Annotated in this window: 51 protein-coding genes (1 of these 51 only partly in view); 18 read left to right on the top strand and 33 right to left on the bottom strand. The window is 75.0% G+C overall.

The features are described from left to right. The 5 genes from NRO40_RS18610 to NRO40_RS18590 form a co-directional block, all read left to right on the top strand. Positions 1-141, top strand: partial view of a succinate dehydrogenase iron-sulfur subunit gene (locus NRO40_RS18610; protein WP_058944754.1) — the final stretch only. The gene continues 618 nt to the left of window position 1, outside the view; 141 of the gene's 759 nt are visible here — the last part of the coding sequence; its start codon lies beyond the left edge, outside the window; its stop codon occupies positions 139-141. Positions 142-307: 166 nt separating this feature from the next. Then, the gene (locus NRO40_RS18605; protein ID WP_058944753.1) at positions 308-496 is read left to right on the top strand and encodes a ferredoxin; all 189 of its coding nucleotides are present in this window, start codon (positions 308-310) and stop codon (positions 494-496) included. 252 nt (positions 497-748) lie between these two features. After that, the gene (locus NRO40_RS18600; protein WP_058944752.1) at positions 749-1,156 is read left to right on the top strand and encodes a hypothetical protein; all 408 of its coding nucleotides are present in this window, start codon (positions 749-751) and stop codon (positions 1,154-1,156) included. Positions 1,157-1,181: 25 nt separating this feature from the next. Further along, the gene (locus tag NRO40_RS18595; RefSeq protein WP_058944761.1) at positions 1,182-1,574 is read left to right on the top strand and encodes a thiol-disulfide oxidoreductase DCC family protein; all 393 of its coding nucleotides are present in this window, start codon (positions 1,182-1,184) and stop codon (positions 1,572-1,574) included. Positions 1,575-1,585: 11 nt separating this feature from the next. Next, positions 1,586-2,377 (top strand): TetR/AcrR family transcriptional regulator, encoded by a 792-nt coding sequence (locus NRO40_RS18590; RefSeq protein WP_079047450.1) that lies wholly within the window; start codon positions 1,586-1,588, stop codon positions 2,375-2,377. 88 nt (positions 2,378-2,465) lie between these two features. Here the strand turns inward: NRO40_RS18590 and NRO40_RS18585 are convergent, their stop codons facing one another. From NRO40_RS18585 to NRO40_RS18575, 3 genes are all read right to left on the bottom strand, one after another. Beyond that, positions 2,466-4,025, bottom strand: a complete 1,560-nt coding sequence (locus tag NRO40_RS18585) for an ABC transporter substrate-binding protein (protein ID WP_058944751.1) — start codon at positions 4,023-4,025, stop codon at positions 2,466-2,468. A gap of 125 nt (positions 4,026-4,150) precedes the next feature. Continuing rightward, positions 4,151-5,569, bottom strand: a complete 1,419-nt coding sequence (locus tag NRO40_RS18580) for a metallophosphoesterase (protein ID WP_058944750.1) — start codon at positions 5,567-5,569, stop codon at positions 4,151-4,153. Between the two features lie 10 nt (positions 5,570-5,579). Continuing rightward, entirely contained in the window at positions 5,580-5,831 is a 252-nt protein-coding gene (locus NRO40_RS18575) for an SCO4848 family membrane protein (protein WP_058944749.1), read from the bottom strand. A 61-nt stretch (positions 5,832-5,892) separates the two neighbouring features. On the opposite strand from NRO40_RS18575, the gene NRO40_RS18570 reads away from it, so the two are divergent. After that, complete coding sequence (locus NRO40_RS18570; RefSeq protein ID WP_058944748.1) at positions 5,893-7,104, top strand: D-alanyl-D-alanine carboxypeptidase family protein; 1,212 nt, start codon at positions 5,893-5,895, stop codon at positions 7,102-7,104. On the opposite strand, the gene NRO40_RS18565 is transcribed toward NRO40_RS18570, so the two are convergent. The 4 genes from NRO40_RS18565 to NRO40_RS18550 form a co-directional block, all read right to left on the bottom strand. Next, the gene (locus NRO40_RS18565) at positions 7,073-7,966 is read right to left on the bottom strand and encodes a YihY/virulence factor BrkB family protein (protein WP_058944747.1); all 894 of its coding nucleotides are present in this window, start codon (positions 7,964-7,966) and stop codon (positions 7,073-7,075) included. The genes NRO40_RS18570 and NRO40_RS18565 overlap by 32 nt on opposite strands. A gap of 176 nt (positions 7,967-8,142) precedes the next feature. Beyond that, a complete protein-coding gene (locus NRO40_RS18560) occupies positions 8,143-8,739 on the bottom strand; it encodes a 2'-5' RNA ligase family protein (RefSeq protein WP_058944745.1) in 597 nt (198 codons plus the stop codon). 121 nt (positions 8,740-8,860) lie between these two features. After that, entirely contained in the window at positions 8,861-9,877 is a 1,017-nt protein-coding gene (trpS, locus tag NRO40_RS18555; RefSeq protein WP_058944760.1) for a tryptophan--tRNA ligase, read from the bottom strand. A 96-nt stretch (positions 9,878-9,973) separates the two neighbouring features. After that, positions 9,974-11,359 carry a serine hydroxymethyltransferase gene (locus NRO40_RS18550; RefSeq protein ID WP_058944744.1) on the bottom strand — a complete coding sequence of 462 codons (1,386 nt, stop codon included), beginning with the start codon at positions 11,357-11,359 and terminating at the stop codon, positions 9,974-9,976. Positions 11,360-11,581: 222 nt separating this feature from the next. On the opposite strand from NRO40_RS18550, the gene rocD reads away from it, so the two are divergent. Continuing rightward, a complete protein-coding gene (gene rocD, locus NRO40_RS18545; RefSeq protein WP_058944759.1) occupies positions 11,582-12,787 on the top strand; it encodes an ornithine--oxo-acid transaminase in 1,206 nt (401 codons plus the stop codon). Positions 12,788-12,921: 134 nt separating this feature from the next. Here rocD and NRO40_RS18540 read toward each other — a convergent pair whose 3' ends face one another. From NRO40_RS18540 to pdxR, 3 genes are all read right to left on the bottom strand, one after another. Continuing rightward, the gene (locus NRO40_RS18540; RefSeq protein WP_058944743.1) at positions 12,922-14,103 is read right to left on the bottom strand and encodes a glutathionylspermidine synthase family protein; all 1,182 of its coding nucleotides are present in this window, start codon (positions 14,101-14,103) and stop codon (positions 12,922-12,924) included. Positions 14,104-14,122: 19 nt separating this feature from the next. Continuing rightward, positions 14,123-14,413, bottom strand: a complete 291-nt coding sequence (locus NRO40_RS18535) for a hypothetical protein (protein ID WP_157901934.1) — start codon at positions 14,411-14,413, stop codon at positions 14,123-14,125. A 61-nt stretch (positions 14,414-14,474) separates the two neighbouring features. Continuing rightward, a complete protein-coding gene (gene pdxR / locus NRO40_RS18530; RefSeq protein ID WP_257375447.1) occupies positions 14,475-15,935 on the bottom strand; it encodes a MocR-like pyridoxine biosynthesis transcription factor PdxR in 1,461 nt (486 codons plus the stop codon). A 47-nt stretch (positions 15,936-15,982) separates the two neighbouring features. Here pdxR and NRO40_RS18525 point away from each other — a divergent pair, with 47 nt between their 5' ends. Together NRO40_RS18525 and NRO40_RS18520 are read left to right on the top strand one after the other, a co-directional pair. Further along, positions 15,983-16,558, top strand: a complete 576-nt coding sequence (locus NRO40_RS18525; protein WP_079047446.1) for a carboxymuconolactone decarboxylase family protein — start codon at positions 15,983-15,985, stop codon at positions 16,556-16,558. Beyond that, entirely contained in the window at positions 16,555-17,394 is an 840-nt protein-coding gene (locus NRO40_RS18520) for an isocitrate lyase/PEP mutase family protein (protein WP_058944741.1), read from the top strand. Before NRO40_RS18525 ends, NRO40_RS18520 begins: the two co-directional genes overlap by 4 nt. A gap of 265 nt (positions 17,395-17,659) precedes the next feature. Here NRO40_RS18520 and NRO40_RS18515 read toward each other — a convergent pair whose 3' ends face one another. The 7 genes from NRO40_RS18515 to NRO40_RS18485 form a co-directional block, all read right to left on the bottom strand. Continuing rightward, positions 17,660-18,748, bottom strand: a complete 1,089-nt coding sequence (locus NRO40_RS18515; RefSeq protein WP_079047143.1) for an ABC transporter substrate-binding protein — start codon at positions 18,746-18,748, stop codon at positions 17,660-17,662. A 27-nt stretch (positions 18,749-18,775) separates the two neighbouring features. Continuing rightward, positions 18,776-21,139: an ABC transporter permease gene (locus NRO40_RS18510; protein WP_079047142.1), complete on the bottom strand. Its 2,364-nt coding sequence runs from the start codon at positions 21,137-21,139 to the stop codon at positions 18,776-18,778. Beyond that, on the bottom strand, positions 21,136-22,383 hold the full coding sequence (locus tag NRO40_RS18505; protein WP_232791103.1) for a quaternary amine ABC transporter ATP-binding protein: 1,248 nt from the start codon (positions 22,381-22,383) through the stop codon (positions 21,136-21,138). Before NRO40_RS18505 ends, NRO40_RS18510 begins: the two co-directional genes overlap by 4 nt. Further along, positions 22,380-23,936, bottom strand: a complete 1,557-nt coding sequence (locus NRO40_RS18500) for a GMC family oxidoreductase (RefSeq protein ID WP_058942766.1) — start codon at positions 23,934-23,936, stop codon at positions 22,380-22,382. Before NRO40_RS18500 ends, NRO40_RS18505 begins: the two co-directional genes overlap by 4 nt. Before the next feature lie 42 nt (positions 23,937-23,978). Further along, positions 23,979-25,487 (bottom strand): aldehyde dehydrogenase family protein, encoded by a 1,509-nt coding sequence (locus NRO40_RS18495; protein WP_058942765.1) that lies wholly within the window; start codon positions 25,485-25,487, stop codon positions 23,979-23,981. Between the two features lie 314 nt (positions 25,488-25,801). Further along, positions 25,802-26,323 (bottom strand): hypothetical protein, encoded by a 522-nt coding sequence (locus tag NRO40_RS18490; protein ID WP_058942764.1) that lies wholly within the window; start codon positions 26,321-26,323, stop codon positions 25,802-25,804. Continuing rightward, complete coding sequence (locus NRO40_RS18485; protein WP_058942763.1) at positions 26,320-26,586, bottom strand: helix-turn-helix transcriptional regulator; 267 nt, start codon at positions 26,584-26,586, stop codon at positions 26,320-26,322. Before NRO40_RS18485 ends, NRO40_RS18490 begins: the two co-directional genes overlap by 4 nt. Positions 26,587-26,700: 114 nt before the next feature. Between NRO40_RS18485 and NRO40_RS18480 the strand changes: the two genes are divergently transcribed. Beyond that, complete coding sequence (locus NRO40_RS18480; RefSeq protein WP_198549363.1) at positions 26,701-28,086, top strand: acyltransferase family protein; 1,386 nt, start codon at positions 26,701-26,703, stop codon at positions 28,084-28,086. A gap of 4 nt (positions 28,087-28,090) precedes the next feature. On the opposite strand, the gene NRO40_RS18475 is transcribed toward NRO40_RS18480, so the two are convergent. The 4 genes from NRO40_RS18475 to NRO40_RS18460 all read right to left on the bottom strand — a co-directional run bounded on the left by NRO40_RS18475 (position 28,091) and on the right by NRO40_RS18460 (position 32,817). Further along, positions 28,091-29,080 carry a malate dehydrogenase gene (locus NRO40_RS18475; RefSeq protein WP_058942761.1) on the bottom strand — a complete coding sequence of 330 codons (990 nt, stop codon included), beginning with the start codon at positions 29,078-29,080 and terminating at the stop codon, positions 28,091-28,093. Between the two features lie 195 nt (positions 29,081-29,275). Next, complete coding sequence (locus tag NRO40_RS18470; RefSeq protein WP_058942760.1) at positions 29,276-30,559, bottom strand: XRE family transcriptional regulator; 1,284 nt, start codon at positions 30,557-30,559, stop codon at positions 29,276-29,278. A gap of 474 nt (positions 30,560-31,033) precedes the next feature. Further along, on the bottom strand, positions 31,034-31,933 hold the full coding sequence (locus NRO40_RS18465) for a DUF3017 domain-containing protein (RefSeq protein ID WP_079047141.1): 900 nt from the start codon (positions 31,931-31,933) through the stop codon (positions 31,034-31,036). A 17-nt stretch (positions 31,934-31,950) separates the two neighbouring features. Next, on the bottom strand, positions 31,951-32,817 hold the full coding sequence (locus NRO40_RS18460) for a bifunctional methylenetetrahydrofolate dehydrogenase/methenyltetrahydrofolate cyclohydrolase (RefSeq protein ID WP_058942759.1): 867 nt from the start codon (positions 32,815-32,817) through the stop codon (positions 31,951-31,953). 243 nt (positions 32,818-33,060) lie between these two features. On the opposite strand from NRO40_RS18460, the gene NRO40_RS18455 reads away from it, so the two are divergent. Next, entirely contained in the window at positions 33,061-33,609 is a 549-nt protein-coding gene (locus tag NRO40_RS18455) for a hypothetical protein (RefSeq protein WP_058942758.1), read from the top strand. A gap of 73 nt (positions 33,610-33,682) precedes the next feature. On the opposite strand, the gene NRO40_RS18450 is transcribed toward NRO40_RS18455, so the two are convergent. Both NRO40_RS18450 and NRO40_RS18445 read right to left on the bottom strand, forming a co-directional pair. After that, on the bottom strand, positions 33,683-33,898 hold the full coding sequence (locus NRO40_RS18450; protein ID WP_058942757.1) for a hypothetical protein: 216 nt from the start codon (positions 33,896-33,898) through the stop codon (positions 33,683-33,685). Between the two features lie 19 nt (positions 33,899-33,917). Continuing rightward, positions 33,918-34,160, bottom strand: a complete 243-nt coding sequence (locus tag NRO40_RS18445; RefSeq protein ID WP_058942756.1) for a hypothetical protein — start codon at positions 34,158-34,160, stop codon at positions 33,918-33,920. A gap of 115 nt (positions 34,161-34,275) precedes the next feature. On the opposite strand from NRO40_RS18445, the gene NRO40_RS18440 reads away from it, so the two are divergent. Together NRO40_RS18440 and NRO40_RS18435 are read left to right on the top strand one after the other, a co-directional pair. Further along, a complete protein-coding gene (locus NRO40_RS18440; protein WP_058942755.1) occupies positions 34,276-35,193 on the top strand; it encodes a helix-turn-helix domain-containing protein in 918 nt (305 codons plus the stop codon). Next, positions 35,099-35,449: a DUF397 domain-containing protein gene (locus NRO40_RS18435; RefSeq protein WP_079047140.1), complete on the top strand. Its 351-nt coding sequence runs from the start codon at positions 35,099-35,101 to the stop codon at positions 35,447-35,449. The genes NRO40_RS18440 and NRO40_RS18435 overlap by 95 nt, the downstream gene beginning before the upstream one ends. A gap of 195 nt (positions 35,450-35,644) precedes the next feature. Here NRO40_RS18435 and purH read toward each other — a convergent pair whose 3' ends face one another. Together purH and purN are read right to left on the bottom strand one after the other, a co-directional pair. Next, entirely contained in the window at positions 35,645-37,198 is a 1,554-nt protein-coding gene (gene purH, locus NRO40_RS18430) for a bifunctional phosphoribosylaminoimidazolecarboxamide formyltransferase/IMP cyclohydrolase (RefSeq protein WP_058942754.1), read from the bottom strand. Next, a complete protein-coding gene (gene purN, locus NRO40_RS18425; protein ID WP_257375446.1) occupies positions 37,185-37,814 on the bottom strand; it encodes a phosphoribosylglycinamide formyltransferase in 630 nt (209 codons plus the stop codon). Before purN ends, purH begins: the two co-directional genes overlap by 14 nt. A 274-nt stretch (positions 37,815-38,088) precedes the next feature. Between purN and NRO40_RS18420 the strand changes: the two genes are divergently transcribed. After that, on the top strand, positions 38,089-38,865 hold the full coding sequence (locus NRO40_RS18420) for a hypothetical protein (RefSeq protein ID WP_058942753.1): 777 nt from the start codon (positions 38,089-38,091) through the stop codon (positions 38,863-38,865). 164 nt (positions 38,866-39,029) lie between these two features. Beyond that, entirely contained in the window at positions 39,030-39,566 is a 537-nt protein-coding gene (locus NRO40_RS18415) for a hypothetical protein (RefSeq protein WP_058942752.1), read from the top strand. Here the strand turns inward: NRO40_RS18415 and NRO40_RS18410 are convergent. Then, a complete protein-coding gene (locus NRO40_RS18410; RefSeq protein WP_058942751.1) occupies positions 39,557-41,875 on the bottom strand; it encodes a cell division protein PerM in 2,319 nt (772 codons plus the stop codon). The genes NRO40_RS18415 and NRO40_RS18410 overlap by 10 nt on opposite strands. A 116-nt stretch (positions 41,876-41,991) precedes the next feature. On the opposite strand from NRO40_RS18410, the gene NRO40_RS18405 reads away from it, so the two are divergent. Continuing rightward, positions 41,992-42,930 (top strand): sigma factor-like helix-turn-helix DNA-binding protein, encoded by a 939-nt coding sequence (locus NRO40_RS18405; protein WP_058942750.1) that lies wholly within the window; start codon positions 41,992-41,994, stop codon positions 42,928-42,930. Between the two features lie 192 nt (positions 42,931-43,122). Here NRO40_RS18405 and sucD read toward each other — a convergent pair whose 3' ends face one another. The 6 genes from sucD to NRO40_RS18375 form a co-directional block, all read right to left on the bottom strand. Continuing rightward, positions 43,123-44,016, bottom strand: a complete 894-nt coding sequence (sucD, locus tag NRO40_RS18400) for a succinate--CoA ligase subunit alpha (RefSeq protein ID WP_058942749.1) — start codon at positions 44,014-44,016, stop codon at positions 43,123-43,125. 20 nt (positions 44,017-44,036) lie between these two features. Then, positions 44,037-45,215 carry an ADP-forming succinate--CoA ligase subunit beta gene (sucC, locus tag NRO40_RS18395; RefSeq protein ID WP_058942748.1) on the bottom strand — a complete coding sequence of 393 codons (1,179 nt, stop codon included), beginning with the start codon at positions 45,213-45,215 and terminating at the stop codon, positions 44,037-44,039. A 783-nt stretch (positions 45,216-45,998) separates the two neighbouring features. Next, the gene (locus tag NRO40_RS18390) at positions 45,999-47,156 is read right to left on the bottom strand and encodes a VWA domain-containing protein (protein WP_058942747.1); all 1,158 of its coding nucleotides are present in this window, start codon (positions 47,154-47,156) and stop codon (positions 45,999-46,001) included. Further along, on the bottom strand, positions 47,153-49,822 hold the full coding sequence (locus tag NRO40_RS18385; protein WP_408057088.1) for a DUF5682 family protein: 2,670 nt from the start codon (positions 49,820-49,822) through the stop codon (positions 47,153-47,155). The genes NRO40_RS18390 and NRO40_RS18385 overlap by 4 nt, the downstream gene beginning before the upstream one ends. After that, positions 49,780-50,904 carry an ATP-binding protein gene (locus NRO40_RS18380; protein ID WP_058942746.1) on the bottom strand — a complete coding sequence of 375 codons (1,125 nt, stop codon included), beginning with the start codon at positions 50,902-50,904 and terminating at the stop codon, positions 49,780-49,782. The genes NRO40_RS18385 and NRO40_RS18380 overlap by 43 nt, the downstream gene beginning before the upstream one ends. 151 nt (positions 50,905-51,055) lie before the next feature. Beyond that, the gene (locus NRO40_RS18375) at positions 51,056-51,478 is read right to left on the bottom strand and encodes an MmpS family transport accessory protein (RefSeq protein WP_058942745.1); all 423 of its coding nucleotides are present in this window, start codon (positions 51,476-51,478) and stop codon (positions 51,056-51,058) included. Between the two features lie 126 nt (positions 51,479-51,604). On the opposite strand from NRO40_RS18375, the gene NRO40_RS18370 reads away from it, so the two are divergent. Next, complete coding sequence (locus NRO40_RS18370) at positions 51,605-52,942, top strand: SWIM zinc finger family protein (protein ID WP_198549362.1); 1,338 nt, start codon at positions 51,605-51,607, stop codon at positions 52,940-52,942. 453 nt (positions 52,943-53,395) lie between these two features. Then, the gene (locus tag NRO40_RS18365) at positions 53,396-55,021 is read left to right on the top strand and encodes a DUF5691 domain-containing protein (protein WP_058942743.1); all 1,626 of its coding nucleotides are present in this window, start codon (positions 53,396-53,398) and stop codon (positions 55,019-55,021) included. 442 nt (positions 55,022-55,463) lie between these two features. Here NRO40_RS18365 and NRO40_RS18360 read toward each other — a convergent pair whose 3' ends face one another. Then, positions 55,464-55,877, bottom strand: a complete 414-nt coding sequence (locus tag NRO40_RS18360; RefSeq protein ID WP_058942742.1) for a cobalamin B12-binding domain-containing protein — start codon at positions 55,875-55,877, stop codon at positions 55,464-55,466. Between the last annotated feature and the right edge of the window lie 16 nt (positions 55,878-55,893).

The raw sequence follows: 55,893 nt of genomic DNA, 5'->3' as shown, positions 1-55,893 counted from the left end.
CGGCTGGAGATCCTCAACGACAAGGACGGCGTGTGGCGCTGCCGCACCACGTTCAACTGCACCGACGCCTGCCCCCGCGGCATCGAGGTCACCAAGGCCATCGCCGAGGTCAAGCGCGCGCTCATCACGCGTCGCTTCTGACCCACCGGCCAGGCTCCGCCGACGGCCCGCGCCCCCCTGCGTACTCCGCACGGGCGCGGGCCGTCCGCGTTGCGGCGCCGGCGCCCACCGGCGCCGCGCCCGGAACCCGGCGACACGCTGCGCGGGATGGTGGAGTCGCCGGCGTCCCGGTGAGGAGGGTGGGGCCATGAGCATCTCCATCGATCACGACCGCTGCATGGGGGCGGGCCAGTGCGCCCTGACGGCCCCCGGCGTCTTCACCCAGGACGAGGACGGCTACGGCGCCCTGGTGCCCGGCCACGACGAGGACGACCCGATGGTCCGGGAGGCCGCCCGCGCCTGCCCGGTCCGCGCCATCACGGTCGCGGGGCCCTAGCCGCCCCCGTCCGCCCCTTCCACCCCTTTCTCACCCCTCTCACCCCTCCCACCCCTCCCGCCGCCCCGGAGCCGCCGCACCGCGCCGCCCCGGGGCCCTTTCGCATGCGGGGGCGCCCCCGGCCCGGACACAGGGGAGGGCGCCCTTCCGCCGGCCTCACGCGTCGCCCCTCACCCGCCGCTTGAACATGTTCAAAAGGAGGTCTACAGTCATGCCGACACTACTTTTGAACGTGTTCAAGGAGGGTGGGGCATGGACCTCACAGTCGTCGCCTACATCGCGTACCTGGTCATCAGCGTGGTCCTCACCGTGTGGGTGGCCCGGACGCTGAGCCGCAACGGGCGGGTCTTCCTCGCCGACGTCCTGCGGGGGGACGAAGGGCTCGCCGACGCGGTGAACCGCCTCCTCGTCGTCGGCTTCTACCTCGTCAACTTCGGCTTCGTCGCGCTCTACCTGCGCCAGGACGCCACCATCGACACCGTCCGGTACCTCTTCGAGGGGCTGTCGGTGAAGCTCGGCGTCGTCCTCCTGGTCCTCGGTGTCATGCACCTCGGCAACGTCTACGTCCTCAACCGCATCCGCCGCCGCGGCGCCCTGGACCGCGAGCAGCAGCCGCCCGTCCCGCCGCAGGGTTGGACCCCGCCCGCCGCCCGCGCGTGAGCCCGCGGTGGCCCCGGTGAAGCCCGTGCGGCGACTGACCGTCCTGTACGACGCCCAGTGCCCGCTCTGCGTGCACGTGCGCCACTGGCTGCTGCGGCAGCGCGCCCTCGTCCCGATGGACCTCGTGCCGGCCGGCTCGGTCGAGGCCCGGCGCCGGTTCCCCGCCCTCGACCACGCGGCGACGCTGGAGGAGATCACCGTCGTGGGCGACGGCGGGCAGGTCTACCGCTCCGCCGACGCCTGGATCGTCTGCCTCTGGGCGCTCGCCGAGCACCGGGCGAAGGCCCATTGGCTGGCGAGCCCGACCGGGCGGCCCCTCGCCCGGATGACCGTCCTCGCCGCCTCCCGGTGGCGGGCGGCGACGGCGGGCCCCACCTGCGACGGCGGCACGTGCGGGGCACCCGGGCGCTCCGGCTAGGCTCGGGTGCTGTGAAGGACCAGAAGGCCGGCAAGGTGGCGAAGAGCGAGCAGACCCGCACCCTGATCCTGGAGACCGCCCTGCGGCTCTTCCAGGAGCGGGGCTACGACAAGACCACGATGCGGGCCATCGCCCAGGAGGCAGGGGTCTCCGTGGGCAACGCCTACTACTACTTCGCCTCCAAGGAACACCTGGTCCAGGGCTTCTACGACCGGATCGCCGCCGAGCACGCCGCGGCGGTCCGGCCCGTCCTGGACGGCGACCGCGACCTCGCGGCGCGGATCCGGGGCTCGCTGCTGACCTGGCTGGACGTCGCCGAGCCCTACCACCGGTTCGCGGCCCAGTTCTTCAAGAACGCCGCCGACCCGGAGAGCCCCCTCAGCCCCTTCTCGCCCGACTCGGTCGACGCGCGCCGCGCCGCGATCTCCATCCACGAGGAGGTCCTGCACGGCTCCGACACCAAGACCGCGCCCGAACTGACCGACCTGCTCCCGCACCTGATGTGGCTGATGCACATGGGTCTCGTGCTGTTCTGGGTGTACGACCGCAGCGAGGGCGCCGAGCGCAGCCGCCGGCTGGTGGAGCGGACGGCGCCGCTCACCGCGCGGGCCATCGCGCTGTCCCGGTTCCGGGTGCTGCGGCCGCTCGCGCGCCAGGCGCACGACGTCATCGTGGAGTTCATGCCGGGCGCCAAGGACGCGCTGGAGAAGGACGCGGTCGCGGAGGACGCGCACCCGACGCCCGGCGGTGAGGGGCCGACGCGGGACCGGCCCGCGAAGGGCCCGTCGGCGGGGGACGCCTAGGGCGCTCCCCGGGGCTCCCCGGGGACGCGCGGGGGCCTCCCGGGGTGTTGTTCCCGGGGACCCGCCCACGGCTGCGGCACGGGCATCCCTAGATCCAGTCCAGCTGCCACAGGCGCCAGATGCCGGTGCCGTCGGACAGGTACTGCGAGCCGGTGACGTCGAGGGTGCTGAGCACGTAGTCCTTCTTCTGCCACAGCGGCACGAGCGGCACGTCCCGTGCCACCTGCGCCTGGATCTCCTTGAAGTCGCCGACCGCCCCGGCCCGGTCGCCGTGGCTCTGGGTGGCGGCGATGAGCCGGTCGACGCGCGCGCTGGCGTAGCCGTTGTGCAGGGCGTTGTCCCGGCCGACCAGCGGCTGCGTGAAGCTGTCGGAGTCGGGGAAGTCCGGTAGCCAGCCCAGCCCGTACGCGTCGTAGGCGCCGCTCGTGTAGCCCTTCTGGAACTCCTTCCACTCGGCGGCGACGATCCGCACCCGGAACAGTCCGGTCGCCTCCAGCTGGCGGCGCAGCTCGGCCGCCTCCGCCGCCCACGTCTCCCCCGCCCGGTGGCCGTACGTGAAGGTCACCGGCGTCTCGACGTCCGCCTCGCGCAGCAGCTCCCCGGCCCGTTCGACGGCTTCGTCGCCCTCGGGGTACGTGTCGAAGAACGGCGTGCTGTGGCCGACGAAGCCCCGCGGGATCAGCGAGTACAGCGGCTCCACGGTGGAGTGGTACGGCCCGGTGGCGATCCTCGCCCGGTCGACGAGCCCGGCCACCGCCCGCCGTACGGCCCGCTCGGCCATCGGCGAGCCCTTCCGGACGTCGAAGACGAGGCTGCGGATCTCGGCCGTGGTGGCCTCCGTCATCCGTACGTCCTGCGCGCCCGGGTCGAGCGCGGAGATCGCCTCCGGCGGCAGCTGCCGGTGCGTCACGTCGACCTGGCGGCTCCGCCACGCCGAGGCCAGCTGCTCGCCCTCGGCGAAGTACCGCACCTCCACCGGGGTCCCCGACCGGTGGACGGCGCCGCGGTAGCGCGGGTTGGGCTCCAACAGGGCCCGGACGCCGGGCCGGTACTCCTTCAGCACGTACGGCCCCGAGCCGTCGACGGCGTCGCCCTCGCGCAGCCGGTCCTTCGGGTAGCGGCTGCTGTCGACGATCGCGCCCGCGCCGGTGGCGAGCTTCAGCGGGAACGTGGCGTCCCGGGCGCCGAGCCGGAAGACGACCTCCCGGCCGTCGGCGGTGACGCTCCTCAGCGTCGGGAACAGGGCCGCCGGCCCCACGTCCGCGCCGATGCCGCGCATCCGGTCGAAGGAGTACACGACGTCCTCGGCGGTCACCGCGCGCCCGTTGGAGAAGGCGAGTCCCTCCCGCAGCGTGCAGCGGTAGGTGGTGAGGCCCGCACCGGCGAACCCGCAGGTCTCGGCGGCGTCGGGCACCGGGGTCGTGGAGCCCGGCTTGAAGGTCAGCAGCGACTGGTAGACGTTGCTGTACAGGGCCCAGGAGCCGGCGTCGTACGCCCCGGCCGGGTCCAGTGACGACACTTCGTCGGTCGTGCCGACGGTGATGGGTCGATCGTTCTCCTTGTCTGCGGGAAGCAGTCGCCAGGCCCCTATCCCGGCCACCACCAGAGCGATGCAGATGACAATGATCCGTACCCGGATCGATCGCATAGCCGTGATTCCTTTCACGCCCTCCCCTGTGCGATGGCGCAAACTCAACCACAGGGTGTTCACCGGCGGAAGGGAAAACCTTCACTTCACAGCCACATCCGCACCACGGCCTGCGGAACGCGGGGTCACGCCTGGCGCGACGCGAGCTCCACGACCGTGATGTCGGACGGCGCCCCCACCCGGACCGGCGGCCCCCACGCGCCGGCGCCCCGCGAGACGTACAGCTGCGTGTCGCCGTACCGCTCCAGACCGGCGAGGGTCGGGTTCGCCAGGTCGGCGAGGAGGTTGCCGGGCCACATCTGCCCGCCGTGGGTGTGGCCGGACAGCTGGAGGTCGACGCCGTGGCGGACCGCGTCGTGGATCAGTACCGGCTGGTGCGCGAGGAGCACCGCGGTGCGGGCCCGGTCGCGGTCGCCGAGGGCGCGGGCGAAGTCGGGGCCGTCGCCGTAGGTGGCGCCCGCGACGTCGTTGACGCCGGCGAGGTCGAATCCGGCCAGCTCGACGCGCTCGTTGCGCAGAGGGCGCAGTCCGAGCTCACGGACCTCGTCGACCCACTCCTCGGCGCCGGAGAAGTACTCGTGGTTGCCGGTGACGAAGAAGCTACCGTGCCGGGCGCGCAGCCCGGCCAGCGGCTCGGCCGCCGGGCCCAGGTTCTCGACGCTGCCGTCGACCAGGTCCCCCACCACGGCGACGAGGTCCGGCTGGGTGGCGTTGACGGCGTCGACGATCCGCTGGGCGTGGGCGCGGCCCAGGATCGGGCCCAGGTGGACGTCGCTCACCACGGCGATCCGGTACCCGTGGGCGCTGCGGGGCAGCTTGGCGAGCGGCACGGTCACCCGCTTGACGCGCGGGCCGCGCAGGACGCCGTGGGTGCCGTGTCCGACGGTCCCCGCGGCGGCGGCCAGGGCGGCGGCGCCCACGGCGCGGGAGACGAACAGCCGCCGGGACATCCCGGACGCGAGGACGGGCCCCTCGGGGATGGGGGCGGCGGGCGCCTCGGGGGCGGGGACCGCCCCGGCTGCGGGGGCGGCGGGCGGGTCGGTGGCCTCGGCGGCCCGGGCGGCGGCCGAGGGAGCCTCGGCGGCCTCGGCGGCCTCGGCGGCCGGTCCGGCCGGGCAGGGCACGGGCGCCGTCGTCACCGCCGCCTCGCGGGGCGCGGGAACCTGGGCGTGCGCCGGGGCCGGGGCCCGGCCCGAGCCCGGGGCGGGGGCCGTCGGGGCGGTGGGCCGGCGGGCCGGCAGGCGCAGGAGGAGCGGGCGCACCGCCTCCCCGACCAGCAGCGCCAGCACCAGGTACAGGAGGACCGCCAGCCACAGGAAGCCCGGCCACGCCAGGACCTGCTGGAGCGCGAACGGGGCGCCGGCCCGGCCCGCGGTCAACGCGCCGAGCGACAGCAGCGGCAGGGCCACCGCGGCGACCGTCCCGGCCCGCCGCGCAGCACCGCCCGGGCGGGTGGTGTCGCGGACGAGCCGCCGCCACACGTACCAGTGCACCCCGCCGAAGAGGGCCAGGACCAGGGGGACGACCAGCAGGGCCACCAGCACGACCGCCCTCCTACTTCTCGTCGCGTTCGCGCCGCAGGGCCCGCACCCCGCGCAACCCGATCACGCCAATGGCCGTCCCCAGGAGAAAGGACGTGACGGCCAGCAGAAGATGAACCCAGAAGTATCCGGTGGGGTCACCCGCGTCGTCGAAGGCGAGGCCACTCGCGTCGTTCCACAGGTTCTTGACGAAAGTGATCCAGATGAACCAGCTCCACACCCCGAACGCGAGCAGGAACCAGGAGGCGGAGCGGCTGAGTCTCATGGCCCCAGTATCCGGTGCACCGGTGTCGGGAGCCGAGCCGGGTGGTTGTACGTTCTCGAACGTGCTTGCTCTCAAGAAGGCCACCGCCTCCGTGGCCGCCGCCGTGCTGCTCCCCCTCGCCGCCGCCGGTCCCGCCCTCGCCGCGCCGAGCCCGCAGCCGAAGCCGCACCCCAAGCCGCCGGCGGCCATGTCGACGGTGGGCGGGGCGTTGCTGGGCAAGCCGGGAACGCAGGTGCGGCTCGCGGGCGGGGCGCCGGTCCTGCCGAAGGAGCTGAGCGGCCGGTCCTGGATCGTCGCGGACGCCGAGAGCGGCGACGTGCTGGCCGCGCACAACGCGCACTGGCGGCTCGCCCCCGCCTCCACGCTGAAGATGCTCTTCGCCGACACCCTGCTCCCGAAGCTCCCGAAGACGCGCACGCACCTGGTGTCCACCGGCGAGCTGGCGCGGGTCGGCGCGGGCTCCAGCCTCGTCGGCATCAAGGAGAAGCAGAGCTACACGGTCCACGACCTGTGGCTCGGGGTCTTCCTGAAGTCCGGCAACGACGCCGTCCACGCCCTCGCGGAGATGAACGGCGGCGTCGCCAAGACGGTCCGGGAGATGAACGAGCGGGCCGACGAGCTCCAGGCGCTCGACACGGACGTCGTCTCCCCCGACGGGTACGACGCCCAGGGGCAGGTGTCGTCCGCGTACGACCTGACGCTGATCGCGCGCAGCGGCATGCAGAACGCGGACTTCCGCGCGTACTGCTCGACCGTGCGGACGCAGTTCCCCGGCGAGAAGAAGCCCGGCTCGAAGCGGGGCACCTTCGAGATCCAGAACACCAACCGGCTGCTGACCGGGGCCTACGGCATAGCGCCGTACAAGGGCATCGCCGGGGTGAAGAACGGCACGACCACGCACGCGGGGTCCACCTTCACCGGGGTGGCCGAGCGGAACGGCAGGGTGCTGCTGGTGACGGTGATGAACCCGTCGTCGACAGAGCGGTTCGCCGTCTACAAGGAGGCCGCGCGGCTGCTGGACTGGGGTTTCGCGGCGGCCGGGAAGGTCCGGCCGGTGGGTGAGCTGGTGCCGCCGAAGTCCGCGCGGACCGGTACGACCATGCCCACGCCCGTCACGGACGGCGGCGGACCCGTCGAGGCGGCGCCCGCCGGCCGGGCCGAGGCCGGGTCGAGCGGCGCGGGGATCGCCCTGGCGGTCGTCGGCGGCGTGCTGGTCCTGCTGTGCGGCGCGGTCTTCGTGATCAACCGCCGGTGGCCGGTCCGCAGGGGGTAGCGGCGGCCCCGTCCCGCCGCCCGGTGGCCGACCAGGCTGCGCAGAACAGCAGGAGCCTGGCGGTGAGGCTCATCCACAGCAGCAGGGCGACGGGCACGCCGAACGCCCCGTACATCGACTTCCCGGCCACGCCCGCCATGTAGCCGCCGAGCAGCAGCTTCAGCAGCTCGAAGCCGACCGCGCCGATCAGCGCCGCGATCACCAGGTCGCGGCGGGGCGGCTCCACGCCGGGCAGCAGCGTCAGCAGGTACAGCAGGAGCAGGAAGTCGGCGAGCACGGCGATGGCGAGCGCCGCCGTCTGCAGCAGGACCCCGCCGGCGCCGCCGTCGGGGATGCCGAGCCGCTCGGCGGTCCAGCCGACGGCGGTGGAGCCGAGCGTGGAGGCGGCGAGCGAGGTTAGGGCCGTGCCGCCGAGGCCCAGCAGGAGCAGGGCGTCCTTGCCCTTGCGGACGATCGGGTTGCCGTCGTCGGCGTCGTCGCACCCCCACACCACGCGCAGGCACTCGCGCATCGAGCCGACCCAGCCGACACCGGTGAAGAGCAGCACCCCGCCGGCGACCAGGCCGACCGTGCCGGCGTTGGCGACGAGGGCGCCGATGTCCAGCTGGTCGGAGATGCCCGGCACCTGCTCGCTGATCTTCTCCTCGACCGAGCGCAGCCCGTCGTCGCTGAGGAGGGCGGCGCCGACGGCGGCGCCGAGGGTGATCAGGGGGAAGAGGGAGAGGAAGCTGATGAAGGTGATCGCGGCGGCCAGCCGGGACCAGTGGGACCGGTCCAGGGCCTCGTAGGCGCGCCAGGTGTGGGTGCGCGTGAGCCGGACGGCCCACGGGCCGATGACGGGGAGCTTGGTGAGCCAGTCCATGGCGTACGCCTACCACCGGACGGCCGCGCCACCGCGGGCGGGCACGACCGGATCCGGCGGGCGCCCCGATCCGGGCGCCAACGGCCCCGCGGGGGCGGCGGCCGGCCGGGGCGGCGGCCGGCGCCGTGCGGAGGTGGCGGCGGGCGGCGGACGGCGCCGTGCGGGACCGGTGGCCGTCAGGCGCCGTGCGGGGTGACGGCCGGCTGGTCGACCGGTGAGCCCTGGGCGGGCACCGTCCCGGCGGGGCGGCCGGAGCCGAAGTCGTACGTGTGCAGCTTGCGCCACACGGCGTCGGCGCCCTGCTCGTAGAGGGCGAAGGAGCACACCGTCCACTCCGCCTCGAAGTCGGCGAGGTCGGCGTAGGCGCGGTCCATCGCCTCCTCCGCGATGCCGTGGGCGACGGTGACGTGCGGGTGGTACGGGAACTGGAGCTCCCGCACCAGCGGACCGGAGGCGTCGCGGATGCGCTGCTGGAGCCGGGCGCAGGCCGAGCCGCCCTCGATGACCTGGACGAAGACGACCGGGGAGAGCGGCCGGAACGTGCCCGTGCCGCTCAGCCGCATCGGGAAGGGCCGGCCGGCGGCCGCGACCGCGGCCAGGTGGGCACGGATCTCCGGCAGCCGCCCGGCGTCCACCTCGGTCGGCGGGAGCAGGGTGACGTGCGTGGGGATGCCGTGGGCCGCGGCATCGCCGAAGCCCGCGCGCCGCTCCTGGAGCAGGCTGCCGTAGGGCTCCGGGACCGCGATCGAAACGCCGAGCGTTACGGTCCCCACGTCGTTCTCCTCATCCTTCGGTCATCCACGGTCGTCCATGCGCTGCGGGCGCTGCGGTCGCACCACGATGCGGTCGCCAGTGTGGCGCCTCGACCCCTCCCGTGGCCAGAGCCGTCCGGCCTCAGTGCTTGGCGGGCAGGAAGCCCACCCTGTCGTACGTCTGCGCGAGGGTCTCGGCCGCGACGGCGCGGGCCTTCTCGGCGCCCTTGGCCAGGATCGAGTCCAGCGTCTCCGGGTCGTCCAGGTATTCCTGGGTGCGGGTGCGGAAGGGCGTGACGAAGTCCACGACGATCTCGGCGAGGTCCGTCTTGAGGGCGCCGTACATCTTGCCCTCGTACCCCTCGACCAGCCGGTCGACGGGGGTGCCGGTGAGCGTCGACATGATCGTGAGGAGGTTGCTGACGCCGGGCTTGCCCTCGGGGTCGAAGCGGATCACGGTGTCGGTGTCGGTGACCGCGCTCTTGACCTTCTTGGCGGTGGCCTTCGGCTCGTCGAGGAGGTTGATCAGGCCCTTGGGCGTCGCCGCCGACTTCGACATCTTCGCCGTCGGGTCCTGGAGGTCGTAGATCTTCGCCGTCTCCTTGAGGATGTACGGCGCCGGGACGGTGAAGGTCTCGCCGAAGCGGCCGTTGAACCGCTCCGCGAGGTCGCGGGTCAGCTCGATGTGCTGGCGCTGGTCCTCGCCGACCGGGACCTGGTGCGCCTGGTACAGCAGGATGTCGGCGACCTGGAGGATCGGGTACGTGAAGAGGCCGACCGTGGCGCGGTCGGCGCCCTGCTTGGCGGCCTTGTCCTTGAACTGCGTCATGCGGGAGGCCTCGCCGAACCCGGTCAGGCAGTTCATGACCCAGCCGAGCTGGGCGTGCTCGGGGACGTGGCTCTGGACGAAGAGCGTGCACCGCTCCGGGTCGACCCCGGCGGCCAGCAGCTGGGCCACGGCGAGCCGGGTGTTGGCGCGCAGCTCCGCCGGGTCCTGCGGGACGGTGATCGCGTGCAGGTCGACGACCATGTAGAAGGCGTCGTGGGTCTCCTGGAGGGCGACCCACTGGCGGACCGCGCCGAGGTAGTTGCCGAGGTGGAAGGAGCCCGCGGTGGGCTGGATCCCGGAGAGCACACGAGGTCGCTGCGTGGAGGCCATGTCCGCCATTCTCTCAGGTCCGGCGGACAGGTCGGGACTCCCCGCCGGAGCGCGGGACTCCGTTCGGCGGGGGCCCGCGGGGCCCCCGCCGGAGGGTCAGGCGGGGATGCCGGGCGCCGGGTGGCGGGCCATGAGGTCGGCCACTTCGGCGCGGATCGCCGCGAGGGCGTCCTCGTCGCCCGCGTGTGCTGCGGCGACGCCCCGGTCGAGCCAGTCGGCGACGGTCTCCATGTGCTCCGGCCCGAGTCCGCGCGAGGTGAGCGAGGGGGTGCCGATGCGGATGCCGGAGGGGTCGAAGGGCTTCCTCGGGTCGTACGGGACCGTGTTGTAGTTCACGACGAGGCCCGCCCGGTCGAGGGCCTTCGCGGCAATCTTGCCGGGGACGTCCCGGCCGGTGAGGTCGATGAGGACGAGGTGGTTGTCCGTGCCGCCCGACACGAGGTCGAAGCCGCGGGCGAGGAGGGCGTCGGCGAGGGCGCGGGCGTTGGCGACGACCCGGTGGGCGTAGGTGCGGAAGGACGGCTGGGCGGCCTCGCGGAGGGCGACCGCGATGGCGGCGGTCGTCTGGTTGTGGGGGCCGCCCTGCAGGCCGGGGAAGACCGCCTTGTCGATCGCCTTGGCGTGCTCCTCGCGGCACATCAGCATCGCGCCGCGCGGGCCGCGCAGGGTCTTGTGGGTGGTCGTGGAGACGACGTCGACGTGCGGCACGGGCGAGGGGTGCGCGCCGCCGGCGACGAGGCCGGCGATGTGCGCGATGTCCGCCACGAGGACGGCGCCGGTCTCCCGGGCGATCTCCGCGAACGCGGCGAAGTCGATCGTGCGGGGCAGGGCCGTGCCGCCGCAGAAGATCACCTTCGGCCGCTCCTTCAGGGCGAGGTCGCGGACCTGGTCGAGGTCGACGAGGCCGGTGTCACGGCGCACGCCGTACTGCACGCCGCGGAACCAGGTGCCGGTGGCGGAGACGCCCCAGCCGTGGGTGAGGTGGCCGCCCATGGGCAGGGCCATGCCCATGACGGTGTCGCCGGGGCGGGCGAAGGCGAGGTACACGGCGAGGTTGGCGGGCGAGCCGGAGTAGGGCTGGACGTTGGCGTGGTCGGTGCCGAAGACGGCCTTGGCGCGGGCCACGGCGAGCCGCTCGACCTGGTCGACGACCTGCTGGCCCTCGTAGTAGCGGCGGCCGGGGTACCCCTCGCTGTACTTGTTCTGCAGGACCGTGCCCGAGGCTTCCAGGACGGCGGCGGAGACGTAGTTCTCGCTGGGGATCAGGCGGAGCGTCCCGGCCTGGAGACGCTCCTCGGCGCGGACGAGCGCGGCGAGTTCGGGGTCGCCCGCGGCGAGCGCGGGGTGCGCGGCCGCGGGCGCCGCGGCGGCCGTCGCGGGGTGCGGTCCGGCGGGTGCCGCGGTGGCCGTCGTGGCCGTTCCGGCGTGCGGTCCGTCGGGTGCCGCGGGGCGGGCGGGGGTGGGCGTGGCGGGTCCGGTCATGGCGTCCTCCGGGGTGGGCAGCTCGGGTGTCGTCCCCCGGGGGCCCAGGCGGGCGGCTCCCCGTGCGGTCTGCCGCGCACGGCTCCCCCGGGGTCGCTTCCCCGTACGCCAGTCGCCGCGCGTACCGTCCACCCTATCGGCGCCGCGCGGGGCCAGGTTTCCCCGGTCCCGCGGCGAGCGACGATAGAGACGACCGGCCGTACGATGACGAACGGAGACCCCGTGTCGAGAACGCAGGACGCGATCGCTGCCGCCGAGGCGCACAGCGCGCACAACTACCACCCGCTGCCCGTGGTCGTGGCGACGGCGGAGGGCGCGTGGATGACGGATGTCGAGGGGCGGCGCTACCTCGACCTGCTCGCCGGCTACTCGGCGCTCAACTTCGGCCACGGCAACCGCCGTCTGATCGAAGCCGCCAAGGCGCAGCTGGACCGCGTGACGCTGACGTCGCGCGCCTTCCACCACGACCGGTTCGCCGACTTCTGCACGCAGCTCGCGGAGTTCTGCGGCATGGAGACGGTGCTGCCCATGAACACCGGGGCGGAGGCGGTGGAGACCGCCGTGAAGACCGCCCGCAAGTGGGGCTACCGGGTCAAGGGCGTCCCGGACGGCGCCGCGCGGATCGTCGTGGCGGCGGGCAACTTCCACGGCCGCACGACGACCGTCGTCAGCTTCTCCACGGACCCCGAGGCGCGCGAGGACCACGGCCCGTACACGCCGGGCTTCGACGTCGTCCCGTACGGCGACCTTCAGGCGCTGGCGGCGGCGGTGACCGACGAGACGGTGGCCGTGCTGCTGGAGCCGATCCAGGGCGAGGCGGGCGTGCTGGTGCCCCCGCCCGGCTACCTGGCGGGCGTGCGGGAGCTGACCCGCGAGCGGGGCGTGCTGTTCGTCGCGGACGAGATCCAGTCGGGCCTCGGCCGCACCGGCCGGTCCTTCGCGTGCGAACACGAGGGCGTCGTCCCCGACATGTACCTGCTCGGGAAGGCGCTGGGCGGCGGGGTCGTCCCCGTGTCGGCGGTCGTGTCGAGCGCGGAGGTGTTGGGCGTGCACCGGCCGGGCGAGCACGGTTCGACGTTCGGCGGGAACCCGCTGGCCTGCGCGGTGGCGCTGGAGGTGCTGGCGATGCTGCGCACCGGCGAGTACCAGCAGCGGGCGGCCGAACTCGGCGACCACCTGCACCGGGAGCTGAACCTGCTGGTCGGCCCGGGCGCGGTGCGCGAGGTGCGCGGGCGCGGCCTGTGGGCCGGCGTGGACCTGGACCCCGGCCGGGGGACGGGGCGTGAGGTCTCCGAGCGGCTGATGGCGCGCGGGGTGCTCGTGAAGGACACCCACGGCTCGACCATCCGCATCGCGCCCCCGCTGGTGATCTCCAAGGAGGACCTGGACTGGGGCCTGGAGCAGCTGCGGGAGGTGCTCGCGGTCTGACGGCCGCAGACGGGCCCGGCGACCGCGACCGCCCCCGGCGGGGCCGGTCGCGGGTGCCGGGCCCGTGCGGTCGGCGGGCCCGTGCGGTCGGCGGGCCCGTGCGGTCGGCGGGCCCGTGCGGTCGGCGGGCCCGTCTAGAGGATGACGTGGGGCAGGAAGCGGGCGTAGGTGTCGGTGACGGGGCCGGAGGACTCGCGGATGCCGAGCCCGGCGGCCTCGTCCTCGACCACCCAGGCGCCCAGCACCACGCGGTTGCCGTCGAAGTCGGGCAGCGGGGCGAGCTGCTGGTAGCAGCACGGCTCCGGGCGGAGCACCGGGTCGGCGCCCGGCTCGTGGAGGGTGACGCCGGCGCCCTCCCGGCCCAGCAGCGGCTTGGCGGCGTACCCGCCCTCGGCGGCCAGCTCGCGCGGGCCGTCGAGGTAGGCGGGCAGGAGGTTGGGGTGGCCCGGGTAGAGCTCCCACAGGACGGCCAGCAGCGCCTTGTTGGACAGCAGCATCTTCCACGCCGGTTCGATCCAGCAGGTGCTGCCCGTGCCGCCGCCGTTGTCGAGGGTGTCCAGGACGTGCGGGCCGAACGCGTCCGTGACCAGCCACTCCCACGGGTAGAGCTTGAAGCAGCTGCGGATGTACCGCAGCCGGTCGTCGACGAAGCGGCCCGACAGCCGGTCCCAGCCGATCCGCTCCACCGACAGCGCCTCGGTGGTGATGCCGGCCTGCTCGGCGGTCTCGCGCAGGTAGGCGACGGTCATCAGGTCCTCGCCGATCTCGTCGCCGTCGGAGTGCGCGAAGTGCAGCGGGCCGGGCGGCAGCAGGCGGGCCTGCCGCCGCCACGCGTCGACGAGCCGCTCGTGGAGCGAGTTCCACTGGTCGGCGCCGGGGAACCGCTCCTCCATCCAGAACCACTGCGGGCTGGCCGCCTCGACGAGCGAGGTGGGGGTGTCGGCGTTGTACTCCAGCATCTTCGCCGGGCCCCGGCCGTCGTACCGCAGGTCGAACCTTCCGTACAGCGACGGCAGTTCGGCGCGCCGGTGCCACGACTCGGCGACGAGGCCGGCCAGGCGCGGGTCGGTGATGCCGAGGTCGGCGAACCGGTCGCGCTCGACGATGTGCGCGGCCGCCGCCAGGCACATGGCGTGCAGCTCCTCGACGACCTCCTCCAGCGCCTCGACCTCGGGGAGGGTGAAGGAGTAGTACGCGGACTCGTCCCAGTACGGGCGCAGCGAGCCGTCCGGGTGCCGGGTCAGCGGGTAGACGCAGCCCTGCTCCTCGACGATGCGCTGCCAGTCCGGGCGGGGTTCGGTGGTGTGGCGTTCCATGGTGTGCGCGCGCCGCCGGTCAGCCGCCGCCGCTGCCCGAGCAGCCGAAGCCGCCGCGCTGGACGGTCGCCTTGTCGAAGCTGCCGCCCTCGACCTTGCCGCTGTTGGCGGACCCGCCGTAGTAGTACGAGCCGGAACCGCCCCCGCTGCCGCCGCTGCCGCCGCCGCGGCACTTGTAGTCGGGCAGGACCTCGCGCGTGACCGGGTCGACGCACCGCCTGTCCGGCTCGGAGCTCCCGCAGGAGGTCAGCGTCAACGCGAGCGCGCCCATCCCTCCCAGTACGACGTGGCTCGACCTGAGTCTGCGCATGTGGTTCTCCCCCGTTGAAGCGTGGAACGCCGGACAGCGTAGAACGCCTGCGTCGTTCCTGCTACGGCAGTACCCGGCACAGGGCTTCGAGGGCTCCCGGCCAGGCGCTGTCGGTGGGGGTGGCGTAGCCGACGACGAGGCCGTCGCGGGTGGTCGTGGCGGCGGGGTGGCGGAAGGCGTGCAGGCCCTGGAGGGCCAGGCCCTGGAGGGCGGCGGCGTGCAGGACGGGGCGTTCGGTACCGGGCGGGAGGTCCAGCACGGCGTGCAGGCCGGCGGCGATGCCGCTGACGCGGACGCCCGGCGCGCGGGCGGCGAGCGCGGTGACGAGCTGGTCGCGGCGGCGCCGGTAGCGCAGGCGCATGGAGCGCACGTGGCGGTCGTACGCGCCGGAGGCGAGGAACTTGGCCAGGGTCAGCTGGTCCAGCGCGCCCGGCGCCCACTCCACGTCGCCCTTCGCGGCGACCACCTCGTCCACCAGGTGCGGGGGCAGCACCATCCAGCCCAGGCGCAGCCCCGGCGCGAGGGACTTGCTGGCGGTGCCGAGGTACACGACCCGGTCGGGGTCGAGGCCCTGGAGGGCGCCCACGGGCTGCCGGTCGTAGCGGAACTCGCCGTCGTAGTCGTCCTCCAGGACGAGCCCGCCGGAGGCGCGCGCCCAGTCGACGAGGGCGGCGCGGCGGTCGGGGGGAAGGGCGCCGCCCAGCGGGAACTGGTGGGCGGGCGTGATGAGCACCGCGCCGGGCCGGCCGGTGGCGCCCTCCGCGAGCGCCTCGGTGCGGGTGCCGCGCCCGTCGAGCGGCAGCGGCGACGTGCGCAGCCCGGCGTCGGCCAGTCGCCGCCAGTGCACGTCGAGGCCGTACGACTCGACGGCGACGTCCCTCACGCGGCGGGCGCGCAGCACGCCGCCCACGAGCATCAGGCCGTGGACGAAGCCGGAGCACACCACGATGCGGTCGGGGTCGGCGTGCACGCCGCGCGCGCGGGCCAGGTACTCGGCGAGGGCGGCCCGCAGCTCGGGGCGGCCGCGCGGGTCGCCGTAGCCGAACGCGTCGTGCGGGGCGTCGGCGAGGGCCCGCCGGGCCGCCTTGAGCCACTCCGCGCGCGGGAACGAGCCGACGTCGGGGGTGCCGGGGTGGAGCGTGTGCAGCGGTCGGCCGGTGCGGGCGCGGGCGCGGGCCCGCTGCCACGGCAGCGGCGAGGTGCCGCCCGCCTGCGCCCTGCGCGCCGGGAGGAGGGCGGCGCGGCGGGCGACGCGGGTGCCGGAGCCCTGGCGGGCGGTGAGCCAGCCCTCGGCGACCAGCTCGGCGTAGGCGTCGGCGACGGTGTTGCGGGCCACGCCGAGGTCCGCGGCGAGCGTCCGGGAGGAGGGCAGCCGGGTCCCGGGGGCGAGACGGCCGCTGCGGACGGCCTCGCGCAGGGCGTCCATCAGCCCGGCGCGCAGACCGGTGCCGCCGCCGATGTCCAGGTGGAGGTCGGTGCCGAAGGCGGCCATGGCGTCCGAGGTGGCCCGGTGATCCGTCATGGAAATGGACCATACCGCTGCGCCAACAGGGGCGTACGTTCGAGGACATGACGACCGATGTGACGACCGACGCGACGACCGACGCGACGACGCGGGCGCAGCCCGCCGACGCCACCGAGACCACCGGCACCGCCGCCGCACCGGCCGGCCTCGCCGCCGAGCACCCCGCCCGGCTGGCGCTCGCCGACCACGCCCCGGAGGTGTACCGGGCGATGATCAGACTGGACGCCGCCGCCCACAAGGGCCTGGACCCGGTGCTGGTGGAGCTGGTCAAGATCCGCGCCTCGCAGCTCAACCACTGCGCCTTCTGCCTGGACATGCACACCAAGGACGCCCTCGCGGCGGGCGAGTCCGTCGAGCGGATCGTGCAGCTGAGCGCCTGGCAGGAGTCGCGCCACTTCTACACGGAGAAGGAGCTCGCCGCCCTCGAACTGACGGAGGCGGTCACCGTCCTCACGGACGGCTTCGTGCCGGACGAGGTCTACGCGCGGGCGGCCGAGCACTTCGACGAGGTCGAGCTCTCCCACCTGATCGCCTCCATCGTCGTGATCAACTCCTGGAACCGGATCGCCGTGACGTGCCGCTCGGTGCCGGGGCACTACACGCCGGGCCGGTACAAGTGACGGAGGGGGCGGCCCGCGAGCGGACGGCCCGGCTCGCGGCGGACTTCCGCTCCCTGCACCGCGGCCGGCCCCGGCGGGGCCCGCTGGTCCTGCCGGGCCCGTGGGACGCGGGGAGCGCCCGGGTCCTCGCCGGGGCCGGGTTCCCGGCCCTGGCGACGCCGTCCGCGGGGGTGGCGGCGTCGCTCGGGTACGAGGACGGGCGGACGCCTGCCGACGAGATGTTCGCGGCGGTGGCCCGCATCGTCCGCGCCGTGGACGTGCCGGTCTCGGCGGACCTGGAGGCGGGGTACGGGCTGCCGCCGCGCGAGCTGGCCGCCCGGGTCCGCGACGCCGGGCTGGCGGGGGTGAACCTGGAGGACAGTGGGGACTTCGGGAGCGGCCGGGCCGGCGGAGCCGGTGCGGCGGGTACGACGAGTGCGGCGAGTGGGCCCGGCGGGGCCGGAGCGCCGTCCGGTGGTGGGCTGCGGGACGCCGGGGCGCACGCCGCGTGGCTCGCGGAGTTCCGCGAGGAGGCGGGCGGCGAGCTGTTCCTGAACGCCCGGGTGGACACGTACCGCCACGGGGTGACGGACCCGGAGGAGACCGTCCGCCGCTGCCTGCTGTACGTCGAGGCGGGCGCGGACGGCGTGTACCCGATCCTCGCCCCGCCGGAGCACCTGCCGCTGCTCGCCGCGGAAGTCCCGGTGCCGGTCAACGCGCTCGCCCTGCCCGGCGGGCCCGGGGTCGCGGAGCTGGGGCGGCTGGGCGCGGGCCGCGTCACGTTCGGCGCGGGGATGCACGGCCGCACGATGGCGGCCCTGCGGGCGGTGGCGGACGAGGTGCGTCCGGCCGGGTGACGGTGTGCCGTCACCCGGCCGGACGGGCGCGGCGCGGTGGGTGCCGCGCGGCGCGGCCCGGCGGGCACGCTGCCCCTCGGCGGGCGCGCGGCCCGCGGCGGGGGCGCGGCCCGCGGCGGGGGCGCGGCCCGCGGCGGGGGCGCGGGCGCCGGATCGGCGCGGGCACCCCGTCGGGCGCGGGCGCCGGATCGGCGCGGGCACCCGCGTGCCCCCTCAGGCGCGGCTGCCGGGCCGGCGCCGGCACCCCGTCAGCGCGGGAGCCGGGTCAGCGCGGGAGCCAGGTCTTCCAGGTGGCCTCGTTCCCCTTGACCCACTTCTCCGCCGCCTCCTGCGGGGAGAGCTTCTCGTGGGCGATCATCCGGGCGACGTCGTTCTGCTGCTCGGTCGTCCACCGGAAGTTCTTCAGGAAGGTGGCCGCCTCCCCGCCCTTCTCCGCGAAGTCGGCGTTGAGGAACTTCTGCAGGGGCGTGTCCGGGTAGGCGCACGCGATCTTCTCCGGGTCGGCGTCGCACCCCTCCTCGTACGGGGGCAGCTTCACCTCCACCATCTCGACCTGCGAGTTCAGCCACTGCGGCGTCCACCAGTAGGTGAGGAACGGCTTGCGGTCCTCGGCCTTCTTCCTGATCGCGGTGATCTGCGCGGCCTCGGAGCCGGCGTAGTTCGTCTTCAGGTCGAGGTCGAGGTTCCGGATGAGTGCCTCGTCGTGCGTGACGTAGTCGGGCGAACCCTCCAGGAGTTCGCCCTTGCCGCCGGACTCGGGGGTCGCGAGCCGGTCCGCGTACTTGTCGAGGTTCTTCCACTCCGTGACGTCGGGGTGCGCGTCGGCGAAGTACTTCGGCACGAACCAGCCGATGTGGCCGGTCACACCGAGGTCGCCGCCACTGACGACGGTCTTCTTCTCCCCGACGTACCGCTTCTCCTGCTCGGGGTGGCCCCAGTCCTCCAGGACCGCGTGGACGTCGCCCCGGGAGAGGGCGTCCCAGGCGAGGACCTCGCCCATCTGCTGGGTCTTGACCGTGTAGCCGAGCTCCTTCTCCAGCAGGTACTCGGCGACGGCCGCGTTGGCCTGGGCGCCGACCCACGACGGGACGGAGAGCCGGACGGTCTTCGCGTCGTCGCCCGCGTACTGGGACCTGCCGGTCTCGGCCGCCCCGCAGCCCCCGAGCGCCAGCACGCCGAGGGCGGCGGCGACGGCCGTGGCCGCGCGGGCGGTACGGGCCGCGCGGGCGGGGCGAGCGGGGCGGGCGGGGCGGGTGCCACCGGCGGTACGGGCGGCGCCACCGGCGGTACCGGCGCTGCAGCCCGTACCGGCGGTACTCGTCGTGCGGGTGGTGCTGCTGTCTGTGGTGCGCATGGGGGTGCTCCTGTGGGGCGCGTGCGGTCAGTGCTTCGGCGTGCGCGCCGTCGGTTGCGTGAGCCGGTCCAGGACCAGGCCCAGGCAGACGATCGCGAGGCCGGCCGTCACGCCGACGCCCATCTCGCCCCGGGACAGCCCCTTCACGACGTCGTAGCCGAGCGCGCCACCGCCGACGAGGCCGCCCACGACGACCACGGCGAGGACCAGGACGACGCCCTGGTTGACGGCGAGCTGGAGCGCCGGGCGGGCGAGGGGCAACTGCACCTGGAAGAGCTGCTGTCGCGGCGACGCGCCCATCGAACGGGCCGCCTCCATGGCCGCCGGGTCCACCTCGCGGATGCCCTGCGTGGTGATGCGGATGACGGCGGGCAGCGCGTACACGACCGCCGCGATGATCGCCGCGGCACGGCTGACGCCGAACAGGGCCACCACGGGGATGAGGTACACGAACTGCGGCAGGGTCTGCAGCGTGTCCAGCACCGGCCGCAGCCAGCGCTCCACCCACCCGAGCCGGGCGCACGCCACGCCCACCAGGACGCCGAGGACCAGGGTGACGGCGAGGGCGGCGACGACCTGCGAGAGCGTGTCCAGCGACTGCGTCCACACGCCGAGCACACCGGTCGCGGCGAGCGCGACCGTCGCCGTCAGCGCGGTGCGCCAGGTGCCGACCAGCCGGGCCAGCACGGCGACCACCAGCAGCAGTGCCCACCAGGGCAGCCCCTGCAGGGCGTCGCGCAGCGGGTTGAGGAGCCACACGGTGAACGTCTCCGACCAGACCTCCGTGCCGCCGACGACGGGCACGCCGGAGGAGAAGTGGTCGACGACCCAGTCCTGTGCCCGGTTGACGGGCGCGGAGATGTCGTACGTCCAGCCGCGCGGCCAGCGCGTGCCGAGCGCGAGCCCGACGAGGGTCGCGGTGAGGGTGCCGGCAGCGGCCAGCGCCCACGCGGAACGGCCGTGCAGCGGACCGGCGCGCCCGTCGGGAGCCGAGTCCGCGGCGCCCAGTCGGTCGCCCGCCGCCGCGGTCGTACGGTCCAGCCAGATCGCGATCAGCACGATCGGGACGCCCGCGGCGAGCGCCTTGCCCACGTCGACGGTGGACAGCGCCGAGTACACCTCCTCGCCGAGGCCGCCGGCGCCGACGAGGGCGGCGATGACCACCATGGACAGCGCCATCATGATCGTCTGGTTGAGCCCGAGCAGCATCTGGCGGCGGGCCAGCGGCAGGCGCGCGGTCCACAGGCGCTGGCGGCGGCCCGCGCCCAGGGACACGGACGCCTCCAGCACGCCGGGGTCGGCGGAGCGCAGGCCCAGCGCGGTGAGGCGGGCCATCGGCGGGGCGGCGTAGATGACCGTGCAGAACAGCGCGGCGGGCGTGCCGGTGCCGAAGACCAGCACGAACGGCAGGAGGTACGCGAAGGCCGGCAGCACCTGCATGGTGTCGAGCACCGGGCGCAGCAGGCGGTCGACACGGTCGGACAGCCCGGCGGCGAGCCCGATCACCACGCCGAGCAGCGCGGCCAGGGCCACGGCGACGACCATCAGCGCGATCGTGAGCAGCGTGGCGTCCCACATGCCGAGCAACCCGCACACGGCGAACGCGCCGAGGGCCGTGGCGGCGACGCGGGCGCCCCGGCGGTCGAAGCCGGCGGCGCGCCAGGCGAACAGCACCGCGGCGGCCAGGACGCCGGGCCAGCCCATCGCGGCGAGGAGCTGGTACACCGCGTCGACGGCGTCGGTGGCGGTGTTGGAGAGGTGCAGCAGGAAGTACAGGAAGACGGGGTGGGTGTCGCGGTTGTCGAGCACCCAGGTGTTGGCGGCGTCGAGCGGTGTCGACAGGTCGACGGTCAACCCGGCGGGCCAGGCGCCACCGCCGAGCAGCCACGCACCGAGCACGCCGAGGACGACGACGAGGCCCCCGAGAACCCCCCACCGCCGCACGGCCCCGGACGCACCGGCGTCCCGACCCTCGGCGGGGGTCGCGTCCGAGGGAGGCGCGCTCGTGCCGCAGCCGCCGGCCGCCTTGCCGTCCCGACCGTCGGCGGGGGTCGCGTCCGAGAAGCCCCCGGCCGCGCCCGGCGCAGCGGCCTCCGCCCCGGACGCACCGGCGTCCCGACCGTGGCCGGCCACCGCGTCCGAGGAGCCGGTCGCCGCGGTCGCGGGCCCGCCGGTACCGCTCGGGCTCACACCCGGCACGCAAGAGTCGGCCCTCACCGCCCCGGACGCCTTGGCGTCCCGGCCGTGGCCGGTCACCGCGTCCGGGGCGCGGGTCACCGCGCCGGGGGACGCCGGGGGCGCGGTTCCGTCGGGCCTGTCCGCGGGGGACGTGCCGTGCGGGAGCGGGGGCTTGTTCGGGGGGTTGTGGTTCGGGGCCTTCGTCGGGGTCATGCCGCCGCCTTCCCGGCCGGGGGTGTGACCCCCGCGACGACGCCCAGGAGGGCCTCGTGGTCCACGACGCCCAGGCAGCGGCCGTCCTTGACGACGCGGACCGGGGCGCCGCCGCCGAGGGCGGCGGCGGTGATGGCCTCGGAGACCGTCGCGCCGGGCGGCAGCGCCGGCCCGTTCGGGGCGTCGTCCGCGCAGATCGGGCGCATGGCGGTGCGGACCGTGACGACCTGCTCGCGCGGCACGTCCCGGACGAAGTCGCGTACGTAGTCGTCCGCGGGCGCGCCGACGATCTCCTCCGGCGTGCCGAGCTGCACGATGCGGCCGTCGCGCATGAGCGCGATGCGGTCGCCGATGCGCAGCGCCTCGCTGAGGTCGTGGGTGATGAAGACCATCGTGCGGCCCTCCTCGCGGTGGAGCCGGACGACCTCCTCCTGCATGTCGCGGCGGATCAGCGGGTCGAGCGCGCTGAACGGCTCGTCGAACAGCAGGACGGCGGGGTCGACGGCGAGCGCGCGGGCCAGGCCGACGCGCTGCTGCTGGCCGCCGGAGAGCTGGCCGGGCCTGCGGTGCTCCAGTCCGGCGAGACCGACCTTGGCGACGAACTCGGCGGCCTTGGCGCGCCGTTCGGCGCGGCCGACGCCCTGGATCTCCAGGCCGTAGGCGACGTTGTCGAGGACGGTGCGGTGCGGCAGCAGGCCGAAGTGCTGGAAGACCATCGCGGCGCGGTGGCGGCGCAGTTCGCGCAGCCGGGCGCGGTCCATGGCGCGGACGTCGCCGCCGTCGAACTCCAGGCTGCCGGAGGTCGGTTCGACGAGCCGGGTCAGGCAGCGCACGAGGGTGGACTTGCCGGAGCCGGAGAGCCCCATGACGACGAAGACCTCGCCCTGGCGGACGTCGAAGGAGACGTCCCGGACGGCGGCGGTGCAGCCGGTGCGGGCGCGCAGTTCGGCCGGGGAGAGGTCGGCGAGGGCGGGGTCGGCGGGGACGCGGCCGGCCTTGGGGCCGAAGACCTTCCACAGGTTGCGGACGCCGAAGACGGGCACGTCGGGCGACGCGTCCGTAGCAGGAGTACCGGCAGCACCAGGAGTGCCAACAGTCACGGAAGTGCCGGGAGTACCGGCGGTGCCGGGCGTGCCGGCGGTGGCGGGAGTACCGGCGGTGGCGGGCGTGCCGGCGGTGCCGGGGGTACCGGGAGTGCCGGCGGTGCCGGGGGTACCGGCGGCGGTCGCGGGGGTCGTGGTCATCGGGCGTCACCACCCAGCAGGTCGGCGGCCTTCTCGCCGACCATCAGCACCGCCACCATCGGGTTGACGGCCGTCATGGTCGGGAAGACCGACGCGTCGGCGACGCGCAGGCCCCGCAGTCCCCTGACTCTCAGGTCGGGGTCGACGACCGCCGTGGGGTCGTCGGCGGCGCCCATCTTGCAGGTGCCGGCGGGGTGGTAGACGGTGTGGGCGGCCTTGCGGGCGTACTCGCCGAGCTCCTCGTCACCCGTCACGTCCGGGCCCGGGCAGACCTCGCGCTTGAGCCAGGAGGCGAGCGGTTCGGTGGCGGCGACCTCGCGGGCGAGGCGGATGCCGTCGACGAGGGTGCGGGCGTCGTAGTCGCCCTCGTCGGTGAAGTAGCGGAAGTCGAGGGCGGGCTTCACCTCGGGGTCCGCGCTGGTCAGGTAGAGGCGGCCGCGGCTGCGCGGCTTGGGGATGTTGGGCGTCATCGACACGCCGTGCGCGGGCTTCTCGTAGCCGAGGCGCTCGGGGTTGTCGGTGAAGGGGATCTGGTAGAAGTGGAACATCAGGTCCGGCCCGGGTTCGGCGGGGTCGCGGCGGACGAAGAGTCCGGCGTCGCTGTCCATCGCGGAGTTCTCGGGGATCGGGCCGTGGGTCTCCCAGACGATGACCGACTCGGGGTGGTCGAGCAGGTTCTCGCCGACGCCCGGCAGGTCGTGGGCGACGGGGATGCCGAGCGCCTCCAGGTCCCGCCGGGGGCCGATCCCGGAGTGCAGCAGCAGCCGGGGCGTGTCGACGGCGCCGGCGCACAGGACGACCTCGCGGCGGGCGGTGACGAGCGTCTCGGTGCCGTCGGCGCGGCGGACGTGGACGCCGCGGGCGCGGTCACCGTCGAGTTCGAGCCGGTACGCCCAGGTCTCCAGCCAGATCCGGAGGTTGGGGCGCTCGTCCATGACGGGGTGCAGGTACGCGACGGACGCGGAGGAGCGCTTGTTGTCCTCGGGGTGGTAGGCGAGGTCGAAGAAGCCGGCGCCCTCGTGGAACGGCTTCCGGTTGAACCCGTCGACGTGCGGGACGCCGAGCGCGGTGCGCGCCGCGTCGACGAAGTCGCGGGCGATGGCGTTCCGGTCCTTCTCGTCGACGGTGACGATGTTGTTGAGGAGCCGGTCGTAGTAGGGGTCCATGGCGGCGGCGTGCCAGCCGGTGGCGCCGGCCTCGGACCACTCCTCCCAGTCGGAGGGGAGGGGTTTGAAGGAGATCAGCGTGTTGTGGGAGGAGCAGCCGCCGAGGACGCGGGCGCGGCTGTGCCGGATGTGGCTGTTGCCGCGGGGCTGTTCGACGGTCGGGTAGTCGTAGTCGAGGTCCCCGCCGAGGAGGCCGAGCCAGCGGCGCAGCGTGAGGACGTCGGGCCGGTCGCGGTCGTCGGGGCCGCCCTCGATGACGGCGACGGTGACGTCGGGGTCGGCGGTGAGGCGGCGCGCGATGACGGAGCCGGCGGTGCCGCCTCCGACGATCACGTAGTCGTACTCCGTCTCGGGGGTCTGCTCGGTATGGGCGGTGTCCGTGGTCATGTGTGTCCTACGTCCTGTCCTGCGTCCCTGTTCGCTCGCCGCTCAGCCCTTGAACCAGCGCACCGGGCGCGGGGCGAGGTTCTGGTAGACGTGCTTGCTCTCGCGGTACTCGGCGAGGCCGGCTGGGCCGAGTTCGCGGCCGATGCCGCTCTTGCCGAAGCCACCCCACTCCGCCTGGGGGAGGTAGGGGTGGAAGTCGTTGATCCAGACGGTGCCGTGGCGCATCCGGCGGGCGACGCGGCGGGCGCGGCCGGCGTCCGCGGACCAGACGCCGCCGGCGAGTCCGTACTCGGTGTCGTTGGCGAGGGCGACCGCCTCGTCCTCGGTGCGGAAGGTCTCGACGGTGAGGACGGGCCCGAAGACCTCCTCGCGGACGACCCGCATGGTGCGGTCGCAGTGGTCGAGGACGGTGGGCCGGTAGAACCAGCCGTCGTCGAGGCCGGGTCCGGTGGGGCGCTGCCCGCCGGCGCGCAGGACGGCGCCCTCCGCGAGGGCGGAGGCGACGTACTCCTCGGTGCGGGCGAGCTGCTGCGCGGAGACGAGGGGGCCGCACTCGACGCCGGGCTCGGTGCCGCGGCCGAGGCGGATCAGGTCGGCGCGGCGGGCCAGTTCGGCGACGAACCGCTCGCGCAGGGACTCCTCGACGATCAGCCGGGAGCCGGCCGAGCAGACCTGGCCGCTGTGGATGAAGGCCGCGTTGAGGGCCTGGTCGACGGCGGTGTCGAAGGCTTCGGGGGTGGTGCAGGCGTCGGCGAAGACGACGTTGGGGTTCTTCCCGCCGAGTTCGAGGGCGACCTTCTTCACACCGTCGGCGGCGGCGCGCATCACCTTGGTGCCGCTGACGAGGCCGCCGGTGAAGGAGACCAGGTCGACGTCGGGGTGTTCGGCCATGCGGGCGCCGACGGTGGCACCGGGGCCGGTGACGAGGTTGGCGACGCCGGCCGGCAGCCCGGCCTCGGTGAGGAGCCGCATCAGGGCGATCGTCGTCAGCGGCGTGATCTCGCTCGGCTTGACGACGAAGGTGTTGCCCGCGGCGAGGGCCGGGGCGATCTTCCAGCTGGCCTGGAGGAGCGGGTAGTTCCAGGGGGTGATCAGCGCGCACACGCCGACCGGCTCGTGCACGACGACGCTGTGGACGTCGGGGTCCCCCGCGTCGACGACGCGTCCGCCGCTCTCGTGGACGACGAGGTCGGCGAAGTAGCGGAAGGCGTCGCTGACGCAGTCGACGTCGACGCGGCCCTCCTCGACGGTCTTGCCGGCGTCGCGGCTCTCCAGGAGCCCGAGCGACTCGCGGTCGCGCTGGAGCAGGTCGGCGACCCGTCGCAGCAGCGCCGCCCGTTCGGCGACCGGTGTGGTGGGCCACTCCCCCTGGCCGTGGTCGAATGCCTCGCGTGCGGCGGCGATCGCGGCGTCGGCGTCCTCGGCTCCGCCCTCCGCCACGACCGCGAGGGTCGTGGCGTCGGCGGGGTCGAGGATGTCGCGGGTGGCGCCGGAAGCGGCGGTGCGCCACTCCCCGGCCACGTGGATGCTCTGTGTGTGGTGTTCCGACACTGCGCGTACTGCCTTCCGTACCTCGTGCGGTCAGAACCCTCCTGACCGGCGAGCCGGGCACCTGCCCCGGGCGGGTGGAAGCATGCGCGAAAGTGGCGGGGGTCACCCACGGCAGGCCCGCGACGGGCCCTGCGGCAGACCCCTGACAGGCCGTGCCGACCGGCGCCCGGCAGGCCCTGCGGCAGACCCCCGGCAGGCCCTGCGGCAGACCTACGACAGGCCGTGCGGCAGGCCTCCGACAGGCCGTGCCGACCGGCCTGGAGTCCCTGCGGACCGGCCGTCGACAGCCCCTGCCGACCGGCCTGCCGCAGGCCCTACGGCAGGTCGTCGCCGTCCGTCCGGACGTCGTCCTCGGCGCGCAGTCCGGCCACCCACAGCGGCATCAGCCAGTGCACGACGAGGGCCGTGAACAGCACCGCGAAGACGACCTCGCCGCCGGCCCGGACGTCCGTCGTCCACAGCAGCAGCCCGAACGCGGCGGTGCCGAGGAGGAGCAGACCGGTGGTGACCCGGTGGGCGATGGCCCGGACCCGGTCGCGTTCGGCGGTCTGGCGCTCGTCGAGCATCCGGCCGCGCAGTTCGAGCAGGCCGCGGGTGGCGGCGTTGATGCCGCCGGTGGCGACCACCCAGGGCAGCAGCAGGCCGAGCATCGCGAACGCCGCCCAGGTGGCGTCGGCGACGACCATGGCGAGCCACGTGGTGGCGGCCCCCGCGGTGAGCAGCACGTGCGCGGCGACCAGGGCCCGCCGGCGGGCCGCCGTCCGGTAGAGCGGCGCGGCCTCGCGCCGGTTCATGAGTGCGTACATCCGCTGGTCGTATCGCGTGGCGGTCCTCATGAGGTGGTCCTCCCGTTGTCCCCGTCAACCCCGTAGATCTCCGTCGTGAGCGGCTGGAACGGCTCCAGGGAGAACAGCGCCTCCACCGGGAGTCGGAAGTAGGCCGCCAGCTTCAGGGCCAGGTCGAGGCTGGGGTTGTACTGTCCGCGCTCGATGTAGCCGATGGTCTGGTAGTGGACGCCGACCTCCTGCGCCAGTGCCTGCCGCGACACCTTGCGTTCGGCCCGGACGACGGCCAGCCTGTTGTGCACCTGCTCGCTCATGTATAAGAAATACTACATTCGATCGTACTAACGCAATGATCCGTATGGATGATGTGCTGTCCGCGCTCGCCCGGTCGCCCCGGCGCGCGGTCCGGCCCGCTCTACGGTTCGATCATGCGCAGCAGCGACAGCGACCGCGTCTACCTCGCCCCCGTCGACCACCTGCGCGCCGCGGCCGCCGTCCTCGTGGTGCTGTACCACGGGTGCCAGCTGTTCACCGCCCGGCTGGAGGGCGGCGGGGCGTTCACCGCGGAGACGGGCTGGCTGTACTCGGCGAACCCGGCCGCGACGCTCGTCTTCGAGGGGCACACCGCCGTCGCCCTGTTCATGGTGCTGTCCGGTTTCATCTTCACCGTCGGCGCGCACGGCCGCCCCATCCGCTACGGACGGTTCGTCACCAACCGGCTCCTGCGGGTCTATCCGCTGTACCTGGTCGTCGCGGTGCTCGGGCTGGCGACGCAGGTGGCGCTGGTGTCGTACGAGGACGTGCTGCGCCTGCTGACGTTCGCGACGCCCGGCCAGCCCTACGGGGGCGTGTTCTGGACCCTCAGCGTGGAGGTGCAGTTCTACCTGCTCTTCCCGCTGCTGAACCGGCTGCTGACGGAGCGCGGGCCGGGCGCCCTGCTGCGGCTGCTGGGGGCCGTCGCGCTCCTGCGGGTGCTGGTGTGGCTGAGCAGTCCGGTGCCGGAGCCTCCGACGACCGCCCTGTACCTGGGGCTGGCGGGGCGCATCGACCAGTTCCTGCTGGGCATGCTGGCCGCCTGGTGGTACCTGCGCCGTGGGGAGCGGGCCGGCGGCCGGTGGCCGGCGTGGGCGGCGCTGGGGCCAGCGGTGGTCGCGCTGTGGTCGTACAACCAGCTGCACGGCTTCGTCTCGGACAGCCCACTGAAGCTGGTGTGGGGCACGGTGGAGGGCGCCGTGTGGGCGCTCTTCGTCGCGGTCTACGTCACGGGCGCGGACGCCACGGGCCGCGCGGACGCCACGGGCCGCGCGGACGCCACGGGGCGCGCGGCCCCGGGGGGCGGCGCGACCCCGGCGGCCGTCCCGGGCCCGGCGGGGCGCGCGGGACGGGAGGGGCCGGGGTGGCGGGCGTGGCGGGAGGGGCCGGGGTGGCTGTCGCGGGGGGCGGCACGGCTCGGCGAGGTCAGCTACTCGGTCTACCTGACGCACTTCATGGTGCTGACCGTGCTGGGCGAGTACGCCGGGCGGGTCCTCGCCGCGGTCCCCCTGCCGCCGGTGTGGGCGGCGTTCGCCCTGACGGCCGCGGTGGCGCTGCCGCTGACGGTGGCGCTGTCGTTCCTGACGTACCACGCGGTGGAGCTGCCGTTCCTGAAGCTGCGCCGCCCCTACCTGGGGGCGGCGGAGGCGGCCCCGGCAGGGGCGGCGGAGGCGATGGGGACGCGGGCGTGGGCGGCGACGGACGGCCCCGGGGGTACGCCGCGCCCCCGGCGGCGGGAGGCCGACCGGGGGCGGTGGGGTGTGCCGGGACGGCACGGGTGACGACTCAGATGAGGCCGAGGCCGCGCACGGCGTCGCGCTCCTCCGCGAGCTCCTGCACCGACGCGTCGATGCGGGCGCGGGAGAACTCGTTGATGTCCAGGCCCTGGACGATCTCGTACTTGCCGTCCTTGCAGGTGACGGGGAAGGAGGAGATCAGGCCCTCCGGGACGCCGTAGGAGCCGTCGGACGGGATGCCCATGGAGGTCCAGTCGCCCTCGGCGGTGCCGTTGACCCAGGTGTGGACGTGGTCGATGGCGGCGTTGGCGGCGGAGGCGGCCGAGGACGCGCCACGGGCCTCGATGATCGCGGCGCCGCGCTTGGCGACGGTCGGGATGAAGGTGTCGGCCAGCCACTGCTCGTCGTTGACGACCTCGGCGGCGTTCTTGCCGGCGATCTCCGCGTGGAAGATGTCCGGGTACTGCGTGGCGGAGTGGTTGCCCCAGATCGTCAGGCGCTTGATGTCGGAGACGGCCGCGCCGGTCTTGGCGGCGAGCTGCGAGATCGCGCGGTTGTGGTCGAGGCGGGTCATCGCGGTGAAGCGCTCGGCCGGCACGTCCGGGGCGGCGGCCTGGGCGATGAGGGCGTTGGTGTTGGCCGGGTTGCCGACGACGAGGACCTTGATGTCGTCCGCGGCGTTGTCGTTGATGGCCTTGCCCTGCGGCTTGAAGATGCCGCCGTTGGCCTCCAGCAGGTCACCGCGCTCCATGCCCTTGGTGCGGGGGCGGGCGCCGACGAGGAGGGCGACGTTCGCGCCGTCGAAGGCGACGTTCGGGTCATCGGTGATCTCGATGCCGCGCAGCAGCGGGAAGGCGCAGTCGTCGAGCTCCATGGCCGTGCCCTCGGCGGCCTTGAGGCCCTGCGGGATCTCCAGGAGGCGCAGCTTGACCGGCACGTCCGCGCCGAGCAGGTGGCCGGAGGCGATGCGGAAGAGCAGCGCGTAACCGATCTGGCCGGCCGCGCCGGTGACGGTGACATTCACGGGAGTGCGGGTCATGTGCGATCTCCGTAAGACAGCTGGCGGTGGGGGTCCCTTCCCCGGATGCGGGACGTCTCCCGTGCCGAGGACGCCCGGTGTCGCCGCGCGATGTCTCGACGTGGAGATATCCAGCGGTCAGGCTATCCGACCCGACCCCCCTCCAACCCCCGCCCCCTTGTGTTGCAGCTCACCCGAACGGGCGACGCGCCACGGTCACGGTGTGGCCGTGCAGCCCTTCACCCCGGTGGTGCGCAGGGCCGCGCAGGCCCCGGCGTCGGTCCCGTCGGCGACGGCGACCATCGGCGTGTACGCGTCGTCGTCGGCCCCGCCGACCGTGGCGTCGTGGGTGGCGCCGGGCGCGGTGACGCTGACGACGTCGCCGGGCGCGGCCTGGCTGACGCGGGCCCAGGCGGCCCCGCACACCTGGCTGTAGCGGACCTCGACCATGGTGGTGGCGACGACCGTGGAGGCGACCGTGGTGGCATGCCGGCCGCCGCATCCCATGACCTGCGGGTCCTGCCCGCCGCAGGCGGCGCCCGAGCAGCGGACGCCCTCGGGGAGCGGGGGCGGGGCGCTGGTGGCGGGGGCCGCGGGCGGCGCGGCGGGGCGGCGGACCCCGGCCCCGGCGGCGTCGGCCGCGCGGTCGCCGCGCGGGCCGCCGAGGTCGGTGAGGAGGACGGCCGCGACGACGACGAGGAGCGCGCCGAGGGCGCCCGCGAGGAACGACACCACCGTCCGCCCCGCCCGCCCCCGCGCCCCGCCGGGCCCCGTCCCGCCGGGCCCGCGGCCCACAGGGCTGTGGCCCTCGGAGCCGTGGCCCACGGGGGCGTGTCCCACGGGGGCGTGTCCCACGAGGGCCTGGCCCACGGGGGCGTACGTGGTGGGGCCCCGCCCCGACGGCAGCCGGCCGGCGGGCACGTGGTCGTCCACCGGCAGGCGCCCCGGCGGCACGTACCCGGGCGGCAGGTGGTCGGTCGGGGCGTACCCCTCCGGTACGTGGTCGGTCGGAGCGGCGTCCGGCAGTACGTACCCCGGCGGCACCCGGTCCGCCGGGGCCGTCGGCCGCGCGGTGCCCGGCGGGGCGTCCACCGGCAGGACGGCCGTCGACGGGAGGGAGGCGGGGACCGTGCCGGCGGGCGGCGCGGCGTCCGCGGCGCCGGGGTCGTCGAGGGCCGCGCGGGCCTGCGCGATGCGGATCGACTCCATCGTCAGGTCGTGCCGCATCTCGGCCCGGCTCCAGGCCCGTTCGGCCAGCTCCCACAGGGTGATGAGGTGGTCAGGGTTCGTACCGGTGACCTCCGCCAGCGCCAGGACGGCGCCGCGCGGTGCCAGCAGACGTCCGTTCAGGTACCGCTCCCACGACGTCCTGCTGTAACCCGTGCGGTCCGCGATGGCCGCGATGCCGAGTCCGCTGCGGTCGACGAGCCGACGCAACCGGCCGGCGAACTCCCGCACCTGCGGGTCGAGCTCCTCCGACAGCGCCTTCCACCGAGGCATTGCTTCCCCCTTGTCCCCCGGACCGGCCCGACACGCCCGATGCGTCCGGCGCGGTCCGTGCCGCGCGAAGCCAGGATGGCAGCTCCGGGGCCCGGTTTCCCAGTCGTGGCCGGGTGCTCACAGAGTTCCGGAATGGTCACTTCCGTGCCACAGGAACGGAGCGTCCCTTGATCAGCTTTGGCGCGTCCATGACCCTTGTTCAGGCGGGGACGGCGCCCGTCCTGTCTCGGGGGAGGGGATGGGCGCCGTCACCGACGGGGGTCACGACGAAGGCGGGCCGCCCTCCTCCTGACGAGGGGGCGGCCCGCCTTCCGTGTCACGCGACCCCACCGGGCCGGGGGCAGCGCCGGAGCCGGGACCGGGCGGGCCGGGGGCCGAGGGCCGCCGGGATTGGGCCGGAGGCCGGGATCAGGCCGTGGTCCGGGAGCAGGCCGGGGTCCGGGGCCGTGGTCCGGGGTCCGGGCGTGCCGGCAATCACCGCACCGTGAAGCGCACGGCTTCCTTCAGGAACGGGATCTCCAGCCACGGGTCGGGCTGCGTCATGAGGGCGAACAGCACGATCGCCCCGCCGAGCACCCCGTACGTGATCATGTCGGTGAACCGGGACCGCACGGCGAGCATGCCCACCGACGGCAGGGCCCGCCGCAGTCCCGCGCCGGTCAGCAGGGCGACGCCGATCAGGAGCGCGCCGATACGGGGCGCGTGGCGGAACGCGTCGAAGCCGATGACGACCAGTCCGAGCGCGGTGATCCCGAGCACGGTGAGCAACGGCCACTGCCGGGCGGGCGCGGGGGCGTCCCCGGGGGCCGCGCGACCGCCGCCCTCGGGACGGACGGTGCCCTCGGTGACGGCCGGCGGCCGCCGGGTCCCGCCCGCCGACTCCTCCTCCGCGCCGTCCGGCGCCGGCTCCCCCGCCGGGTCCGGGGTACGGGGCGTGCTCGCGGCACGCGCCCGGTCCGGTGCCGGCGACTGCGGGGACCGGGAGGGCTGCGGGGCCTGCGGCCGTCGCGCCGGGCGGCCGGACACCGCGACGGCTCCGGCCACCACGTCACCCGCCGCACCGACCGCCGTGGACGGAGCCGAGCCGGGGGCCCGGGGCGACGCCGTGTCCGCGTCGCCGCCGGCCTCCGCCGTGCCCGCGCCACCTGTCGCGCCCGCGCCGTCCGCCGCGCCCTCGTCGTCCGTCGCGCGCGCGCCGTCCGCCGTGCCGTCACCGGCCGGGGCCGTGCCGACCGTGTCCGGCGCGTCGTCCGGTCCCGGCACGCCCTCCGGTCCCGGTACGTCGGCCGGTCCCGGCGCGCCGGCACCGGCGGTGGCCGCCGTGTCGGGTGCGGAGCCCGCCGCGCGGGATCCGTCGTTCGCCCGTACGCCCATGGGGTGGCCCTTCCGGCTCACTTCGCGGCGTCGGCCGCGGCGCGCTCGGCCGCCTCGACGACGTTGACCAGCAGCTGCGCCCGCGTCATCGGGCCCACGCCACCGGGGTTGGGGGCGACCCAGCCGGCCACCTCGCGCACGCCCGGGTGCACGTCGCCCATGATCTTGCCGCTCGCGTCGCGGCTGACGCCCACGTCCAGGATGGCCGCGCCCGGCTTGACGTCCTCCGGCTTGACCAGGTGCGGCACACCCGCCGCGGCGACGATGATGTCGGCCCGCCGCAGGTGCGCCGAGAGGTCACGGGTACCGGTGTGGACCTGCGTCACCGTCGCGTTCTCCGAGCGGCGCGTCAGCAGCAGCGGCATCGGCCGCCCGATGGTGACGCCCCGGCCGACGACCACCACGTGCGCCCCGGCGATCTCCACGCCGTGACGGCGCAGCAGCGTGACGATGCCGGCGGGCGTGCACGGCAGCGGCGCGGGCTCGCCGAGGACGAGCCGGCCCAGGTTGGTCGGGTGCAGGCCGTCCGCGTCCTTGGCCGGGTCCATCAGCTCCAGGATCCGGTTGGTGTCCACGCCCTTGGGCAGCGGCAGCTGCACGATGTACCCGGTGCAGGCCGGGTCCTCGTTCAACTCGCGGACGACCGCCTCGATGTCCTCCTGCGTCGCCGTCGCGGGCAGCTCCCGCTGGATGGACGCGATGCCCACCTGGGCGCAGTCGCGGTGCTTGCCGGCCACGTACTTCTGGCTGCCGACGTCCTCGCCGACCAGCAGCGTGCCGAGTCCCGGGGTGACGCCCCCGGCCTTCAGCTCCGCCACGCGGGCGGTCAGGTCGGACTTGATCGCTGCGGCGGTGGCCTTGCCGTCGAGAATCTGGGCGCTCATGGGCCCATCCTCGCGGAGACCCCCGCCCTCTTCCAATTCCGGGGCGTCAAGCCCCGGCGGAAGAGGTTGCATCTGCACAACAGTCGCCCAAACCGACTGGACAAAAAGATGATGTTAATACAACGATGACCGCGCAATGCCGCGGGCAGTGCCGGGGGGACGGGCGGCGCGTACATGGGTGCAGCAGACAGTTCCTCCGCGCGGAACCGCGCGTCCCCGCACGACCCACGGAGGAATCCCGCCATGAGTTTCGGCGACCCGAACAACCCCTACGGCCAGCAGCAGCAGCCCGCCCAGCCCGGTTACGGCTACCCCCAGGCCCCGCCGGTCCAGCCGTACGGCCCGGGCGCCGGTTACCCGGGTGCCCCGATGGAGATGCCGGGCGGCGTCAAGGCGGCCCGCGTGATGCTGTTCGTCATCGCCGGCCTGCAGTTCATCGGTGCCATCGGCGCCGTCCTGACCGCGCTCGCCATCAGCGCGGCCCAGGAAGACCCGACGCTGAAGAACGACATCCAGTTCCAGCAGCTCGCCGACATGTCGACCGGCGCGATCTGGGGCGTCACCGTCCTGATCCTCGCCTGGGGCGTGCTCGCCATCGTCCTCGGCGCCAAGTTCGGCAGCGGCGGCAACGGCATCCGCATCACCGCGATGGTCTTCGGCATCATCACGGCGATCCTCGGCATCTACCCGTTCGTCGTCATCGGCCTCGCCCACACGGTGCTGGCCATCCTGGTGGCCGTCTTCGTCGGCAAGTCCGACGGCGCCGCCTGGTTCTCGCGCCCGCGCCACTGAGCCGAGCCCGCGCCACGAAGGCCGCGGCCCCGGACGCACCCGCGTCCGGGCCGCGGCCTTCGCCGTACCCGCCTCAGCCCGAACGCTCCACGGACGTACGCACCACCCGGATCGTGCGGGTCCGCCCCAGGACGTACGCGTTCCCGTCCTCGAACTCCAGCCGCCTGCGGTCCGGCAGCACCTGACGCACGTCCCCCACCGTGTGCGGCACCCCGCCCACCGCGATCACGTCACCGACCCGGACCCCGTCGCCCGTGACCTCCAGGGTCCGGACCGTCAGCCTCGACATCCCCGACCACCCGCCGCCGTCAGGACCGGTCGCCCGGAGCGGTGCCCGCCGACAGCGCCGCCGCGAGCTGCCGGGCCGTGCGCGGCGCGCACCGGCCCAACTCCACCAGCGGGTACGGCGGGTCCGCCGCCAGCGACACGCAGTCGAGCCCCAGCGACGGCAGGGTCACCCCCACCTCGGTGAGCGCGGCCCGCAGGACGTCCCGCGCCTCCTCCGCCTCCCTGATCCGCTCCGCCGCCGCCATCCGTTCAGCGATCCCCATGCACGTTGCCCCTTTCCGGGCCCGGTTCGACGTTCCACCCCGAGAATCGGCGCGTAGCAGTACGTTCACCAGGGGTTACGACTTACGAGGCGACCAGCGGAAACCGGGGAGACGCATGCCCGCACCCAAGGAACTCGATCCCACCCAGTCCCTCTCGGCGCTCTTCGGCGCGAAGCTGCGCAAGCTCCGCGTGCACGCCGAGCTGACCCAGCGGCAGCTGGGCGAGAAGATCCCGATCGCCCACAGCATGATCGCCCGGTTCGAACTGGGCACGGAGACGCCGACGCAGCAGGTCGCCGAGGCGCTCGACCGCATCCTCGGCGCGGACGGCGACCTGGTCGACCTGTGGCTGCACGTCGTGCGGACGCCGATTCCGGACTGGGCGCGGAAGTACGTGCACCTGGAGCCGCAGGCACACAAGATCCAGACGTACTCCGCGCATACGGTGCATGGGCTGCTGCAGACGCCGGCTTATGCGCGGTCGCTCCTGGGCGATGCTGTGCCCAGTGTCGGCGACCGGCTCGAAGGGCTGTTAACCGCGCGGCTCGCAAGGCAGGGCATCCTGCGCGGGGGCGAGAGTCCGACCGTGCTGTGGGCCATCGTCGATGAAGCCGTTCTGCGACGACCCGTCGGCGGACGGGCAGTGATGCAGGAACAACTTGGCCATCTGCTGTCTGTTTCAGCGCAGTTGGACAACGTTACGCTGCAAGTACTCCCCTTCGAACACGGGGCGCCGGCTGTCATGAGCGGTGCACTTACCGTCCTGTCGTTCCTCGATCGGCTGCCGGTCGCCTACCTGGAGAACTCACAGTCCGGAGAGCTGGTCGAACAGGCTGGGCGGGTTTCCCAGTACGCCCTAGCATTCGATCATCTGCTGGCTCAGGCGTTGTCCCCCGAGGCTTCGGCCCGCCTGATCCGTTCCGCGATGGAGGACCACCGTGACCCACGTCTCCCGAGCCGATCTCAGCGGCGCCGCCTGGCGCAAGTCCAGTTACAGCAATCAGGGGGGCGGCGACTGCGTCGAGGTCGCTGACGGTTTCACCGGTGTCGTACCGGTCCGCGACAGCAAGAACCCGCACCGCCCCGCGCTGGTCGTCACCGACGGCGCCTGGGGCGCCTTCGTCGAGTGGCGGAAGTCCAGTCACAGCAACGCGCAGGGCGGTGAGTGCGTCGAGGTCGGCAGGGGGTTGGCCGGGCTCGTTCCCGTACGCGACAGCAAAGACCCCGCCCGTCCCGGACTGGTCGTCAGCGACCGTGCGTGGGGCGCGTTCCTCGGCTCGCTGACGTAGCACCCGTGCGGCGTCCGTACCCTTCGCCCCCGGGTGGTGGGTGCGGCGGGGCCGGGCGGGCTCACCTCCCGTACCGGACGCGTGCGGGTCGCGCGGTGGCGGGCCTGTCGTGGGCGCGGGACCCGGACGCGGCGGAGGGGGCCGCCGGCGTGGGCCGGCGACCCCCTCGGGGCCCGTCAGGCGGCGCCGGCCGCCTCAGTGGAAGAAGTGGCGCGTGCCGGTGAAGTACATCGTCACGCCCGCCTTCGCCGCCGCCTCGACGACGAGCTCGTCGCGGACCGAACCGCCCGGCTGGACCACGGCCCGCACCCCGGCCGCGGTGAGGATCTCCAGACCGTCGGGGAACGGGAAGAACGCGTCGGACGCGGCGTACGCGCCGCGCGCCCGCTCCTCGCCGGCCCGCTCGACGGCGAGCTTCGCCGAGTCGACGCGGTTGACCTGGCCCATGCCGACGCCGACGCTGGCGCCGTCCTTCGCCAGGAGGATCGCGTTCGACTTCACCGCGCGGCAGGCCCGCCAGGCGAACGCCAGCTCCGCCAGCTCCGCCTCCGACAGCGCCTCACCGGTGGCGAGGGTCCACGTCGCCGGGTCGTCGCCCTCGGCCTGGATCCGGTCGGTGACCTGGAGCAGCGCGCCACCGTCGATCGGCTTGACCTCGACGGCCGCCGACGGGGCCTCCGGGCAGCGCAGGACACGGATGTTCTTCTTGCGGGCCAGGACCTCGACCGCGCCGTCCTCGTAGCCGGGGGCGACGATGACCTCGGTGAAGATCTCCGCGACCTGCTCGGCCATCGCGACGGAGACGGGGCGGTTGACGGCGATGACGCCGCCGAACGCCGACAGCGGGTCGCAGGCGTGGGCCTTGCGGTGCGCCTCGGCGACGTCCGCGCCGACCGCGATGCCGCACGGGTTGGCGTGCTTGATGATCGCGACGCACGGCTCGGCGTGGTCGTACGCGGCGCGGCGCGCGGCCTCGGTGTCCGTGTAGTTGTTGAAGGACATCTCCTTGCCGTGCAGCTGCTCCGCCTCGGCCAGGCCGCCCGTGCCGTCGACGTACAGCGCGGCGCCCTGGTGGGGGTTCTCGCCGTAGCGCAGGACGTTCCCGCGGGTGTAGGTGCCGCCCATGAAGTCCGGGAACGGCGACTCGTCCGCTGGGGCGTAGGAGGAGGCGAACCACGAGGCGACGGCGACGTCGTACGCGGCGGTGTGCCGGAACGCCTCGGCGGCCAGCCGCTTGCGGGCCGCCAGGTCGAAGCCGCCCGCCGCGACGGCGGCGAGGACGTCGCCGTACCGGGCCGGGGAGGTGACGACCGCGACGGAGGGGTGGTTCTTGGCGGCGGCGCGGACCATCGACGGGCCGCCGATGTCGATCTGCTCGACGCACTCGTCGGGGGAGGCTCCGGACGCGACCGTCGCCTCGAACGGGTACAGGTTCACGACGACCAGGTCGAACGGCTCCACGCCCAGCTCGGCGAGCTGCTCGCGGTGGGCGTCCAGGCGCAGGTCGGCGAGGATCCCGGCGTGCACGCGCGGGTGCAGCGTCTTGACCCGGCCGTCCAGGCACTCGGGGAAGCCGGTCAGCTCCTCGACCTTGGTGACCGGGACACCGGCGGCGGCGATCTTCGAGGCCGTGGAGCCCGTGGAGACCAGCTCGACGCCCGCCTCGTGCAGTCCGCGGGCCAGCTCCTCCAGCCCCGTCTTGTCGTAGACACTGATCAACGCGCGACGGATGGGCTTATTCACCGACATGAACCTTTCGTCCCTCAATGCGGTAGCCGTGCCGGGCGAGACGCCCCACGACCTCGACGAGCAGCGTGCGCTCGACTTCCTTGATGCGCTCGTGGAGAGCGGCTTCGTCGTCCGAGTCCCGCACCTCGACCACGCCCTGGGCGATGATCGGGCCGGTGTCGACGCCGTCGTCGACGAAGTGGACGGTGCACCCGGTGACCTTCGCGCCGTACGCGAGCGCGTCCCGCACTCCGTGCGCACCGGGGAAACTGGGCAGCAGCGCGGGGTGCGTGTTGATCGTCCGCCCGCCGAAGCGCGCCAGGAACTCCTTCCCGACGATCTTCATGAAGCCGGCCGAGACGACCAGGTCCGGCGCGTACGCGGCGGTCGCCTCCGCCAGCGCGCGGTCCCACTCGTCGCGCGTCGCGTACTCCTTCACACGGCGCACGAACGTCGGCACCCCGGCGCGCTCGGCCCGCTCCAGGCCCGCGATCCCGGCGCGGTCCGCGCCGACGGCGACGATCCGGACCGCCGCACCGTACCCGTCGGGGTCGGCGGCGATCGCGTCGAGGAGCGCCTGGAGGTTGGTTCCGGAGCCGGAGACCAGGACGACGAGGCGGGCGGGGGCGGCAGCCACGGGGGACTCTTTTCGCGCGTGGGGGTGCGGGTCGTGCGTATGTGCGGTATGGGCGGTGCGTACGGGGCGGCGTCGCCTTCGTAGGTTGGTACGAACGCGTCGTGTCCTCCCATACGGGGAACTCTACGAACGGGCCGACCGTCAGCAACGATACCGGCACACCGCACCGCCCCCACGGGACGGGGGCCGGGCCGGGCGGTAGCGTCTGGGGCAGAGCCGTCCCCGACGAGACGGAAGACGGACGGACACGACACCAGGGGAAGACGTTCACCACATGCCGGACCGAGGGCGCCGCACGGCCATCCACCTCCTGCCGCGGGACCGCCAGTCCACCGACGACGACAACCCGTTCGCGCCGCCGCCGGAGGGCCGGCCCGAGCAGCCCTGGCAGCCGCGCCGACCGGACGGCGAGGGCGACGAGGGGCGCGAGGGCGGTGACGGCCGCGAGGGCCGGCCGGCGTGGGGCCGCTGGAGCCCTCGCCAGCCCGGGCGCTCCTCCGACGGCTTCGGCAGCGGGGGCGGCGGCCCGCAGGGCGACCCGTCCCGGCAGGGACGGCCGGAGGGCCCGCAGCTGCGCTGGGACCCGACGGACCCCTCGCAGCGGCGCGCCCGGTACGCGCTGCTCTCCGGCATGTGGGGCTTCTTCTTCGCGGTCTTCGACTTCCCCGAGCTGGCCCTGCTGCTCGGCGCGCTCGCCCTCTACTGGGGCATCAGCTCCCTGCGCGAGCGCGGCCGGGCCGGCCGGCGCACGGGCGCGGACGTGGCCGCGGTGACGTCCGGCGCCCCGACCGCCTCCGGGGCCTCCGGTCCGTCGTCGCCCGCACCGCGGGCGAACGCCGCCGGCGCGGCCAGGTCGCAGACGACGGCCGCCGTCAGCGGCATCATCACGGGCGCGCTCGCGCTGGTGATCGTGGCGACGATGTTCACGGTCCAGCTCGTGTACCGGGACTACTACACGTGCGTCGACGACGCGCTGACGAAGGACGGCCAGCTCTCCTGCAACAAGCTCCTGCCGGAGCCGCTGCGGGACGTGATCGGCGTCAAGCAGTAGGGACCCTCTCCCGGGGCGCGGCCCGTGGGGCCGCGCCCCGGGGCGTGGCGTGAACGGGACACTTCAGGCGTTACCGGAGACCGAGGCGGGCGCGTCGGCCGACAATCCAGCGTGGATGCTCAATCCAGCCTGGCTGCGTCGACCACTCGGAGAGGCTCCCTCACATGAACCGACCCACCGTCTTCTCGGTAGTCCTGGGCATCACGGCCACCGCCGCCGTCGCCCTGCCGGGCAGCGCCGCCACCGCGGACGGCCGCGCCGTGCCCCCGCCCGCGGACCGGTACTGCGTGATGGTCGTCGACAAGGCCCCCGACGGGGGGATGTCCCCCGTCAGGTCGACGACGTGCAGCGCCGACCCCGCGTCGAAGTCGCTCACGCGAGCCGCGGCGAACACCGTGCTCCTGATGGAGTGGTTCGAGCACGCCAACAACAAGCCCAGCTCCCTGACGCGCGTGCACGGCGAAGCGGGCGACTGCGACGGCGACGGCTACCGCCTCCGGGCGACGGGCTTCTGGGCCAACCGGATCTCCGGGTTCAACGCCTACAGCAAGTGCAACGTCGCCACCGGCTACGACCTGGTGAACCTCTCCGGCGACCGCGAGACGTGGCGCATGGACAAGCCGTGCAAGTGCCTGCTGCAGGGGTGGGTCGGCGCGTACATGAACGACCGCGTCGAGTCGTTCTGGATCCGTCAGGGCTGAGCCGGTCGCCCGTCGTCGGGTCCGGGGCCGGACCCGACGACGGACCACGGGTCTGGGTGTAGGTCTGGGTCTGGACAGGGGTCTGGGCAGCGGCCGGTTCCGTCGGCGGCTCCGACCGCGTCCGGGTCGTGGTCGCGGTCCGGGGCGGGAGCCGGGTGGTAGTCCCGGGGAGCCGGAGGGCAGTCCGGGGCCCCGACCGGGTCATCGTCCGGGTCCGCGGCCGGCGTCTCGACCAGGTCGTGGAGCGGCCCCGGGTCGTGGAGCGGCGGGGCCGGGGCGTGGACCAGGGGCGGGGTCCCGGCCTCGTGGTGCGGGTCCGGGTGCGGGACGTCGGGGCCGTCCCAGTCATCCGTGTCGTCGTCGGCGGTCGCCGGGGGGTCCGGGGGCGGGACCGCCGCGGCCGGGCCCTGCGACACCGCCCTGAAGGCCGCCCACCGGGCCGCGTGGGCGTCAGGGTCGTCCCACTCCGCCCCGACGGGCACGTCCGGGTGGCCGGGTCCGTCGGCGTGGGCCTCCACGTCGCCGTGGACGCCCACGCCTTCGGCCGCCGCCCCTCCGTGGACTCCCGCGCCATGGGCGTCCGCCGGGTCAGAGGTGGCCGTGTCGGGGGCGGGCGCCTCACCGAGGGTGCCGGCGCCCTGCGGGCGCGTCCCCCCGTGGGCGTCCAGCCAGTACTGGCCCGCGGCCCAGCCGTGCCCGGCCTCGCCGTCCGCCGCCGGTTCGGGACCGCCTGTGGGGGTGTACCCGGCGTGCCCGCCCGTGTACTCGCCGGGGGTGTCGGCCTCCACGTCGAACAGCACGTCCGCTTCCGGGCCGGCCGCCCGTACGACGGGCGCGGAGCCGCCGGCGGCCGGGGTGGCGGGTGCCGGGGCGCCGGGCGGTGCCGTGGACGCCCGGTGGCGGCCCCGGGGGCGTACGACGCGGACACGGGACGGCCACGACCACCGGGACCGCCCACCGGCCGCCCCGTCCTGCGCCCCCACCTCCGGCTCCGGGGCCTGGGGGGCCTGCGGGTGGTCGGGGGTGGTGGACCGGTCGCGTACCCGCCAGGCGCGCAGGCTGAGAGCCACCGGTACGGCCAGGAGCGCCGTCCACGCCAGCGCCGCCGCCCCTGCCGCCCACCACACCGGGCCGAACTGCGCGAGCCGCCCGGCACCGAGCGGACCGCCCGCGTACGCGGCCAGTACCGCCGTCGCGGCGCCGCACACCAGCGCCGCCAGGGAGGCCGTCCCCGCCGTGCGGCCCACGCTCCACGCCTCGTCGCGCCGGGCCAGCGGCGGCGCCGCCTCCCCCGCCGTACGCCACCCCGCGACCAGCCCCGCCGCCACCGGCACCGCCGCCGCCAGGGCCACCGCCGGCCACCCGCCGCCCCGGGGGTCGAGCGGCACGGCGGCCAGCAGCGGGAAGTCCGGTACCGCCGGGGCCCCGGTCGTAGCGAGCGGCGTCACGACGGCGCCCGTACCGAGGGTGAAGCCCGGCCCCAGCCCGTACGCCGCCGCCCATACGGCCGCGTTCGGCAGCAGCGCCAGCGCCAGGAGGAGCACGGCCACCCGGCCCGCCCAGTCACCCGACAGGCCCATCAGGGAGTCGCGGGCCGCCCCGCCGTGCCACAGCAGGGAACCCGCCACCAAGAGCACGCCCCCGACGAGCAGCGCGAGCAGCGCACCGGCCGCCGCGCGCACCGCGACGACCGTCCTTGAACGCGCCACGGTCCGCCGCAGCCAGGCGGGCAGCCACCCGGGCAGCGGACCGAGGGGGTGCCCGCAGGCGCTCCACACCCCGGCGGCCGCCGCCAGCAGGACGACCGGCGGCACGTGCAGGGCCACGTCCAGCGGGTCGACCCGCAGCGGCCCGTCCGCCGCGTAGAGCGCGGCGCAGGCGACGACCGTGAGGTACCCGGTCGTCACGGCGCCCACCGCGCCGCCCGCCGGGGGCCTGCGCCGGGTACCGCCCGGCTCCAGGGCGTCGCGCGCCGTCCGGTACGCCAGCCACAGCGGCAGCGCGGCGAGCAGCAGCGGCACCACTCCGACGGGCGCGGGTCCGCCGCCGCCGAAGGTGCCGGGGCGCACCGGCTCCACGCCGTGGGCCAGCAGCCACAGCCCGGCCGCCACGTGCAGGGCGCCACCGGGTCCGCTGTCGGGGTACGGGGAGCCGATCCACAGGACGGTCACCAGCACGGCGAGCGCGCCGAGCCCCAGCCCCGCCGCGACGACCCCACGGGCGAAGGTCGCGGCGGCGACGGCCGCGGCGCTGCCGCCGTACACGACGGTGTGCTCGGTTCCGGGCGTCTCGGACAGGGAGGCGGTCACGGAAACATGCTGCCAACGACACGCGCTGTAGTCGCGTAACAGGCGGATGCCCGCTGTGTCGCTCAAGATACGTTTATGTACTTTTCCGCTACGCCGTGTGTTCGCGGAGGCTTGGCATGACGCAGGGCACGATGAGCGAGGCACAGGCCACGGAGCCGTCGGAACCGGCACCGACACCGCAGTCCGCGACGGATCCGGAGACCGCCACGGAGTCCGGAGCGGCTTCGGCGGCGACCGACCCGGAGGCCGCCGCCCCCGCGACGCCGGTAGAGGCGTTCGACGCGCTGTACGCGTACGCCGCACCCCACCTGGCGGAACAGGCCTACCTCCTGTGCGGGCGGCGGCGGCTGGCCCGGGAGGCCGTCGAGGTCGCCTTCCACCGGGCCTGGGACCGCTGGCCGGAGGTCGCGGTGGACCGGGACCCGGTCGGGTGGGTGCGCGCCGAGGCGCACCAGTACGCGCTGTCGCCCTGGCACCGCTTCCGCCCCGCCCACCGGCACCCGGACCCCGCCACCGGGAAGGGTCGGACCCGGGAGCTGCGGGCGGCCCTGCTCGAACTGCCGCCTCCGTACCGGCGGACGCTCCTGCTCTTCGACGGGCTCGGCATGGGCCTGCCCGAGGTGGCCGCGGAGACGGAGGCCAGCACCCCGGCGGCCGGACACCGGCTGCTGCACGCGCGCGCCGCGGTCGCCGCGCGGGTCCCGAAACTCGCCGACGCGGAGGCGCTGCGCACCCGGATGGCGGAACTGGCCGCCGGTCGCTCGGCGACGGTGCTGCCCACACCGCACGCGGTGCGGGCGGGCGGGGAGCGGCGGGTCCGGCTGTGGACGCGCGGGACGGTCGCGCTGACGGCGCTGATCGTCACCGCGACGGCCTTCACCCTGGCGACGGCCCCGACCCGTTACGAGCCGCCGCTCGCGCCGGGCGAGGCGGTGGGCGGCGTACCGGTCCTGAGCGGCCCGCAGCACCTGACCCCGGAGGACGAAGAGCTCCGCGCCCGCCTCCAGGCCGAACCGATGACGGGCCCGCCCCGCCTGGTCCCGGCCCCCCACTGACCGTCCCCGCCCCCCGGCGGGTCCTCCGCCCCGCGGACCCCGCCCGCCCGTACCCACGCGGATCAGGGGTAGGCGGACCGCCCCCGTACGCACGAAGGCCCGTGGGCCCGCCCCCACATCGGGGGCGGGCCCACGGGCCGTGTGCGCGCGTGCGACGCAGCCGAGCGTCGCGCGGCGGTACGCGGTGGTGCGTCAGGCGGACGTGCCCTCGAGGATCTCGCGGGCCAGCTTCGCCGTCTCGGTCGGCGTCTTGCCGACCTTGACGCCCGCCGCCTCCAGGGCCTCCTTCTTCGCCTGCGCCGTACCGGACGAACCGGAGACGATCGCGCCGGCGTGGCCCATGGTCTTGCCCTCGGGCGCCGTGAAGCCCGCCACGTAGCCGACGACCGGCTTGGTGACGTTCGCCTTGACGAAGTCGGCCGCCCGCTCCTCCGCGTCGCCGCCGATCTCGCCGATCATGACGATCAGCTCGGTCTCGGGGTCGGCCTCGAAGGCCGCGAGCGCGTCGATGTGGGTGGTGCCGATGACCGGGTCGCCACCGATGCCGACGCACGACGAGAAGCCGATGTCGCGCAGCTCGTACATCATCTGGTAGGTCAGCGTGCCGGACTTCGACACGAGGCCGATGCGACCGGGCTTGGTGATGTCGCCCGGGATGATGCCGGCGTTGGACTGGCCCGGCGTGATCAGGCCGGGGCAGTTCGGGCCGATGATCCGGGTCTTGTCGCCCTTCGACTTCGCGTACGCGTAGAACGCGGCGGAGTCGTGGACCGCGATGCCCTCGGTGATGACGACGGCGAGCGGGATCTCGGCGTCGATCGCCTCCACGACGGCGGCCTTCGCGAACGCCGGCGGCACGAAGAGGACGGAGACGTCGGCCCCGGTCTTCTCCATCGCCTCGGCGACCGAGCCGAAGACGGGGACCTCGGTGCCGTCGAAGTCGACGGTCGTGCCGGCCTTGCGCGGGTTCACGCCGCCGACGATGTTGGTGCCGTCACCGAGCATGAGCTTGGTGTGCTTCATGCCGGTGGCGCCGGTCATGCCCTGGACGATGACCTTGCTGTCCTTGGTGAGGAAGATAGCCATGGTGTTTCCGACCTCGTCCCTTACTTCGCAGCCGCGAGCTCGGCGGCCTTGTCGGCCGCGCCGTCCATGGTGTCCACGCGCTGCACCAGCGGGTGGTTGGCGTCCGACAGGATCTTGCGACCCAGCTCCGCGTTGTTGCCGTCGAGGCGCACGACCAGCGGCTTGGTGACGTCCTCGCCGCGCGAGGAGAGCAGCTCCAGGGCCTGCACGATGCCGTTCGCGACCTCGTCGCAGGCGGTGATGCCGCCGAAGACGTTGACGAACACGGACTTGACGTCCGGGTCGCCGAGGATGATCTCCAGGCCGTTCGCCATGACCTCGGCGGACGCGCCGCCGCCGATGTCGAGGAAGTTGGCCGGCTTCACGCCGCCGTGCGCCTCACCGGCGTACGCGACGACGTCCAGGGTCGACATGACCAGGCCGGCGCCGTTGCCGATGATGCCGACCTCGCCGTCGAGCTTGACGTAGTTGAGGCCCTTGGCCTTGGCCGCGGCCTCGAGCGGGTTGGCCGCCGCCTTGTCCTCGAGCGCCTCGTGCTCCGGCTGGCGGAAGTCGGCGTTGGCGTCCAGGGAGACCTTGCCGTCGAGGGCGATGATGTCACCGGAGGCGACCTTCGCGAGCGGGTTGACCTCGACGAGGAGGGCGTCCTCCGCGACGAAGGTCTTCCACAGGGTCACGAGGACCTCGGCGACCTTCTCCGCGACCTCCGCGGGGAACTGCGCCTGGGCGACGATCTCGCGGGCCTTCTCGATGTCGACGCCGTCGTTGGCGTCGACCGGGACCTTCGCGAGCTTCTCGGGGGTCGTCGCGGCGACCTCCTCGATGTCCATGCCGCCCGCGACCGAGGCCATCGCCAGGAAGGTGCGGTTGGTGCGGTCGAGGAGGTACGAGACGTAGTACTCCTCGAGGATCTCCGGAGCGGTCTCCGCGATCATCACCTTGTGGACCGTGTGGCCCTTGATGTCCATGCCCAGGATGTCCGTCGCGCGGGCGACGGCCTCGTCCGGGGTGGCCGCCAGCTTGACGCCGCCGGCCTTGCCGCGGCCGCCGACCTTCACCTGCGCCTTGACGACCGACTTGCCGCCAAGACGCTCAGTGGCCTCGCGCGCCGCCTCAGGCGTGTCGATGACTTCACCGGCCAGCACCGGTACACCGTGCTTGGCGAAGAGGTCCCTCGCCTGGTACTCGAACAGGTCCACGCGCGTCCGTCCCTTTTTCTGGTGATCGCGGTTCGTTTTCATGCGTGGGCGTGCCGCGCGCCCGACTGGCGGGCGGAGGGCAACGTGACTGCTCTGTCACTCGGGAGGCGTACACGGTGTCCGTGGACGCGGCATGTCCGCCTGGCAGGTTATCCCCGGAGGCGGTGCCGCCCTAAATCACAGCTCACACCGGAGCGGTGATACCTGTCACAGGCAGGTACCCCGAACGGGCGGTGCCCCCGCTGTGAGAACGCCCGGGGCTGCGGATTTCGTGGCAGACCAGGCGAGGCAGGCCGCCCCCGACCGAGACCGACCGGACCTGCCGCGCCCGGTGGGCGGCGCGGACGGCCCCTGCGGCACCGGGCGGGCGAGGCGGTGGGCCCCTGCGGCACCGGGCGCCGGGCGGACGGGCGGGGTGAGCGGGCGGGGCGGGCGGGCGGACCAGCCGCGTCGGGCGGGGCGACCAGGGCCGGCGGGGCCGCTGGGTCGGTCGGTGTCAGCGGTGCGGGCGGTGCGGGCCTTCGGTGCCGGTCGGTCGGGGCGGGTGGCGCTAGTGGAGTGGCCGGGACGCGGGGGGCGCGGCGCCGGGCAGGGCGGGTGGCACGGACGGCGCCGCGGGGCGGTCGGGGCCGGCCGGCGATCGGGGTGGTCCCGGCACCCGGGGACACCGGGGCGCGGGTGGGGCGGTCGGGGCACGGGGCGGGCCCGCGCGCCGGCGGGGCGGGCCCGCGGCGTCGCACGGGCCCGCGCGCCGGGGAGCGCCGGGGGGCGCCGGCCCGGGGGTCACGCCGCGTCGGGGACCGGTATCGGCCGTTTCTCCAGCGCCGCCGCCATCACCTCGGGGAAGAGGTCCGGTGTGCAGGCGAAGGCGGGCGCGCCGAGGGCCGCCAGCGCGGCGGCGTGCTCACGGTCGTAGGCGGGGGCACCCTCGTCGGACAGGGCGAGCAGGGCCACGAACTGCACCCCGGCGGCCTTCATCGCCGCGACCCGCTTCAGCATCTCGTTGCGGATGCCGCCCTCGTACAGGTCGCTGATCAGCACCACCACCGTGTCGGCGGGGCGGGTGATCTGCGACTGGCAGTAGGCCAGGGCGCGGTTGATGTCGGTGCCGCCGCCCAGCTGCGTGCCGAAGAGCACGTCGACCGGGTCGTCGAGCTGGTCCGTCAGGTCGACGACGGCCGTGTCGAAGACGACGAGGCGCGTCGCGATCGACCGCATCGACGCGAGCACCGCCCCGAACACCGACGCGTACACGACGGAGGCCGCCATGGAGCCGGACTGGTCGATGCAGAGCACGACCTCCTTCCTGACCGCCTGCGAGGCGCGGCCGTACCCGACGAGGCGCTCCGGTACGACCGTGCCGTACTCGGGCAGGTAGTTCTTCAGGTTCGCCCGGATGGTGCGGTCCCAGTCGATGTCGCGGTGGCGGGGCCGGCTGATGCGGGCGCTGCGGTCGAGGGCGCCGGTGAGGGTGGCGCGCGTGCGGGTGGCGAGCCGCTTCTCCAGGTCCTCGACGACCGTGCGGACGACGGCCCGCGCGGTCTCCTTCGTCGTCTCCGGCATCGCCTTGTTCAGCGACAGCAGGGTGCCGACGAGGTGCACGTCCGCCTCGACGGCCTCCAGCGTCTCCGGCTCCAGCAGGAGCGTCGACAGGCCGAGCCGGTCGATCGCGTCGCGCTGCATGATCCGCACCACGGAGCTGGGGAAGTAGGTGCGGATGTCGCCGAGCCAGCGGGCGACGGACGGTGCCGACCCGCCGAGCCCGGCCGACCGGTCCCGCCGCCCGCGGGCGTCGCCGTCGCCACCCGGCCCGTCGTACAGGGCGGCCAGGGCGGCGTCCATGGCGGCGTCCCCGCCCGTGAGGGCGCACCCCGTGCCGTCGGCGGCGCCGCCGCCCAGCACCATGCGCCAGCGCCGCAGCCGCTCGTCCTCGCCGGTCATCGGCCCACCCCCACCAGGTCGTCGTCGGTCGGCTGCCGCCGGCCCAGCAGCAGTTCCAGTACGGGCAGCACGCCGTCGGCGCGTGCCGCGTCGTGGCCGGCGCCGAACCCGGGCGTGCCGGCCGCGGTCAGCGCCGCGCCCCCGCCGGCGGCCGGGCCGCGGCGGACCAGCTCGCCGAGGGTGCGCCGCACCCCCGGTTCGTACGCGGAGAACGTGCGGCGCAGCAGCGGCAGCACGTCGGTGAACGCCTCGGTGGGCACGGCGGCCAGCCAGGCGTCGACGAGGGCGAGGAGCCGCTCGTCGTGGACGAGGAGCATGCCTCCGGAGCGGTCGCGGCCCCGGCCGCCGGGGCCGGTTGCGCCGCCGAGGAACCCCTCCAGCCAGGCGGCGGCGTCGACGGGCGGCGTACCGGGCGAGAGGGCGAGGCCCATCAGCCGGCCCGCCTCGTCCTCCGCGAGCCGCCCGTCGTCCAGGAGCAGCCGCGCGGCCCTGCCCCGGATCGTCCCCGCGACGGTGTCCCGGCGGGCGAGCCTGCGCAGGACGGCGGCCCACCCGGCGGTGGTGTCCTCGCCGCCGGCACCACCGGCGGCGGCCCTGCCGACGGCCGTACCACCGCTGCCGGGTGCTGCGCCGCTGCCGCCGGGGGCGCTGTCGGGGGCGGTACCGGGGGCGGCCCCGTCGGAGGCCGTGCCGCCGGTGCCGGGTGTCGTGCCACCGCTGCCGCCGTCGGAGTCCCCGGCGGGAGCGCTGTCGGGGGCGGCCCCGTCGGAGGCCGTGCCGCCGGTGCCGGCGGGGGTGCGGTCGGTGACGCCGTCGGTGGAGCCGTCCGCGGGGGTGCCGTCGGTGTGCGGCAGGAGGCGTACCGCCGTGTGGACGGCGTCCACGTGGCCGCGCATCTCGTCGGCGGCGTCGGCGTCGAGGCCGGTGCAGGCCGGGGGCAGGCCGACGAAGATCCGCCGCGCGAGTCCGGTGGCGACCTCGGCGAGGGCGGCGGTGTCCGTGGCCCGCACGTCGCCGTAGCGCAGCGAGCGGGCCAGGGCGGGCAGTGCCTGGGCGAGCCGGCCGACGTCCGTGTCGAGCGCGGCCCGGTCGGCGAGGGCCTTCATCACCACGGGCAGCGCCTCGGGCAGCTCGGCCAGCAGGCAGCGCTCGGCGAGCGCCGTGATCTCGGCGAGCGCGGTGGCGGCGGCCGCCTCGGCCCGCGCCTTGGCCGTGGCGGCGGACAGGACCGTGGTGCCCCACACGCCGGCCTCGGCGACCCGCACGTGCAGCTCGGGCTGCCAGGACAGCCGCCAGCTCTCCCGGAAGGTGCCCGTGCTGCCGGTGCGGGACGCCGCGGGGACGCCCCAGTCGACGCCGAGGAGGCGCAGCCGGTGCAGCAGGCGGCTGCGAGCCGCGTCGGTGTCCTTGCGCAGGTCGAGGTCGAGGTCCCGCTCGGCCGCCTCCGGCTTCAGGCGCAGGGAGCGCTGGAGGCGGGTCAGGTCCCGCTGGAGGGGGACGGCGGGCGCGTCGTCGGGCACCTCACCCAGGACGTCGCCGACGACGAGCCGGTCGTGGACGAGGGCGAGCGGCACGTCCGAGCCGTCGCCCATCACGGCCCGCACCGCGTCGGTGGTCTCGGTGAGCCCGGCGAGGGGGCGGCCCCGCATCGCGGCGAGGGCCCCGGCGAGCCGGACGGCCTCGATGACGTGCGCGGAGGAGACGGGGTGGTCCTCGTCCCGCAGGAGCCCGGCGACCTTCGTCAGCCAGCGCTCGACGGGCCGGTCGGGCGCGGCGAAGAGGTGCGCGTACCAGCCGGGCGCGGCGATGCCCGCGCCGTACCCGGAGCGGCGGGCGAGCCTGCGGTGCGTCCACGGCACCCACGTCGTCTCGGTCCTGACCTTCGGCAGGCCCTTGAGGAGGGCCCGGTCGGCGGTGACGGTGGTCTTCGCGGCCAGGGCGGGGACGTGCCAGGCGCCGCAGACGAAGGCGACGGCGTCGTCGCCGTGCTCCTTGCGCGCGGCGCGCAGCCGGAGGCGCATGTACGCCTCGCGGACGGGGTCGCGGGCGTGCCCGCCGTGTCCGTACGTCTCGCGCAGCGCCGCCATCGCCTCCGCGACGGCCGCGAACGGGGCGAACGGGTCCTCCGCGTGGGACGGGCGGTGCTCGACGACGTCCTCCCACCAGCGCTCGGCGTCGTCGTACCCGGCGGCGTCGGCGAGCGCGGCTAGCGGGTCGACGCGCAGTCCGCGCCGCAGGTCGGCGGCGGGCTCGCCGTCGTCCCCGGTGTCCTCGTCGTCCTCGTCGCTCCACGTGGGGTCGCCCATCATGGCGAGGGAGTGCGCGGCGGGCAGGTCGGCGAAGCGGACGGCGGCGCCGTGGTCCAGCGCCCAGCGCAGCGCGACCCACTCGGGCGAGAAGGCGGCGAAGGGCCAGAACGCGGCCCGGCCGGGCTCGTCCACGGCGTGGGCCAGCAGCGCGACCGGCGGGCGCGTCGCGGGGTCGGCGGCGAGCGGCAGCAGGGCGTCGGCCTCCGGCGGTCCCTCGATCAGCACCGCCGTGGGGCGGGCCGCGTCGAGGGCGGCGCGCACCGCGCGGGCCGAGCCGGGCCCGTGGTGGCGGACGCCGAGCAGCAGCGGCCCCGTCACGCCGACACCTCGCGGCAGGCGCGGTAGAAGTCCTTCCAGCCGTCCCGTTCGCGGACGACGGTCTCCAGGTACTCCTGCCAGATGACGCGGTCGGCGGCGGGGTCGCGGACGACGGCGCCGAGAATGCCCGCGGCGACGTCGGCGGGGCGCAGCACGCCGTCGCCGAAGTGGGCGGCGAGGGCGAGTCCGCTGGTGACGACGGAGATCGCCTCGGCCGTGGAGAGCGTGCCCGAGGGGGTCTTGAGCTTGGTGCGGCCGTCGGTGGTGACGCCGTCGCGCAGCTCGCGGAAGACGGTGACGACGCGGCGGATCTCGTCGATGCCCTCGGGAACGGCCGGCAGGTCGAGGGAGCGGCCGATCTGGTCGACGCGCCGGGAGACGATGTCGACCTCGGCGTCGGGCGTCTCGGGCAGGGGCAGTACGACGGTGTTGAACCGGCGGCGCAGGGCGCTCGACAGGTCGTTGACGCCGCGGTCGCGGTCGTTGGCGGTGGCGATGAGGTTGAAGCCGCGGACGGCCTGCACCTCCTGTCCGAGCTCCGGGATGGGGAGCGTCTTCTCGGACAGGATCGTGATGAGCGTGTCCTGCACGTCGGCGGGGATGCGGGTGAGTTCCTCGACGCGGGCGGTCATGCCGTCGGCCATGGCGCGCATCACCGGGCTGGGCACCAGGGCGTCCCGGCTGGGGCCGTGCGCGAGCAGGCGGGCGTAGTTCCATCCGTAGCGGATGGCCTCCTCGGGCGTGCCGGCCGTGCCCTGCACGAGGAGCGTCGAGTCACCGCTGACGGCCGCCGCGAGGTGTTCCGACACCCAGGTCTTCGCGGTGCCCGGCACGCCGAGGAGGAGAAGGGCGCGGTCGGTGGCGAGGGTGGTGACGGCCACCTCGACGACGCGGCGCGGCCCCACGTACTTCGGTGTGATCACCGTGCCGTCCGGGAGGGTGCCGCCCAGGAGGTAGGTGGCGACGGCCCAGGGCGACATCCGCCAGCGCTCGGGGCGCGGCCGGTCGTCGGCCGCCGCGAGCGCCGCCAGCTCGTGGGCGAAGGCGTCCTCGGCGTGCGGGCGCAGGGCCTGCGCGTCGCCGTGGGCGCGCTCGTCTTCGGTGGTTTCGGGCACGGTCATGGGGTCCCCCTCCAGATCGTTCGAATCGTCGACCGGGTGTGGTTCCCACCGTGCACCACGCCACTGACAGCCGACCGTCACCGCAGGTCAGGAGCGGTGACGGTCGATGTCCAGGGGCGTTGCCGAGAGTTGACGGTGCGTCAGGTCGCGGTCAGCCGGCGACCGGGGAGACGGCGACGCAGCTGAGCGTCGCCGCGGCGCCCTTGCCGGACGCCTCCTTGATCACCTTGCCGTCGTGGGTGATCTTGCAGGTGGCCTGGGCGCCGTCGTAGCTGATCGAGACCGGCGTGACGAGCGGGGCCTCGATGCCGCGCAGCGTGACCGTCTTGCGCCACGGCAGCTTCGGCTTCTCGACGGTCTCCAGCTTGGGGTTCATCGCGTCGCCACCACCGCCGTTGTAACTGATCGACTCGATGTTGGCACCGGTCACCTCGTAGGTGACCTGGTACTCCTCGCTGAGCGCGCTGTCGACGCGCTCGGTCGCCTTGTCGGCCGCCTGCGAGCAGGCGCCGAGGCCGAACGCGAGACCGGCCGCGGCGAGGACCGCGACGGCGGAACGGGTGGTGGGCTTCATCTGGTTCCCCCGGGGAGATCGAGTGGCGTCGGCACCACAGTACGAGCGCGCCCCGGCCGCTCCCCCGGCGGGCCCCGCCGCACGCGGCCGGGCCGGTTGTCAGTGGCGCGGCCTACGGTCGGTGGCATGACTGAGCAGGGGGTGCGCTGGACGGCGGATCAGGTGCTGGCTCTGGCTCCTGACGCCGCCTCACGCAAGGCGGGAAGCAAGCTGGGCACGGCCGGGCCGTGGTCCGGTGCGGGCCGTGGCGCCACGGGCGCCGTGTGGGGTCTGTGCCGGGGCAGCGGCAGCAAGCCGTACCGGACGGTCGTCGACATCACGGGCCCGGCGTTCTCGTGCAGTTGCCCGAGCCGGAAGTTCCCGTGCAAGCACGCCCTGGGACTGCTGCTGCTGTGGGCGGCGGACGCCAACGCCGTCCCGGCCGGGGCGCCGGCGCCGGACTGGGTGGAGGCGTGGCTGGAGGGCCGGAAGGCGCGCACCGAACCGCGCGGAAGGGGGGACGGAGCCAAGCCCGTCGACGCCGAGGCGGCGCGGCGTCGCGCCGCGGCCCGCGCGGCGCGCGTCACGGCCGGCGCCGAGGAGCTGGAGCGGCGCCTGGCCGACCTGCTGCGGGGCGGCCTGGCCGCCGCCGAGCAGGCCGGGTACGGCCTGTGGGAGGAGACCGCGCGCCGCATGGTGGACGCGCAGGCGCCGGGTCTGGCGGGCCGGGTCAGGGAGCTCGGCGCGATACCGGGCTCCGGGCCCGGCTGGCCGGTGCGGCTGCTGGAGGAGAGCGCCTTGACGCACCTGCTGGACCGGGCGTGGCTGGGCGTGGACCGGCTGCCCGAGCCGCTGGCGACGACGGTGCGCACCCGGGTCGGCATACCCACGCCGGCCGAGGGGCCCCCGGTCCGGGACCACTGGCTGGTCCTGGCCCAGTACGACACCTCGGACGGCAAGCTGACGACGCGCCGCGCGTGGCTGTACGGGCGGGAGACGGGACGTACGGCGCTGCTGCTGTCCTTCGGGGCCGCGGGCCGGGCGCCGGACCTGGCCCTCGCGGCGGGCACGGCCTTCGACGCGGAGCTCGTACCGCACCCGGGGGCCGGGCAGTTGCGCGCGGACCTGGGCGAGCGGTTCACCGCGCCCGTCCCGGGCGGCGGGCCGCCGCCGGGCGGCACGACCGGCGACGCGCTGGCGGCGTACGGGCGGGCCCTGCGGGACGATCCGTGGCTCGACTCGTGGCCGGCGACGCTGGCGGACGTCGTGCCCGTTCCGGGCGCCGACGGGTGGCAGCTCGCCGACGCGGACGGCGGCGCGGCCCTGCCCGTCACCGCGTCCGCCCTGGGCCGGGCAGGGCTGTGGCGGCTGGCCGCGGTGTCCGGCGGCGGTCCGGTCACGGTGTTCGGCGAGTGCGGGCACCGGGGCTTCACCCCCCTGGCCACGTGGTCACCGGACGCCCCCGGCACGGTCCCACTCACCTGAAGGCCAGGGCGGGGCACTGTGCGCGGCTGCCCGGGCGGGGGTGCTGTTGCCTGGCCGGGGGCGTGGGCGCCCGGGTCGGGGGCCTGGGTGCCCGGGCGCAAGGGGCCCGGGCCGGACCCCGGGCCGCCGGCGACGGCGACGGCGACGGCGACGGCGACGGGCTGACCGCAGCGGGGCCACCGGCCCCTCGACCACCGGGCCGCAACCCACCGGGGCCCCTGGCCACCGGCGGAGGCTCGTCCCTGCCTGGGCCGGCCGACCACCCGCCCGGCGACCACTCACCTGCCCGACCGCCGGCATGCCCGCCCGACCGCCCGTCCGGCCTCCCGGCCCCCGGGCCGCCCGACCCCCAGCCCTGCAACACCCGGTCCAGCCCGGCCAGCCGGCCACCCGGCTCCGGACCGGTCGACCACCCGGCTGCCTCACCGCCTGATCGTTGTTGGAAGAGGAGACATGACCACCACCCCGTGGGAAGAGCTCGTCACCTCGGCGCTGCTCGGCACCGACCGCCGCCCGCCGGCCCTCCCGACGGGCGACGGTGCGGCGGGCCCGGACGCGGGCGGACCGGCCGCCGCGCCCGTCGACCCGCCGCTGGCGCTGCTCGACGCGGCGGCGCGGCATACCGTGCGGCGGCGGGCGGGCCTCCTGCCTGCGTCCGCCGCGCCACTTCCTCCGCCGGCCCCGCACGACGGCCGCACCCCGCTGCCCGGGGCGGCCGCGCGGCGGCTGGCGCAGTTGCTCGCCGACCGCCCCTCGGCGGGCGGCGGCCGCCGCGGTTCCGCACCCGACCTCACCGAGCTGCTCCCGCAGTGGCTGGCCGCGGCCAACGCCCACGGCTACCGGGCGCCCGCACCCGCCCTGCCCGCCCTGCTCGACGCGGCCCGCGCCCGTACCGACCTGCGGCCCCAGGCCCTGGCCTTCGCGGGGCCGCGTGCCCTGTGGCTGGCCGGGCTGAACCCGGAGTGGAGGTTCGCGCTGCGCGGCGCGCCGGGCGGCGCGGCGCTTCCCGCGCCGGACGACGTGCCGGGGGTGCGGGCCCTGTGGGAGGAGGGGCTGTTCGCGGAACGGGTCGCCCTCCTCGGCGCCGTCCGCGCGCACGACCCCGCCGCCGCGCTGGACCTGCTGGCGTCGACCTGGGCGGACGAGCGGGCCGAGGACCGGCTGATGTTCCTGGACTCCCTGCGGGCAGGGCTGTCGGATGCGGACGAGGCGTTCCTGGAGCGCGCCCTGACCGACCGCAGCCGCAACGTCCGCTCCACCGCGGCCGAACTGCTGTCCGCGCTGCCCGGCTCGGCGTTCGCGGGCCGGATGGCGGGGCGGGCCGCGTCGTGTGTGGGCCTGGACCACACCGGCGACCGCGCGACGCTCACCGTGGAGGCCCCGCACGAGTGCGACGCCGCCATGCAGCGCGACGGCGTCGTACCGCAGCCGCCGTCGGGCCGGGGCGAGCGTTCGTGGTGGCTGGGGCAGCTGGTGGAGGCGGCCCCGCTCACGCTCTGGCCGGACCGGCTCGGCGGCCGTACGCCCGAGGAGATCGTCGCCCTGCCGGTGGCCGACGACTGGCGCGACGAGCTGCACGCCGCGTGGTGCCGGGCAGCCGTGCGGCAGCGGGACGCGGCGTGGGCACGGGCCCTGCTCGGTGCCCCGTCCGCCCCGCCGGCGACGGGCCCGGGGGCCGCGTCGTCGGCCGCCCTGCTGGCGACGCTGCCGGACGGGGAGCGGGCGGCGTGGGTGGCCGCGTTCGTCGCGGCGCACGGGCTGTCGGAGGCGTTCCAGCTGCTCGGCGTCTGCACGGTGCCGTGGTCCGGGGAGCTGGGGCGGACGGTCGTCGACGCGCTGGACATCGCGCGCGAGGCGGGGAGCTACCCGTGGAGCTTCAGCGGGGTGATGGGCCTGGCGGAGCGGTGCCTCGACCCGGCGGAGGCCGACCGCCTGGAGGTGCTGACGGCCGCGTCGGACGAGCCGGAGGACGCCGCGCCGGGCGCGGGCGGCTACTGGTCGGAGGCGTTCCAGCGCCTGGTCGCCACGCTGCGCCTGCGGGCGGCGATGCACGCGGAGCTGGCCCCACCACGGGCCTGATGGCTCAGGACCGGGCCCAGGACACTCCCCTACACGCCCTCCGTACCGGTACGGCCCCCAGGCCGGTACGGGCCCCGGGCCGGCCGCTGCGGCGCGGGCCGGCGGACAGCCACGGGCCGGCCGGACGGCAGGGGCCCGTGCGGACCACCGGGCCGCCGGACCGGCGCGAACCGGTGCGGGGCGTACCTGTGCCGGGCGAATCGGTGCCGGGCGGACCGGCGGGGGCCGACGCGGGCCACCCTGGACTGGTGCGGGCCCCGGGACCAGTGGCGCGAGCGCCCAGGTCGGTGCGGGGTCACCCCCGGTCAGAACGGGACACTCCAGGGTCGGTGCGGGTCACCTGCCCGTACGTGCCCGGTGCCCGCCCAGCGGGAGTGGGCGGCCCGCCCATACGGGCGGCCGCCTCGGAAGGGCCCGAGTCGGGCCCGCGCGCGTGGCGCGGTCAGGCGTCGGCGGCCTGGCGGACGTTGGCGTTGACCCAGTCCACGATGGACGCCGTCGTCGCGCCCGGCGTGAAGATCGCGGCGACGCCCTTCTCCTTCAGCGGCGGGATGTCGCCCTCGGGGATGATGCCGCCGCCGAAGACCTTGATGTCCTCGGCGTCGCGCTCCTTCAGCAGCTCCAGGACCCGCGCGAAGAGCGTGTTGTGCGCACCGGACAGGATCGACAGGCCGATCGCGTCGGCGTCCTCCTGGATCGCGGTGTCCACGATCTGCTCCGGCGTCTGGTGCAGCCCGGTGTAGATGACCTCCATACCGGCGTCGCGCAGCGCCCGCGCGATCACCTTCGCACCGCGATCGTGGCCGTCGAGACCCGGCTTGGCCACCACCACGCGGATAGGACCGGTCACACCCATCACTGCCTCCACATGC

Origin of the sequence: Streptomyces changanensis (assembly GCF_024600715.1) — a bacterium.
Lineage (GTDB): Bacteria > Actinomycetota > Actinomycetes > Streptomycetales > Streptomycetaceae > Streptomyces > Streptomyces changanensis.
This window is presented reverse-complemented; position numbering and strand designations above follow the sequence as displayed.

Coding starts and splice junctions, on each gene's coding strand:
- NRO40_RS18375 (WP_058942745.1), bottom strand. CDS start 51,478: ATGAAGCCCACCACCCGTTCCGCCGTCGCGGTCCTCGCCGCGGCCGGT.
- NRO40_RS18460 (WP_058942759.1), bottom strand. CDS start 32,817: ATGAGCGCCCAGATTCTCGACGGCAAGGCCACCGCCGCAGCGATCAAG.
- NRO40_RS18470 (WP_058942760.1), bottom strand. CDS start 30,559: ATGCCTCGGTGGAAGGCGCTGTCGGAGGAGCTCGACCCGCAGGTGCGG.
- NRO40_RS18465 (WP_079047141.1), bottom strand. CDS start 31,933: ATGGGCGTACGGGCGAACGACGGATCCCGCGCGGCGGGCTCCGCACCC.
- NRO40_RS18415 (WP_058942752.1), top strand. CDS start 39,030: ATGAACCGACCCACCGTCTTCTCGGTAGTCCTGGGCATCACGGCCACC.
- NRO40_RS18420 (WP_058942753.1), top strand. CDS start 38,089: ATGCCGGACCGAGGGCGCCGCACGGCCATCCACCTCCTGCCGCGGGAC.
- NRO40_RS18480 (WP_198549363.1), top strand. CDS start 26,701: ATGCGCAGCAGCGACAGCGACCGCGTCTACCTCGCCCCCGTCGACCAC.
- pdxR (WP_257375447.1), bottom strand. CDS start 15,935: ATGACGGATCACCGGGCCACCTCGGACGCCATGGCCGCCTTCGGCACC.
- NRO40_RS18360 (WP_058942742.1), bottom strand. CDS start 55,877: ATGGGTGTGACCGGTCCTATCCGCGTGGTGGTGGCCAAGCCGGGTCTC.
- NRO40_RS18510 (WP_079047142.1), bottom strand. CDS start 21,139: ATGACCCCGACGAAGGCCCCGAACCACAACCCCCCGAACAAGCCCCCG.
- NRO40_RS18440 (WP_058942755.1), top strand. CDS start 34,276: ATGCCCGCACCCAAGGAACTCGATCCCACCCAGTCCCTCTCGGCGCTC.
- NRO40_RS18505 (WP_232791103.1), bottom strand. CDS start 22,383: ATGACCACGACCCCCGCGACCGCCGCCGGTACCCCCGGCACCGCCGGC.
- NRO40_RS18450 (WP_058942757.1), bottom strand. CDS start 33,898: ATGTCGAGGCTGACGGTCCGGACCCTGGAGGTCACGGGCGACGGGGTC.
- sucD (WP_058942749.1), bottom strand. CDS start 44,016: ATGGCTATCTTCCTCACCAAGGACAGCAAGGTCATCGTCCAGGGCATG.
- NRO40_RS18490 (WP_058942764.1), bottom strand. CDS start 26,323: ATGAGGACCGCCACGCGATACGACCAGCGGATGTACGCACTCATGAAC.
- NRO40_RS18540 (WP_058944743.1), bottom strand. CDS start 14,103: ATGGAACGCCACACCACCGAACCCCGCCCGGACTGGCAGCGCATCGTC.
- NRO40_RS18525 (WP_079047446.1), top strand. CDS start 15,983: ATGACGACCGATGTGACGACCGACGCGACGACCGACGCGACGACGCGG.
- NRO40_RS18500 (WP_058942766.1), bottom strand. CDS start 23,936: ATGACCACGGACACCGCCCATACCGAGCAGACCCCCGAGACGGAGTAC.
- NRO40_RS18605 (WP_058944753.1), top strand. CDS start 308: ATGAGCATCTCCATCGATCACGACCGCTGCATGGGGGCGGGCCAGTGC.
- trpS (WP_058944760.1), bottom strand. CDS start 9,877: ATGGCCTCCACGCAGCGACCTCGTGTGCTCTCCGGGATCCAGCCCACC.
- NRO40_RS18485 (WP_058942763.1), bottom strand. CDS start 26,586: ATGAGCGAGCAGGTGCACAACAGGCTGGCCGTCGTCCGGGCCGAACGC.
- NRO40_RS18370 (WP_198549362.1), top strand. CDS start 51,605: ATGACTGAGCAGGGGGTGCGCTGGACGGCGGATCAGGTGCTGGCTCTG.
- NRO40_RS18585 (WP_058944751.1), bottom strand. CDS start 4,025: ATGCGATCGATCCGGGTACGGATCATTGTCATCTGCATCGCTCTGGTG.
- NRO40_RS18535 (WP_157901934.1), bottom strand. CDS start 14,413: ATGCGCAGACTCAGGTCGAGCCACGTCGTACTGGGAGGGATGGGCGCG.
- NRO40_RS18445 (WP_058942756.1), bottom strand. CDS start 34,160: ATGGGGATCGCTGAACGGATGGCGGCGGCGGAGCGGATCAGGGAGGCG.
- NRO40_RS18390 (WP_058942747.1), bottom strand. CDS start 47,156: ATGACCGGCGAGGACGAGCGGCTGCGGCGCTGGCGCATGGTGCTGGGC.
- NRO40_RS18600 (WP_058944752.1), top strand. CDS start 749: ATGGACCTCACAGTCGTCGCCTACATCGCGTACCTGGTCATCAGCGTG.
- NRO40_RS18455 (WP_058942758.1), top strand. CDS start 33,061: ATGAGTTTCGGCGACCCGAACAACCCCTACGGCCAGCAGCAGCAGCCC.
- NRO40_RS18380 (WP_058942746.1), bottom strand. CDS start 50,904: ATGACCGTGCCCGAAACCACCGAAGACGAGCGCGCCCACGGCGACGCG.
- NRO40_RS18575 (WP_058944749.1), bottom strand. CDS start 5,831: ATGAGACTCAGCCGCTCCGCCTCCTGGTTCCTGCTCGCGTTCGGGGTG.
- NRO40_RS18515 (WP_079047143.1), bottom strand. CDS start 18,748: ATGCGCACCACAGACAGCAGCACCACCCGCACGACGAGTACCGCCGGT.
- NRO40_RS18475 (WP_058942761.1), bottom strand. CDS start 29,080: ATGACCCGCACTCCCGTGAATGTCACCGTCACCGGCGCGGCCGGCCAG.
- NRO40_RS18365 (WP_058942743.1), top strand. CDS start 53,396: ATGACCACCACCCCGTGGGAAGAGCTCGTCACCTCGGCGCTGCTCGGC.
- NRO40_RS18565 (WP_058944747.1), bottom strand. CDS start 7,966: ATGGACTGGCTCACCAAGCTCCCCGTCATCGGCCCGTGGGCCGTCCGG.
- NRO40_RS18405 (WP_058942750.1), top strand. CDS start 41,992: ATGACGCAGGGCACGATGAGCGAGGCACAGGCCACGGAGCCGTCGGAA.
- NRO40_RS18550 (WP_058944744.1), bottom strand. CDS start 11,359: ATGACCGGACCCGCCACGCCCACCCCCGCCCGCCCCGCGGCACCCGAC.
- purH (WP_058942754.1), bottom strand. CDS start 37,198: ATGTCGGTGAATAAGCCCATCCGTCGCGCGTTGATCAGTGTCTACGAC.